42 protein-coding genes and 1 tRNA gene are annotated in these 52,545 nt (G+C 61.7%); 26 read left to right on the top strand and 17 right to left on the bottom strand.

Annotation, left to right across the window (positions count from 1 at the left end; translation table 11 throughout):
* The first annotated feature begins 202 nt into the window (after positions 1 to 202).
* From chrA to AACZ65_RS16760, 5 genes are all read left to right on the top strand, one after another.
* Positions 203 to 1,453, top strand: coding sequence for a chromate efflux transporter (chrA, locus tag AACZ65_RS16780; RefSeq protein ID WP_339672785.1), 1,251 nt, complete (start codon positions 203 to 205; stop codon positions 1,451 to 1,453).
* Between the two features lie 74 nt (positions 1,454 to 1,527).
* The gene (locus AACZ65_RS16775; protein WP_339672783.1) at positions 1,528 to 1,983 is read left to right on the top strand and encodes a ClpXP protease specificity-enhancing factor SspB; all 456 of its coding nucleotides are present in this window, start codon (positions 1,528 to 1,530) and stop codon (positions 1,981 to 1,983) included.
* 107 nt (positions 1,984 to 2,090) lie between these two features.
* Complete coding sequence (fumC, locus tag AACZ65_RS16770; protein WP_339672781.1) at positions 2,091 to 3,482, top strand: class II fumarate hydratase; 1,392 nt, start codon at positions 2,091 to 2,093, stop codon at positions 3,480 to 3,482.
* The gene (locus AACZ65_RS16765) at positions 3,479 to 3,661 is read left to right on the top strand and encodes a DUF4169 family protein (protein WP_339672779.1); all 183 of its coding nucleotides are present in this window, start codon (positions 3,479 to 3,481) and stop codon (positions 3,659 to 3,661) included. The genes fumC and AACZ65_RS16765 overlap by 4 nt, the downstream gene beginning before the upstream one ends.
* An 82-nt stretch (positions 3,662 to 3,743) precedes the next feature.
* Entirely contained in the window at positions 3,744 to 3,980 is a 237-nt protein-coding gene (locus tag AACZ65_RS16760; RefSeq protein ID WP_037274941.1) for a ribbon-helix-helix domain-containing protein, read from the top strand.
* Positions 3,981 to 4,024: 44 nt separating this feature from the next.
* Here AACZ65_RS16760 and AACZ65_RS16755 read toward each other — a convergent pair whose 3' ends face one another.
* Positions 4,025 to 5,860 carry a BCCT family transporter gene (locus AACZ65_RS16755; RefSeq protein ID WP_339672776.1) on the bottom strand — a complete coding sequence of 612 codons (1,836 nt, stop codon included), beginning with the start codon at positions 5,858 to 5,860 and terminating at the stop codon, positions 4,025 to 4,027.
* Positions 5,861 to 6,365: 505 nt separating this feature from the next.
* Here AACZ65_RS16755 and AACZ65_RS16750 point away from each other — a divergent pair.
* The 9 genes from AACZ65_RS16750 (at position 6,366) to AACZ65_RS16710 (ending at position 17,920) form a co-directional block, all read left to right on the top strand.
* The gene (locus AACZ65_RS16750; RefSeq protein ID WP_339672774.1) at positions 6,366 to 8,075 is read left to right on the top strand and encodes a BCCT family transporter; all 1,710 of its coding nucleotides are present in this window, start codon (positions 6,366 to 6,368) and stop codon (positions 8,073 to 8,075) included.
* Positions 8,076 to 8,169: 94 nt separating this feature from the next.
* Entirely contained in the window at positions 8,170 to 9,390 is a 1,221-nt protein-coding gene (locus AACZ65_RS16745; RefSeq protein WP_339672772.1) for an aminotransferase class V-fold PLP-dependent enzyme, read from the top strand.
* Positions 9,391 to 9,438: 48 nt separating this feature from the next.
* Positions 9,439 to 10,860, top strand: coding sequence for a deoxyribodipyrimidine photo-lyase (locus AACZ65_RS16740; protein ID WP_339672770.1), 1,422 nt, complete (start codon positions 9,439 to 9,441; stop codon positions 10,858 to 10,860).
* A gap of 66 nt (positions 10,861 to 10,926) precedes the next feature.
* Positions 10,927 to 12,135, top strand: a complete 1,209-nt coding sequence (locus AACZ65_RS16735; protein ID WP_339672787.1) for a cyclopropane-fatty-acyl-phospholipid synthase family protein — start codon at positions 10,927 to 10,929, stop codon at positions 12,133 to 12,135.
* Positions 12,136 to 12,594, top strand: a complete 459-nt coding sequence (locus tag AACZ65_RS16730; protein ID WP_052115403.1) for a TrgA family protein — start codon at positions 12,136 to 12,138, stop codon at positions 12,592 to 12,594. It abuts the gene before it with no gap.
* Complete coding sequence (locus AACZ65_RS16725) at positions 12,570 to 13,691, top strand: NUDIX domain-containing protein (protein WP_339672765.1); 1,122 nt, start codon at positions 12,570 to 12,572, stop codon at positions 13,689 to 13,691. Before AACZ65_RS16730 ends, AACZ65_RS16725 begins: the two co-directional genes overlap by 25 nt.
* A gap of 58 nt (positions 13,692 to 13,749) precedes the next feature.
* Positions 13,750 to 14,781: a cysteine synthase A gene (locus tag AACZ65_RS16720; protein ID WP_339672763.1), complete on the top strand. Its 1,032-nt coding sequence runs from the start codon at positions 13,750 to 13,752 to the stop codon at positions 14,779 to 14,781.
* 5 nt (positions 14,782 to 14,786) lie between these two features.
* Entirely contained in the window at positions 14,787 to 17,204 is a 2,418-nt protein-coding gene (locus AACZ65_RS16715; RefSeq protein ID WP_339672761.1) for a DUF3772 domain-containing protein, read from the top strand.
* Positions 17,201 to 17,920 (top strand): alanyl-tRNA editing protein, encoded by a 720-nt coding sequence (locus tag AACZ65_RS16710; protein ID WP_339672759.1) that lies wholly within the window; start codon positions 17,201 to 17,203, stop codon positions 17,918 to 17,920. The genes AACZ65_RS16715 and AACZ65_RS16710 overlap by 4 nt, the downstream gene beginning before the upstream one ends.
* A 6-nt stretch (positions 17,921 to 17,926) precedes the next feature.
* On the opposite strand, the gene AACZ65_RS16705 is transcribed toward AACZ65_RS16710, so the two are convergent.
* The 4 genes from AACZ65_RS16705 to AACZ65_RS16690 form a co-directional block, all read right to left on the bottom strand.
* Positions 17,927 to 18,607: an amino acid racemase gene (locus tag AACZ65_RS16705; RefSeq protein ID WP_339672757.1), complete on the bottom strand. Its 681-nt coding sequence runs from the start codon at positions 18,605 to 18,607 to the stop codon at positions 17,927 to 17,929.
* Between the two features lie 9 nt (positions 18,608 to 18,616).
* Positions 18,617 to 19,912, bottom strand: a complete 1,296-nt coding sequence (hisD, locus tag AACZ65_RS16700) for a histidinol dehydrogenase (protein ID WP_339672755.1) — start codon at positions 19,910 to 19,912, stop codon at positions 18,617 to 18,619.
* 126 nt (positions 19,913 to 20,038) lie between these two features.
* Positions 20,039 to 21,163 (bottom strand): AI-2E family transporter, encoded by a 1,125-nt coding sequence (locus AACZ65_RS16695; protein WP_339672753.1) that lies wholly within the window; start codon positions 21,161 to 21,163, stop codon positions 20,039 to 20,041.
* Between the two features lie 129 nt (positions 21,164 to 21,292).
* Positions 21,293 to 22,903 carry a GMC family oxidoreductase N-terminal domain-containing protein gene (locus AACZ65_RS16690; protein WP_339672751.1) on the bottom strand — a complete coding sequence of 537 codons (1,611 nt, stop codon included), beginning with the start codon at positions 22,901 to 22,903 and terminating at the stop codon, positions 21,293 to 21,295.
* A 201-nt stretch (positions 22,904 to 23,104) separates the two neighbouring features.
* Here AACZ65_RS16690 and AACZ65_RS16685 point away from each other — a divergent pair.
* The 7 genes from AACZ65_RS16685 (at position 23,105) to AACZ65_RS16655 (ending at position 31,060) form a co-directional block, all read left to right on the top strand.
* Positions 23,105 to 23,194 (top strand) — tRNA-Ser (locus AACZ65_RS16685).
* A gap of 831 nt (positions 23,195 to 24,025) precedes the next feature.
* Positions 24,026 to 25,831: a fatty acyl-AMP ligase gene (locus AACZ65_RS16680; protein ID WP_339672749.1), complete on the top strand. Its 1,806-nt coding sequence runs from the start codon at positions 24,026 to 24,028 to the stop codon at positions 25,829 to 25,831.
* The gene (locus tag AACZ65_RS16675; RefSeq protein ID WP_339672747.1) at positions 25,828 to 26,787 is read left to right on the top strand and encodes an NAD(P)-dependent oxidoreductase; all 960 of its coding nucleotides are present in this window, start codon (positions 25,828 to 25,830) and stop codon (positions 26,785 to 26,787) included. The genes AACZ65_RS16680 and AACZ65_RS16675 overlap by 4 nt, the downstream gene beginning before the upstream one ends.
* On the top strand, positions 26,777 to 27,043 hold the full coding sequence (locus tag AACZ65_RS16670; RefSeq protein WP_339672744.1) for an acyl carrier protein: 267 nt from the start codon (positions 26,777 to 26,779) through the stop codon (positions 27,041 to 27,043). The genes AACZ65_RS16675 and AACZ65_RS16670 overlap by 11 nt, the downstream gene beginning before the upstream one ends.
* Complete coding sequence (locus AACZ65_RS16665) at positions 27,040 to 28,254, top strand: aminotransferase class I/II-fold pyridoxal phosphate-dependent enzyme (RefSeq protein ID WP_339672741.1); 1,215 nt, start codon at positions 27,040 to 27,042, stop codon at positions 28,252 to 28,254. The genes AACZ65_RS16670 and AACZ65_RS16665 overlap by 4 nt, the downstream gene beginning before the upstream one ends.
* Before the next feature lie 54 nt (positions 28,255 to 28,308).
* Positions 28,309 to 29,271, top strand: a complete 963-nt coding sequence (locus tag AACZ65_RS16660; RefSeq protein ID WP_339672739.1) for a metallophosphoesterase — start codon at positions 28,309 to 28,311, stop codon at positions 29,269 to 29,271.
* A gap of 73 nt (positions 29,272 to 29,344) precedes the next feature.
* Positions 29,345 to 31,060 (top strand): ABC transporter ATP-binding protein, encoded by a 1,716-nt coding sequence (locus tag AACZ65_RS16655; RefSeq protein ID WP_339672737.1) that lies wholly within the window; start codon positions 29,345 to 29,347, stop codon positions 31,058 to 31,060.
* Positions 31,061 to 31,179: 119 nt separating this feature from the next.
* On the opposite strand, the gene AACZ65_RS16650 is transcribed toward AACZ65_RS16655, so the two are convergent.
* Genes AACZ65_RS16650 through AACZ65_RS16635 form a run of 4 tightly spaced genes read right to left on the bottom strand, consistent with a single transcriptional unit; the run spans position 31,180 to position 34,939 of the window.
* Entirely contained in the window at positions 31,180 to 32,307 is a 1,128-nt protein-coding gene (locus AACZ65_RS16650; protein WP_339672735.1) for a mitochondrial fission ELM1 family protein, read from the bottom strand.
* On the bottom strand, positions 32,300 to 33,253 hold the full coding sequence (locus AACZ65_RS16645; protein WP_339672733.1) for a lysophospholipid acyltransferase family protein: 954 nt from the start codon (positions 33,251 to 33,253) through the stop codon (positions 32,300 to 32,302). The genes AACZ65_RS16650 and AACZ65_RS16645 overlap by 8 nt, the downstream gene beginning before the upstream one ends.
* Before the next feature lie 43 nt (positions 33,254 to 33,296).
* The gene (locus AACZ65_RS16640; protein WP_037271898.1) at positions 33,297 to 33,944 is read right to left on the bottom strand and encodes a sterol desaturase family protein; all 648 of its coding nucleotides are present in this window, start codon (positions 33,942 to 33,944) and stop codon (positions 33,297 to 33,299) included.
* Positions 33,945 to 33,970: 26 nt separating this feature from the next.
* Positions 33,971 to 34,939 carry a lauroyl acyltransferase gene (locus AACZ65_RS16635; protein WP_339672731.1) on the bottom strand — a complete coding sequence of 323 codons (969 nt, stop codon included), beginning with the start codon at positions 34,937 to 34,939 and terminating at the stop codon, positions 33,971 to 33,973.
* A gap of 163 nt (positions 34,940 to 35,102) precedes the next feature.
* Between AACZ65_RS16635 and AACZ65_RS16630 the strand changes: the two genes are divergently transcribed.
* Together AACZ65_RS16630 and AACZ65_RS16625 are read left to right on the top strand one after the other, a co-directional pair.
* The gene (locus tag AACZ65_RS16630; protein WP_339672730.1) at positions 35,103 to 36,254 is read left to right on the top strand and encodes a GNAT family N-acetyltransferase; all 1,152 of its coding nucleotides are present in this window, start codon (positions 35,103 to 35,105) and stop codon (positions 36,252 to 36,254) included.
* A 41-nt stretch (positions 36,255 to 36,295) separates the two neighbouring features.
* Positions 36,296 to 37,093 carry a nucleotidyltransferase family protein gene (locus AACZ65_RS16625; protein ID WP_339672728.1) on the top strand — a complete coding sequence of 266 codons (798 nt, stop codon included), beginning with the start codon at positions 36,296 to 36,298 and terminating at the stop codon, positions 37,091 to 37,093.
* Positions 37,094 to 37,319: 226 nt separating this feature from the next.
* Here AACZ65_RS16625 and AACZ65_RS16620 read toward each other — a convergent pair whose 3' ends face one another.
* A complete protein-coding gene (locus AACZ65_RS16620; protein ID WP_339672725.1) occupies positions 37,320 to 38,249 on the bottom strand; it encodes a sulfotransferase domain-containing protein in 930 nt (309 codons plus the stop codon).
* A gap of 137 nt (positions 38,250 to 38,386) precedes the next feature.
* Here AACZ65_RS16620 and AACZ65_RS16615 point away from each other — a divergent pair, with 137 nt between their 5' ends.
* Positions 38,387 to 39,484, top strand: a complete 1,098-nt coding sequence (locus AACZ65_RS16615) for an ELM1/GtrOC1 family putative glycosyltransferase (RefSeq protein WP_339672723.1) — start codon at positions 38,387 to 38,389, stop codon at positions 39,482 to 39,484.
* 12 nt (positions 39,485 to 39,496) lie between these two features.
* Here the strand turns inward: AACZ65_RS16615 and AACZ65_RS16610 are convergent, their stop codons facing one another.
* The 7 genes from AACZ65_RS16610 to AACZ65_RS16580 all read right to left on the bottom strand — a co-directional run bounded on the left by AACZ65_RS16610 (position 39,497) and on the right by AACZ65_RS16580 (position 47,564).
* Positions 39,497 to 40,447, bottom strand: a complete 951-nt coding sequence (locus AACZ65_RS16610) for a hypothetical protein (protein ID WP_339672721.1) — start codon at positions 40,445 to 40,447, stop codon at positions 39,497 to 39,499.
* Positions 40,448 to 40,636: 189 nt separating this feature from the next.
* Positions 40,637 to 41,584 (bottom strand): hypothetical protein, encoded by a 948-nt coding sequence (locus tag AACZ65_RS16605; protein ID WP_339672718.1) that lies wholly within the window; start codon positions 41,582 to 41,584, stop codon positions 40,637 to 40,639.
* A 71-nt stretch (positions 41,585 to 41,655) separates the two neighbouring features.
* Positions 41,656 to 42,654 carry a diacylglycerol kinase family protein gene (locus AACZ65_RS16600; protein WP_339672717.1) on the bottom strand — a complete coding sequence of 333 codons (999 nt, stop codon included), beginning with the start codon at positions 42,652 to 42,654 and terminating at the stop codon, positions 41,656 to 41,658.
* 1 nt (position 42,655) lies between these two features.
* A complete protein-coding gene (locus AACZ65_RS16595; RefSeq protein ID WP_339672715.1) occupies positions 42,656 to 43,789 on the bottom strand; it encodes an ELM1/GtrOC1 family putative glycosyltransferase in 1,134 nt (377 codons plus the stop codon).
* A gap of 14 nt (positions 43,790 to 43,803) precedes the next feature.
* On the bottom strand, positions 43,804 to 44,787 hold the full coding sequence (locus AACZ65_RS16590; protein ID WP_339672713.1) for a sulfotransferase domain-containing protein: 984 nt from the start codon (positions 44,785 to 44,787) through the stop codon (positions 43,804 to 43,806).
* 102 nt (positions 44,788 to 44,889) lie between these two features.
* On the bottom strand, positions 44,890 to 46,839 hold the full coding sequence (locus AACZ65_RS16585; protein ID WP_339672711.1) for an acyltransferase family protein: 1,950 nt from the start codon (positions 46,837 to 46,839) through the stop codon (positions 44,890 to 44,892).
* A 47-nt stretch (positions 46,840 to 46,886) separates the two neighbouring features.
* Positions 46,887 to 47,564: a class I SAM-dependent methyltransferase gene (locus tag AACZ65_RS16580; RefSeq protein ID WP_037271867.1), complete on the bottom strand. Its 678-nt coding sequence runs from the start codon at positions 47,562 to 47,564 to the stop codon at positions 46,887 to 46,889.
* Between the two features lie 567 nt (positions 47,565 to 48,131).
* Between AACZ65_RS16580 and AACZ65_RS16575 the strand changes: the two genes are divergently transcribed.
* Together AACZ65_RS16575 and AACZ65_RS16570 are read left to right on the top strand one after the other, a co-directional pair.
* Positions 48,132 to 51,044, top strand: coding sequence for a calcium-binding protein (locus AACZ65_RS16575; protein ID WP_339672707.1), 2,913 nt, complete (start codon positions 48,132 to 48,134; stop codon positions 51,042 to 51,044).
* Between the two features lie 152 nt (positions 51,045 to 51,196).
* On the top strand, positions 51,197 to 52,545 hold a 1,349-nt coding region (locus AACZ65_RS16570; protein WP_339672704.1), incomplete at its 3' end, for a calcium-binding protein.

Genomic DNA, 52,545 nt, shown 5'->3' with positions numbered 1-52,545 from the left:
CAACCGTGCTCCGGTGGCCGTTGCTGCGTAAGCAGTAACCAAACCGAAACTTAAGTCCTTGCGCTTAGCCGCGTAAGGCGGGGTTCGCAGGCACCTGGCAACAGAAGCCTGCACTTTCACCTTAGCTTTGATCTGTAATGCATTGAATAGACGTTATAAAACTATGCCTTGCGCGCATCGTGGCGGCGGGCGACAAAGAGGCATGAGCGCGCCACCCCTTGCCCTGATCTTTCGCAGCTTTGCCCGTATCGGTCTCCTCAGCTTTGGTGGACCTGCGGCGCAAATTTCGATGATGCATGAGGAACTGGTCGAACGGCGCGGCTGGCTGAGCGAGCAGCAATTCCTGGGTGCGCTGTCGTTTTGCATGCTCTTGCCGGGGCCAGAGGCGATGCAGCTTTGCACCTATGCCGGTTGGCGGCTGCGCGGGGTGCTGGGCGGGCTGATCGCGGGGCTGCTTTTCGTGCTGCCGGGCGCGGCGGTGATCCTGGCACTTGGCCTTGGCTACGCGACCTACGGCGATTTGCCCATGGTTCAGGCGGTCTTTCTGGGCGTCAAGGCGGCGGTGGTGGTGATCGTGTTGCAGGCGCTTTTGAAACTTGCGCAGCGCGCGCTCAAGGGGCGGGCATCCTGGGTCTTGGCGGGCTTGGGTTTTGTCGCGATGTTCTTTCTCTCGGTGCCCTTTCCGCTCATCATCGCGGCGGCGGGAGTTTGGGGAGCGTGGAGCACACGGGGGGCGATTGCGGTGCCCGAGACTGCCGATGATGTGGTGTCATTCCGCCAGGCGGCCAGAACGGCGCTGATATGGGGCGCGCTCTGGGCGGCTCCGGTGCTGTTGGCCTGGGGCATGGGGGCCGAGTTCCTGACGGATCTGGCGCTTTTCTTCAGCAAGCTGGCGGTCGTGACCTTTGGCGGCGCCTATGCCGTGCTGGCCTATATGACCGAAACGGTGGTGGCGACAAAGGGGTGGCTGACCACGGCGGAGATGATCGACGCGCTCGGGCTGGCCGAGACCACACCGGGGCCGCTGATCCTTGTGACCAAGTTTGTGGGCCTCCTGGCGGGGTATGCGCAGGGCGGGGTAGGGACCGCTGTGCTGGCGGCTTGCCTCACGCTCTGGGTCACGTTCATTCCTTGCTTTTTGTGGATTTTCACTGGCGCGCCGTATATCGAGCATATCCTTGCGCGGCCCCGTCTTAAAGGCGCTTTGGCGGGGATTTCGGCGGCGGTGGTGGGGGTGATCCTCAACCTCTCGGTGTGGTTCGCGCTGCATGTCCTGTTCGGACAGGTGACGATGAGCGCGCTTGGACCCCGCCCCGAGATCAGCAGCTTTTCGCCGCGCGATGCGATCTATGTCGCGGTCGCAGGCGTGCTGCTGCTGGGGCTTCGCCTGCCGATGGTGCCAGTTCTGGCGCTCATGGCGGTGCTGGCGGGTCTGGTTCATGTTTTGATTTGAGCGGCGCATTGCAGGTCTTTTGTTTTGCTTCGAATCCCCTATGCTGGCGTGCAGCAATTCCCCAAGGGTCAATCATGTCTCGTTCAATCGACTACGGCAATCTCATGCATCGTGCCATGCGCGGCCTCATCCAGGAGGTGCTGAGCAAGGTGCAGGCCGAGGGTTTGCCGGGGGCGCATCACTTCTTCATCACTTTCGACACCAAACATCCCGAGGCCAAGCTCGCCGATTGGTTGAAACAGCGCTATCCGTCGGAAATGACGGTGGTGATGCAGCACTGGTATGATGACCTCAAGGTCACGAATGACGGTTTTGCCGTGACGCTGAATTTCGGCGATGCGCCAGAGCGGCTTTATGTGCCCTATGATGCGATCCAGACTTTTGTCGATCCGTCGGTGGAATTCGGCCTGCGGTTCGAGACGCAGGAAGTGGATGAAGATATCGACGAGCTGGACGACACCGATCCGCCCGACGATGATCCCAGCCCCGGCAAGGCCGAGGTGGTGCGGCTCGACAGTTTCCGCAAGTAACACGCGCTTTGTCGCAGTCTGCGGGCTTTGTATTCCGTCGTATACAGCATTGATCTTTTGGCAAACTGCGGTATGAACGGGGCAAACCCGTCACGAAAGGCTTTGCCATGACCGCCACCCGCACCGAAACCGATAGTTTTGGCCCCCTTGAGGTGCCCAACGACAAATACTGGGGCGCGCAAACGCAGCGCTCGATCATGAATTTCCCGATCGGCTGGGAGAAACAGCCGGTGGCCATCGTTCGCGCGCTTGGGGTCATCAAGCAAGCCTGCGCGCAGGCCAACAAGGCCAGTGGCAAACTCGAGGCGCGTCTGGCCGATGCTGTCATTCAGGCCGCACAAGAGGTGGTCGCGGGCAAGTTCGACGACAATTTCCCGCTGGTCGTCTGGCAGACAGGGTCGGGCACGCAATCCAACATGAACGCCAATGAGGTCATCGCCAACCGGGCGATTGAAATCCTGGGCGGCGTTATCGGCTCCAAGGACCCGGTGCATCCCAATGACCATGTGAACATGGGGCAATCCTCGAACGACACCTTCCCCACGGCCATGCATATCGCGGCTGCCATGACGGCGCGCGACGTGCTTTTGCCGGGGTTGGAGAAGCTCTTGGCGGGGCTCGAGGCCAAGTCGGAAGAGTTCAAGGACATCATCAAGATCGGCCGCACCCATACGCAGGATGCGACGCCGCTGACCTTGGGGCAGGAATTTTCGGGCTATGCGCATCAGATCCGGCAGGGGATCGCGCGGATCAATCTGTGTCTGCCCGGCATTTACGAGCTGGCGCAGGGCGGCACCGCCGTGGGCACCGGTCTGAATACTGCGAAGGGCTGGGATACAACCGTTGCCGCGCAGATGGCCGAGATCACCGGCCTGCCGTTCGTCACCGCACCAAACAAGTTCGAGGCGCTGGCCGCCCATGATGCCATGGTGTTCATGTCCGGTGCGCTCGCAACCGTGGCGGGCTCTTGCTACAAGATCGCCAATGACATCCGCTTTCTTGGCTCTGGTCCGCGTTCGGGCCTGGGTGAATTGATCCTGCCCGAGAACGAGCCGGGATCGTCGATCATGCCCGGTAAGGTCAACCCGACGCAGGCGGAGGCCCTGACGCAGGTGGCGGCGCATGTCATGGGCAATGATGCCGCGATCAAGTTTGCAGGCAGCCAAGGGCATTTCGAATTGAATGTCTATAATCCTATGATGGCCTATAACCTCTTGCAATCCATGCAGCTTTTGGGTGACGCCGCTGATAGCTTCACCGAGCGCATGCTGAATGGCATCGAGGCCAACGGGCCGCGCATCGACAAGCTGATGAAAGAAAGCCTGATGCTGGTCACGGCGCTTGCCCCCACCATCGGCTATGACAATGCCACCAAGGTTGCCAAGACCGCGCATAAGAATGGTACGACCCTGCGCGAAGAGGCGATTGCGCTTGGCTTTGTCGATGGCGAGACCTTTGATCGCGTGGTGCGCCCCGAAGACATGATCGGCCCGAAATGACCGAGGGCCCGGTCAACCTGAACCGGGTGCGCAAGCAAAAGGCGCGGGCCGAGGAGAAGGCCCGCGCAAACGAGAATGCCGCGCGCTTTGGCCGGACCAAGGCGCAAAAGGCACTGGAGCAGGCGCAGGCCGACAAGGCCCGCGCCGTGCTCGATCAGCATCGGCGGGATGAGGACTGAGCTTGGTTTCATCTGGCCCAAAATACCTCGGGGGAGTCCTGGATATCATCCAGGACGGGGGCAGCGCCCCCATGTCTGACCAATGACGGGCGCGCGCCCCGTCAAGCGCTCGCTCACTCTGCGCGGCCATCGCACCAGTGTATCTCTTGAGGATGCCTTTTGGCAGGCGTTTCGTGAGATTGCCGAGGAAAAATCCATGGCAATTAATGTCTTGGCGGCGGAAATTGATGCAGGGCGCGGGGTAGAGACGGGATTGGCCACGGCGATCCGGCTATATGTGCTCGCCCATTACCGCGACCGGATGCTGCAAAAGGAATGACGCCGCGCGAGGGCGCGGCGTCATTTGTTTTTCGTCCCTAGTGGTCACTCCGCCGGTTGTTCGGCGATGATCCCGTGCTTTTCGCGCAGATGGTCGCGGTAGAGCGCCTTGGTCAGCGAGATGACCATCAGCACCATCACCATGGCAAAGGGCAGAGCGCCGATGATCATGGCGTTTTTCAGCGCCTCGAACGGATCGGCCGCAGCGCCGGAGTTGCCTGCAATGATCAGGGCACCGATGACCAAAGTCAGGATAACACCCCAGATGATCCGGTGTTTGATCCCGGTTTCAGCCTGACCGCCCGACATGATCGTATTCATCACAAGGATACCCGAGTCTGCCGAGGTCACGAGGAAGGTGAGGATCAGCACCACGCACATGATGGTCACAGCGGTGAGCAGGCCGCCGTCGATCATGAAGCCCAACGTGACGAAGAGCTTGTTGGTGTTGGAGGCCCCGATGATAGCGCCCTGTGCCACGCCGCTGAGTTCAAGGTCAATCGCCGTGGCCCCAAGGATTGTCATCCAGGCAAAGCACACAAGCGCCGGGGCGATCACGCAGCCAAGGATGAATTCGCGCACTGTGCGCCCCTTCGAGATGCGCGCGAGGAACAGACCGACGAAAGGCGAAAACGCGATCCACCACGCCCAGTAGAAGGTGGTCCAGCCCGCTTGCCAGCCAAACAGGCGGCCTTGGGCACCCGCCTCGTATGCGGCGACTTTGGCCGCATCGGGCAAGTCTGCAGCGGCACCGCTCAGACCGCCGACAAAGCCGTCAAAGCTGCCCCATGCGTTCGTTGCGCCACCGTATAGGTCAGCGGCCAGCGGGGCTGCTTCGGCCGGCAGGGCCGCGGCAAAGGCCTCGGACGAGAGCGGCCCGTAGGCGTTGAACGACAGCGATGCGAAATGCAGGAGGTAATCCGCAAGGGCGGTTGCGTATTTGGTCATGGCAAAGGCGAAAGAGCCAAACACGATGAAGACCAGCAACAGGACCACCGACAGCACGAGGTTGAGGTTGGAAAGATACTTGATGCCGCGTCCCACGCCCGAGACTGCCGACAGGATCGACAGGCCCATGATCGCCAGCAGGGCCGCAATGAGACCTGTGGTGCTGGGCTTGGGCGCGTCGCCTGTGGTGTTCATCAACCACTCCATACCACTGACCGCATAGACGCCATCCACGAACTGCGACACGCCGAAACCGATGGTCACAGAAACACCCAGAATGGTGGCCACGACGCCCAGAACATCCACGACATCGCCCAAAATCCCATTGGCTGCGCGCCCCAGAAGCGGGGTCAGAGCCGACCGGATGGTGAGCGGCATGTCACGGGTATAGGCGTAATAGGCAAGGCTGAGCCCGGTCACGACATAGATCGCCCAGGCGTGAAAGCCATAATGCGCAAAGGTGTAGCGATAGGCAGGGGTGACGCCCTCGACGGTGTTGCCGATGACTGCCCCGGTCACGGTCTCGGGGTTCGAGCCCCAGAGGCCCAGCGGTTCCGCCGTTGCAAACACCATGAGACCAACGCCAAGGCCCGCGCCGAACATCATCGAGAACCAGGAGAAATTGGAAAACTCCGGCTGTTCGCCTGCGCGCCCCATGAGGCGTTTGCCCGTCGAGGGCAAGAGCGCCACGATAAAAAGGAAAAAGGCGAACATGCCGGTGGCGAGAATGTAGAAGGTGTTGAACCCCTCCAGCAGCGACCAATTGAGGCTCGAGAGGGTGGCATTGGCATTCAAAGGCCAGACCAGCGCCCAGATCACCAAAAGCGCCATCGAAGTTTTGGAGATCAGCGCTATGGGCAAACTATAGCCCTCATAGAACCCCTGTGGGGCGGTTTTGATCTCGAGATCGGTAAAGGGGGGTTTTATACTCATCTGTGACGTCCCTGATCCATTTCGATTGAACGGGGTGCTCTTGTGGCTCTGCAATCGGCCTTTTGCCCCATCGCGACAGTTTCCCATGATGGGGCCTGTGTATCGAGCGGGTATTCCGGCGCTCCGTGCGCAAATTGCGACCACTGACCGGTGGAAATGGGGCGGTTGGGGCGTTGGGTTCAACTGGATTGATCCGCTGCGCAACGAAACTGAAGTTGGGTTTGCTGGAAACGCGCGCCGGCGAATCTCTGGAGATTTGTATTTTTACGACATTTTAATCGTCGCAAACGTGACGTCTCTCCGTCATCAGGTTGCAGATTCGGGCGGTTTCTTGCTAAAAGGGTAAGGGCGGCCCGGGCCTTTGAGGTCCGGTGCGCCTTTCGATGCGTCGTCCGCCCCTGTTGGCGCAAGACCCTGGAACGCCGCGACATGCCGCAACAGAGCGGCAACGATGTCCTGTGATTGGGACGTGACGGGCGGCAGAAAAACAAGAAAAGGAGGCCAGATGGCCGACGAGACAACCAACCAAGGCATACCCGCGCCCGAAGGGCAATCTGACCTGATCGAGACCGGATACGAAATCGGGCAGGATAATGTGCAACCTCAGGTGGGGCCTTTTGGCCTGGACATTCATAACCCGGTGTTTTTCATCTCGGGTCTCAGCATTGTGATTTTCGTATTTTATGCATTGGCCCTGCCGGATCAGGCGGCGTCGGTGTTTGACTGGCTCTTTGCGGCGGTAACGAAAGGCTTTGATTGGTTTTTCCTGAGCGCCGCCAATGTCTTTGTGCTGTTCTGCCTCTTTCTGATTGTCAGTCCTTTTGGCCGGGTGCGCCTTGGTGGGGATGAGGCCACACCGGACTACAGCTATCTGGGCTGGTTTGCGATGCTGTTTGCGGCGGGCATGGGCATTGGTCTCATGTTCTTTGGCGTGTCCGAGCCGATGAGCCATTTCTCAAGCGCCTTGGGCGGCACGGCGATGGAGGGCGGCATACGCAGCGATTGGGCACCACTTGGGGCCGCTGGCGGTGATCCGGAGGCCGCCTCGCGTCTTGGGATGGCGGCGACGATCTTTCACTGGGGGCTGCATCCTTGGGCGATCTATGCGGTGGTGGCGCTGGCACTGGCGCTCTTCAGCTATAACAAGGGGCTGCCGCTCACGCTGCGGTCGGCCTTCTATCCGATCTTGGGCGAACGCGTGTGGGGCTGGTGGGGCCATGTGATCGACACGCTTGCGGTTTTTGCCACGCTCTTTGGTCTGGCCACCTCTCTTGGGTTTGGAGCGGAACAGGCGGCCTCGGGGCTGACGTTTCTCTATGGCTCTGGGGATGCCGCCGAGGGCACGCGCGCCTTTATGGGCATTGCCTACGGCAATAGCGAGGAAAGCGGCGTCGAGAACTCCAGCCTGCTCTTGGTGCTGCTGATTTCCGGCATCACGGCGATTGCGTTGGTGTCGGTGGTGCGCGGCCTTGATGGTGGGGTCAAGGTGCTGTCGGAGATCAACATGGGCTTGGCGGCACTGCTGCTGCTGTTCGTGTTCTTCGTAGGCGGGCCGATTTTCCTGCTGACATTCTTCTTTGACAGCCTCTGGGCCTATCTGCAAAATCTCGTGGCTCTGTCCAATCCCTTTGGACGCGAGGATACGAACTTCATGCAGGGCTGGACCGCGTTTTACTGGGCGTGGTGGATCAGTTGGTCGCCTTTTGTGGGTATGTTCATCGCCCGTGTCAGCCGGGGCCGCACGGTGCGGGAATTCGTGATCTGTGTGCTGCTCATTCCATCGCTGGTCTGTGTGTTGTGGATGAGCGTGTTTGGCGGCACCGCGCTTAATCAGGTGATTGCCGGTGGCTACGAGGCGGCCCAGAACGCGCCGCTTGAGCTGAAGCTGTTCCAGATGCTCGATCCGTTGCCCTTGGCGACGATAACCTCGACTATCGGGATTATCCTTGTGGTGGTGTTCTTTGTCACCTCGTCGGATTCAGGATCGCTGGTGATCGACACGATCACGGCGGGTGGCAAGGTGGATGCGCCGGTGCCCCAGCGGGTATTCTGGTGCATCTTTGAGGGGGCCGTCGCGATTGTTCTCTTGATCGGCGGGGGTTTGGCCGCGCTTCAGTCGGCGGTGATCTCCACCGGCTTGCCGTTTACGCTGGTGCTCTTGGTCATGTGTTGGGCGATCTTTCGCGGCTTGCAGAGCGAAATGAAAAGCCTCTGACCTTCCCGTGACTGTCATCTTGAGGCCCTCCGGCGCTTGCGCGTCGGGGGGCTTTGCTGTTTTGTGGCGACCAAAAGGGACAATGGGGACAAGTATGACACTCGACACTGATTTCGTGCGTGCGCAATTTCCGGCCTTTGCCGAACCAAGCCTTGCGGGGCAGGCCTTTTTCGAGAACGCGGGCGGCTCGTATACCTGCGCCACGGTGATCGCGCGGCTGGAGCGGTATTACCGCCAGCGCAAGGTACAGCCCTATGCGCCCTATGAGGCCAGCCAACTGGCCGGGGCCGAGATGGACGAGGCGCGGTCGCGGCTGGCGGCGATGATGGGGGTGGCCGCGGATGAACTGAGTTTCGGGCCGTCCACGACGCAGAACACCTATGTTCTGGCGCAAGCGTTCCGGCAGTGGATGGAGCCGGGTGATGCGATCATCGTCACCAATCAGGATCACGAGGCAAATTCCGGGCCGTGGCGGCGATTGGCCGATGCGGGATTCGAGGTGCGCGAGTGGAAGATCAATCCCGAGAGTGGCTTGCTCGATCCCGCGGATCTGGAAAACCTGCTCGATGACCGGGTGCGGCTGGTGTGTTTCCCGCATTGCTCCAATGTCGTCGGCGCGATCAACCCGGTGGTCGAGATCACAGCGCTGGCCCATGCCGCCGGTGCCTTTGTCTGTGTCGATGGGGTCAGTTATGCGCCACATGGCCTGCCGGATGTGGGGGGGATGGGGCCGGATATTTACCTCTTTTCCGCCTACAAGACCTATGGCCCGCATCAGGGCATCATGGTGATCCGGCGGGAATTGGGCAATCTCTTGCCCAATCAGGCGCATTATTTCAACGCGGGCACGCTCTATAAGCGGTTTACGCCCGCTGGTCCGGATCATGCGCAGGTGGCGGCGAGCGCGGGCATGGCTGACTACATCGACGATCTGGCGGCGCATCATGGGATCACGGGCGATGCCGTGACACGGGCCGCGGGGGTGCATGACCTCATGCGCGGACATGAAACGGCGCTTTTGCAGCCGCTTTTGGATTTTCTCAAGGATCGCAATTCCGCGCGGCTGATCGGTCCCGTTGAGGCCGAACAGAAAGCGCCTACGGTGGCGGTTTCGCTCAACCGGCCCGGTGCCGAGGCGGCGGCGCAACTGGCGCAGCATGGGATCATGGCGGGGGGCGGCGATTTCTACGCGGTGCGGCCTCTGACCGCGATGGGCGTGGATCCCGAGCGCGGGGTGTTGCGTCTGAGTTTCGTGCATTACACGTCCAGCGCCGAGGTGGACAAACTCTTGACCGCACTTGATGATATTCTTTGATCCGCCCGCGCCCCCGGCCCGTATTGCAGGGAAAGACTGGGGCAGGGGATGACGGATATAACACCATCAATCATATGGTTCAGGCGCGATTTGCGTCTGGCCGACAACCCGGCACTTTGTGCGGCGCTCGCGGGCGGCCGCCCTGTGATCCCTGTTTTCATCCATGATGAGAGCGTCGAGAGCCTAGGTGCCGCGCCAAAATGGCGCCTGGGTCTGTCGCTGGCCTCTCTGGCGCGAGACCTCGAGGCGGTGGGGAGCCGTCTCATCCTGCGGCGCGGCACGGCGCTGGAGGTTTTGCGCACGCTGGTGGCCGAGACCGGGGCAGGGGCGATGCATTGGTCGCGGCTCTATGATCCGCAGGCGATTACACGCGACAAGGCGGTTAAATCCGCGCTGCGCGAGGCAGGGGTGGACGCACAGAGCCATGCCGGCCATGTGATGTTTGAACCTTGGACGGTCGAGACCAAGACCGGTGGATTCTACCGCGTCTATTCTCCCATGTGGCGTGCGGTGAAGGATCGCGAGGTTGCATCGCCCCTTTCAGCACCGTCGCGTATTCCTGCCCCGGAAACATGGCCTGTCTCTGACGCTCTGGACGATTGGCGGATGGGTGCGGCCATGCGGCGCGGGGCCGAAGTATGTCTGCCCTATCAGCGTGTGGGCGAGGCGGCGGCCATGGATCGCCTTCACGCCTTTGCCGACGGGGCCATTGCGGACTATAAAGATGCGCGCAATTTTCCAGCGGTGGATGCTACTTCCAACCTCTCGGAAAACCTGACGTACGGGGAGGTTTCGCCCCGGCAATGTTGGCATGCCGGACAGAGGGCTTTGCATGCTGGGGCGCAAGGCGCGGAACATTGGCTCAAGGAGTTGGTCTGGCGCGAGTTTGCCTATCATCTCATGTATCATACCCCGCATATCCTGAGCGGCAATTGGCGGACCGATTGGGATGCGTTCCCTTGGTCCGAGGATGAAGAGCACCCGGAGGTGATTGCGTGGAAGCAGGGTCGCACCGGCGAGCCCTTTGTCGATGCCGCCATGCGCGAGATGTATGTGACCGGCAAGATGCACAACCGTGCGCGGATGATTGTGGCATCCTACCTGACCAAGCACCTCATGACCCACTGGAAAATCGGTCTTGCGTGGTTCGCCGACTGTCTCACCGATTGGGACCCGGCGTCGAACGCAATGGGCTGGCAATGGGCGGCAGGCAGTGGCCCGGATGCCGCGCCGTATTTCCGGGTGTTCAACCCAGAGACGCAGCTGGACAAGTTCGATCCCAAAGGCGCCTATACCCGCCGCTGGATCGCCGAGGGGCAACACACCCCGCCCGCCACCGCGCTCGACTATTTCGAGGCAATCCCACGGCACTGGGGGCTCGACCCTGCGATGACCTATCCGGGGCGGGTTGTTGATCTGGCAAGAGGGCGGCAGCGCGCGCTTGACGCCTATGAAGCGCGGGGCTTTTGACGCATGACCATAATGACCGCAAGAACGGCGCGGGGCGCGCCACAGAACGAAAGAGGGACCGAGCGGATGATCCTGACCGACACCACCGGCCAGACGGGCCTGCCGCGCTATTTCGCCCGCTGCTTTGGAGTGGCCCGCAATATCGACGCCGGACGGCTTGATATCCGCCTGCCCGATGGTCGCGTGTTTCGCGCAGAGGGACAGCGCCCCGGCCCGGTCGCCGTGCTGGACATCCACGATCCCGAGGTCTTTGCTCGGCTGGTGCGCGAGGGCTATCTTGGGTTTTGCGAGGCGTATCTCGATGGGGACTGGTCCACGCCCGATTTGCAGGCGTTCATGGACCTGCTCAACGATGACAATGACGGGATCTACAACGGCTATCCCGGTCAGCGCGTGGCGCAGGTCTACGAGCGCATCCGCTTTTGGTTCAAGCGCAATTCTAAAACACAGGCGCGGCGCAACATCAGCTATCATTATGACCTCGGGAATGAGTTCTACAGCCTCTGGCTGGATGAAACTATGACCTATTCAAGCGCCATCTTTCAGACCGGCCAGAACAGTCTCGAACAGGCGCAGATCGCCAAATACGCCAGCATGGTCGATCAGATGGGGGTGAAACCCGGCGATCATGTGCTGGAAATCGGCTGTGGCTGGGGGGGCTTTGCCGAGTATGCCGCCAAGGAACGCGGCCTGCGCGTGACCGGCCTGACGATCAGCGCGGAGCAGTTGAAATATGCGCAGGACCGGATGGCGCGGGCCGGGCTGTCGGACCGCGTCACGCTCAAATTGCAGGATTATCGCGACGAGCGCGGCACCTATGACGGCATTGCCAGCATCGAGATGTTCGAGGCGGTGGGCGAACGCTATTGGCCGGTGTTTTTCAACTCCCTGCGAGAGCGGCTCAATCCCGGCGCTCTGGCCACGCTCCAGATCATAACGGTCGAGGACAAGCGGTGGGAAAGCTATCGCACCGATGTGGATTTCATCCAGAAATACATTTTTCCGGGAGGTATGTTGCCCAGCCCGACCGCGCTGCGCGCCGAGATCGAGCGGGCGGGGCTGAGCGTTGCGCGGTCTATCGAGTTTGGCGAGAGCTATAGCCAGACCCTGCGCCGCTGGCATCAGGCTTTCAACGACAAATGGGATGAAATCGCCAAAATGGGCTTTGACGAGCGGTTTCGCCGGATGTGGAATTTCTACCTGACCTCTTGCGCGGGGGCCTTCAAAGGGGGTAGTTGCGATGTGACACAGATCACCATCGCAAGGCCCGGATAGATGCCCGTTACAGATCACATGCCCACCGCCGCGCGGCTGGTCGCGGCGATCGGACTTGGTGCCTTGGGGTGGTTCGGATCAGAGCTCTTTCGCCCTCTCATGCCCGAAGATACCAACTTTGGCTGGTTCAATCAGGTCAATGTGGCCTTGGGTGCTATCTGCGGTTGGCGGGTGACGGGCCGGAGGCTGGGCTATGGCTATGCCGAAGGGTTCAGTGCGGGATTGACCGGCGTTGGCGCTTTGGTGTTTTGGGCGATTTTTGTTCAGAGCCTTAACGAGATGCTCAAGCGCGCGCTCGATAACCGATATGACGGGGTGATCGAGGGGCTGACCTCGATGTTCGAGTTGATGGTCGACTATGGCATGACGATGCTCAACGGACCGTTGATCGGCGCGTTGGTGACAGGTGGGATCGTGGTGGGCGTCGTTTCGGAATGGGTGTCGCACCGGTGGTCGTGACACCGCTGTTTCTCTACGGTCCCTTGGCTGACATCCATGTCCTGCAAGGCATCTTTTCCAGCTTCGTTGCTGCAGAGGCGCGGGCAGAGGGAATGCAGATATCCTGTGAGGATGCGCCCTTGCCCTTGACGGGGTTGCGCCGCGGAACGGGGGCTATCGATGGGCTTTTGGTGGATCACCCTTCGGCTGTGGAGGATTTGACCTTTGTGCTCCGCGCCCTTGGTCTGGGTCCGGCGGAGCCCCTTGCGGTTCATTGCCAAGGCACCACTTATGCGGCGCAGGTGTTTCCCGGCCAGCCGGGACCCCTTGCATGGGATGCCACGGCGTTGCGCGGGCGTAATGCCTCGATCCTGAAGGGGGCTATCGCAGAAATCCTGAGCCTCAAGGGCCGCGTTGCGCCTGAAGATTTCACTCACCGTCTGCCGATGATCTTGTCACGCGCCGCGGCGCAGGTGGCCGCCGCACGGTCAGCCCCGATCACGTTGCGCAGCCCGACCCATGCCGATCAGGTGATACAAGAGGCGAATGAGATCACCCACGCGGGATTCTTTCTCAGCCGCAAGTACACGCTGCGGCATCCGCGCTTTGACGGTACACAGAGCGATAGCCTTGAGCGAGAGGTGTTTGTCGCCACCGACGCATCTCTCGTGCTGCCCTATGATCCGGTCCGCGACCGTGTGCTCTTGGTGGAACAGTTCCGCATGGGCCCGTTTGGGCGCGGCGATCCTTACCCTTGGATGCTGGAGCCGGTGGCAGGGCGGATCGATGGCGGCGAGAGCCCGGAAGCGACCGCGCACCGCGAATGTCTGGAAGAGGCGGGTTTAACGCTGCGCGGGTTGGAAAAGATTTCCCAGCATTATTGTACGCCCGGTTACTCGACTGAGGTCTTTCACCTCTTTCTGGGGATTTGTGACCTGCCCGATCTGGAACAGGGGCGCGGGGGATTGGCCGCAGAGCATGAGGATATTCGCACCCATGTGATTGATTTCCCGCAGGCAATGGCGCTGGTCCAGAGTGGCGAGGCCAATAATGGGCCGCTGATCCTCTGCCTTCTGTGGCTTGAGCGTGAACGCGCAAGGCTGCGCGCATCCGCTTGAGTTCCCGTCCTCAAGCGCCTAAACCGAAGAGAACACGCTGACCACAGGAGCATGAAAGATGCGCATCGCACAGGATCTGGCCGCCGCTGTCGGGAATACACCGCTCATTCGTTTGCGCCGCGCCAGTGAGGAAACGGGATGCGACATCCTTGGCAAATGCGAGTTTCTCAATCCCGGACAATCGGTCAAGGACCGCGCCGCACTCTTTATCATCCGTGACGCGATTGCGCGCAGTGATCTGAAACCCGGCGGCACGATTGTCGAGGGCACGGCAGGCAATACCGGGATTGGTCTGGCGCTGGTCGGCGCCTCGCTTGGCTTCAAGACGGTGATCGTGATCCCCGAGACGCAGAGTCAGGAAAAGAAGGATATGCTGCGTCTGGCCGGTGCCGACCTGGTGCAGGTGCCTGCTGCGCCTTATTCAAATCCGAACAATTTTGTGCGCTATTCCGAGAGATTGGCAGCAGAACTTGCCAAAACAGAACCTAATGGTGTGATCTGGGCCAATCAGTTCGACAATGTGGCAAACCGTCAGGCGCATATCGAGACGACCGGCCCCGAGATCTGGGAGCAGACCGGCGGCAAGGTGGACGGCTTTATTTGCGCGGTGGGCTCTGGTGGCACGCTGGCCGGGGTCGGCATGGCGCTGCAACCCAAGGGCGTCAAGGTGGGTCTTGCCGATCCGATGGGCGCCAAGCTTTATTCCTGGTACACCAAGGGCGAGCTGGAGAGCGAAGGCTCGTCCATTGCCGAGGGGATCGGGCAGGTGCGCATCACCGCCAATCTTGACGGTTTCACGCCAGATTTCGCCTGTCAGGTGCCCGATGCCGAGGCGCTGCCGATCGTTTTCGACCTCTTGCAGCACGAGGGTCTGTGCATGGGGGCCTCGACCGGCGTCAATGTCGCCGGGGCCATTCGGATGGCGCGCGAGTTGGGGCCGGGTCATACCATCGTGACGATCCTGTGCGATTATGGAACGCGCTATCAATCCAAGCTCTTTAATCCCGAGTTCCTACGCGCCAACAACTTGCCGACACCGGATTGGCTGGATCAGGCCCCGCGCTCAATCCCCGGAGTTTTCGCAGGGTGACAAGGATGCTGCGGCAACTTTGCCTGATCCTTTGCCTGGCATTTGGCGCAGCGGTGGCGATACCCGCCATGGCCCCCGCGCAGGGGCAGCACACGCCGGACGCAGTGGATTACGTCACATGGGAAGAGCTTGCGGGTGAGGCGGATGATCTGATCGCCAATGGCGATGCGACGACTGCGGACTTGGAAAACATGCGTGCCCAAATCAATGGGTGGCGGCAACAGTTTGTCGAGATGCAGACGCTCAATTCCGCGGCAATCCGAACTGTGCGTGATCAGATTGCGGCCTTGGGGCCCGTCCCCGAGACCGGCGAAGAGGCCGAAGACATTGCGGCACAGAGGGCGGAACTGAACCGACGTCTTGCCCGATTGGAGGCGCCGGTCAAGTTGGCCGAACTGGCGCGCAGCCGCGCCGAGGGGCTGGTCACAAGCATTGACGGAGCCATTCGAGACCGCCAGACTCAGGCGTTGTTGCGGCTTGGACCCTCGCCGGTCAACCCGCTGCATTGGCCCGAGGCGGTCAAGGCGCTCTACCGTGCAGTGGATACGGTGCGGGCAGAGACAGCGACCAACTGGCAGAGCAGTTTTCGCCGTACTCGTTTTCAGAGCAACCTGCCGGGGGTGATCGTTCTTGGCCTTCTCGGCATTTTGCTGATTGCGCGGGGGCGGGTCTGGACCACGCGCTTGGCGGCGCGGGTCTTGGGGGAAACCCCGACGGCTGGCCGCCGTTTGGCCGCCTTCGCCCTATCACTGGGGGAATGGCTGCTGCCTTATTTGGGGGTCCTCGCCATCGTGGTCGGGGCGGTGCTTGCCGGGCTTTTGGGGGCCAAGGGCACGCTTGTGGTCAACGCGCTGCCCGCTGCGGCCTTTATCCTGCTGTTGGCGCGGTGGCTGACCTTGCGGGTCTTTCCACGCGACGAGCGGCAGTTGCCCTTGCTCACGCTCAGCGCGTCAGAGCGCGCGACCGGGCGGTTCTGCGGGGGCTCTCTGGGCCTTGTGGTGGCGGGTTTTGCCTATGTGCAGGATCTGGCCGATGGCTTTGACTGGTCCGAAGAAGCTCGCAACGTCCTGATCTTTCCGCTCATGGTGCTGGCCTCGCTGCTCCTGCTGCGTCTGGCACGGCTCTTGATGCGCCACAGCAAGGCGGCCGAGAACGAGCCGGAAACCGAACAGACCTTCCGCAGCAAGCTGGTGCGTATCCTTGCGCGCGCGCTGTGGGCCTTGGCGATCCTTGCGCCGCTCTTGTCTGCCGTCGGCTATATGTCCGCCGCCGAGGCCATGATGCTGCCGGCGCTTCTGTCGCTGATGATGATCGCGGCGCTCTTGTTGATCCAGCGGGTGCTGTCCGAGGTCTATATCATGCTGCGGGGCAACGCGCAGAGCATCGACGACTCGCTCTTTCCGGTGCTTTTGGGTTTTTTCCTCGTTCTGGCCTCTATCCCGATTTTCGCGCTCATCTGGGGCGCACGGCCTGCGCAACTGCAAGAGGCTTGGCTGAGCTTCACCCAAGGGATCAGTCTTGGCGGCATCACGCTGTCACCGACCGGGTTCTTGATCCTTGCGGGGGTTTTCACCCTTGGCTACCTGCTGACCCGGCTCATTCAGGGCGCGCTCAAGAATTCGATCCTGCCCAAGACCAAGCTCGATATGGGCGGGCGCAATGCCATCGTGTCAGGCGTGGGCTATGTGGGGATATTCCTCGCGGCGCTGGTGTCTATCACGGCGGCGGGGATTGACCTCAGTTCGCTGGCCATTGTTGCTGGTGCCCTGTCCGTTGGCATCGGTTTTGGTCTGCAAAACATCGTGTCCAACTTTGTCTCGGGTATCATCCTCTTGATCGAGCGGCCCATTTCCGAAGGCGACTGGATCGAGGTGGGCGGGCAGCACGGCTATGTGCGCTCGATCTCTGTCCGCTCGACCCGGATCGAGACCTTTGACCGCACCGATGTGATCGTGCCCAATGCCGATTTCGTCAGTGGCACGGTGACGAATTACACCCGCGGCAATACTGTGGGTCGGGTGATCGTGCCGGTGGGCGTGGCCTATGGCACCGATACGCGCCGGGTCGAGAAAATCCTGCGCGAGGTGGCCGAGGCACATCCGATGGTGTTGATGCAGCCGCCGCCGAACATCCTGTTTCAGAACTTCGGGGCCAGTTCGCTGGATTTCGAAATCCGTGCGATCCTGCGCGACGTCAACTGGGTGGCCAGCGTGAAATCCGACATGAACCACGAGATTGCCCGCCGCTTTGCCGAAGAGGGAATCGAGATTCCCTTCCCGCAACAGGATGTATGGTTTCGCAATGCGCCCTCTGGCGCACCTGAGCAGAAAGAGCCTGCCGCGCAGATCACAAGTCAACGCCCCGCCGCCCTGACCGAGGGCGATGTCGACGGCGACGGTGGCGGCGAGGGTGACGGACGATGACCCCCCCGCTTTTTCGGCAGGACGCCTATCGGACCGAGGCGTCCGGTATTGTCGTGGCGCATACGCCCGAGGGTGGGATCGTTCTGGACCAGACGCTCTTTTATCCCACGGGCGGTGGTCAACCGGGCGATAGCGGGCGGCTCATCTGGCAAGGGCGCAGCCTGAGCATTGCCACGGCGGTCAAGGCTGAGGGGGATCAAATCGCGCTTGTCGTGGCCGAACCGGTGCCATTGCCGCCCATCGGCGCGGCCCTGCGGCAGGCGATCGACTGGCCAAGGCGGCACCGTCTGATGCGGATGCACACGGCGCTCCATCTCTTGTCGGTCGTGATCCCGCTGCCGGTTTCAGGCGGCGCGATTGCCGAGACACGCAGCCGGCTCGATTTCGACATGCCAGAAGCGCCCGCGGATCGCGACACGCTGGAGGAGTATCTCAATCAACTGGTGGACCGGGATTTGCCCGTGACCGAGGATTGGATCACCGACGATGAATTGCGCGCCAATCCGGGGCTGGTCAAGACCATGTCGGTGGCCCCGCCCATGGGCTCTGGCCGGGTGCGTCTGGTGCGCATCGGGCAGGGGGCGGATCAGGTCGATCTGCAACCCTGCGGCGGCACCCATGTGGCGCGCACAGGAGAAATTGGGCGATTGCGGCTTGGCAAGGTCGAAAAGAAAGGCCGCCAGAACCGCCGGGTTTATCTTCACTTGGAAGATTGAGCGCGCTTAGCTCGTGGCAAAATCCGCAATGGCCTGTGTAAGGCAATCGAGGCTGTCGGTATGCGGGGCCGTTGTAGGCAGGGCATCCGTCATCAAGGACAGTTCCGTGCAGGCCACCAGCAAATGATCTGCGCCATGGGCCAAGAGCGCCTCTGCCTCTTGGGCAAGCTGCGGCTTGAGGTTTACCAGAGCCTCGCCCGCCTTGACCGCGCGGATGACGGCGAGAATTCCGCTGTCATCGGGCAAGAACACAGGCGTCAGCCCATGGGCGGCAAAGGGCGTGGCAAAGACATTGGCAAGCCGCGTGGCAGGCGAGGCCAGCATCCCGATCCGCTGAGCGCCTTGGGCGGCAAGCGCCTCTGCTGTGAGGTCCAGCATGTTGAGAAAGGGCAGGGGCGTGGCATTGGCCACGGCAGGGGCGTAGTGATGCGCGGTGTTGCAGGGCATGGCCAGCGCCTCTGCCCCCGCCGCCTGCAGGGCACGCGCCATTCGGGCCAGAACCGGACCGGGGTCCTCGCCCGTACCCTCGATCAGCGCCTTGATCCGGCTGGGCACCTGCGGGTTCTGATGCACGATCAGCGGGATGTGGTCGCTGTCATCGCGCGCGGGCACGGTGGCCAGCACCTTTTGCATCAAGAGCACGGTCGCTTCGGGGCCCATGCCCCCCAGAATGCCCACGGTTTTCATCTGGCGGTGTTATCCTGTCGAAATGGCCGCCTGAGCGATAGGCCCAAGGCGAATGTCTGCACTGCGGGCATGCCCTTCCATCCGTTCGGCCCGGCTGAGGCTGGCAGTGACGCGCGCGAGATCGGGCAGCGCGCAGGCGTCCACCTCTTGCCAGGTGACGGTTTTCAGGAACTTGTGCACCGATAGACCCCCGGTATAGCGCGCGGCGCCAGAGGTGGGCAAGACGTGGTTGGGGCCTGCCGCCTTGTCGCCAAAGGCCACAGTGGTGTTCTCGCCCAGGAAAAGCGAACCGTAGGCGCGCAGGCGTGTGCGCCACCACGGCAGATCGCGCGCCTGCACATGCAGATGCTCTGGCGCCTTGGTATCGGCATACTGCGCCATCTCTTCCGCGCTGTCGCAGAGCACCACCTCGGCCAGATCGCGCCACGCGGCCGTGGCAGCAGAGCGGTTCGGCTCTGGCAGGCTGGCGATGAGGGCAGGGACACGGGCCATCACGGCCTCGGCCAGCGGGCGATGGGTGGTGGCGAGCCATACCGGGGAATTCGCGCCATGCTCCGCCTGTCCAACCAGATCGGCGGCGACGGTTTCGGCATCCGCCGTGTCATCGGCGAGAATGAGGCTGTCGGTGGGACCTGCGAACATATCAATGCCGATAGGGCCAAAAAGCTGGCGCTTGGCTTCGGCGACATAGGCATTGCCGGGACCGACCAGAATGTCTGCGGGCGGCGCGCCAAAGAAACCAAAGGCCATGGCCGCAACCCCCTGCACCCCGCCGATGGTCAGAATGCGAGTAGCCCCGGCCAGATCCATCGCATAGAGCATGGCATCGGGAATACCCTGATCGCCGCAGGGGGGCGAAACGGCCGTGATGTCCGCGACGCCCGCCTCGCGCGCGGTGGCGATGGTCATCAGCGCCGACGCGATATGGCTATAGCGCCCACCGGGCACGTAACAGCCCGCAGCCCCCAGCGGAATCTGGCGTTGGCCTGCCCGCAGGCCGGGGCGCAATTCGATCTCCATATCCTGCGCTGTCGCGCGCTGTGCGGCGGCAAAGCGCGAGATATTGTCATGCGCCCATTGGATATCCGCCTTGAGCGTTTGCGGCACGCGGGACACGGCGGCGTCAATCTCGGCGCGGGTCACGGTGATGCCGCCCTGCCAGCCATCGAGTTGCCGCGCATATTCCAGCGCCACCTGTGCGCCCCCCGTGCGCAGCCGCGCGAGCATGATTTGAACTGTATCGGCCACGTCATGCGCGGTCTGAGGTGGCTCTCCGGGGGCGGTCTTGAGCGGGATGATGGGCATGGCGCGAACTCCTTTGCCCAAGGAATGGGGGGCGTTGCGGTCAACGGCAAGAGATTTGCCGGGGCAAGGCCCCGGTTTTTCCAGCGGCTGAAACCCGGTTTCGGAATTTCCGAAAAGGGCCGTGTGCTAGCCTCGTCTGCGCTTGGGCGCGTCGAGATCCTGATCGGTCTCGGGCAGCCCCTCGCGCGACAAGAGGACAGCGATGGCGCGAAACCCCGGCACATGGCTACAGACGATCATCAGCGCCACCATGATCGGCACCGCCAGAAACATCCCCGGGATTCCCCAGACCGCCGCCCAGAACGCGAGGCTGATAATGATGCCAAAGGAGGACACGCGCAGCGCGCGGCCCATCAGCATCGGGTCAATGATATTGCCGTTGATGAACTGAATGATCCCCACGATCAGAAAAATCACCAGTGCCGTGGTGCCATCCGCCAGCTGCACATAGGCCACCAGCGCCACCAGCACCGTCGCCACGATCGAGCCGATCGACGGGATGTAATTGAGCACGAAGGTCAGGATCCCCAGGGCACCGGCCAAATCGAGGGCAAAGAACCGCGCCACGCCATAGACCATGAGGCCGGTCACGACGCTGACCAGCGTCTTGACCAGCAGATAGTAGTTCACCCGGTGGATGATCGAACTGACGATCCGGCCCACCCGCTCGGCCTGCTTCACATCGCCAAACAGGCTTTCGAGTTTGGTTGTGAACCAGATCCGCTCGGCAAAGAGAAAACCCACGAAGAGAATGACCAGCACCGTGCCCTGCATGATGCCCCCTGCCTGACCCGCGAGGGTCCGCAGATAGCCCGCGACATCAAGGGTCGATACCGCGTTGAACACCGCCTTTTCCGCATCCGGGCCGAGCCAGGCCACCATCGCAGAGATCGCCTGCGGGGCGCGGTCGGTATAGGCGAGGGTGGTCGAGAGCACCGTGTTGATCTGCGACAGGATCACCGCCGAGAGGCTGAGCAACGCCGCCGAAATGAGCAAGAGCGCCACGATGCTGGCCAGCCAGTTGGGCACGCGCACCGGCCCGAGGTGAACCCGCGCGATGGATGTGATCGCATCCGAGGTAAGGCTGAACAGAATGATCGCCGTGGCCAGCGAGATCAGCAGGAACCGCGCCTGCACCAGCAAAAAGAGCACCACCGCAAAGGCGATGATGATTTGCGCCACGGTGCGGATGCGCTGCAGTTCCGGCGTGCTCTGGCTGGTGGGGCGCGTTTCTTGGTCTGCTGGTGTCACCGTCTGGCCTGTCTCTGATTTGGCTGGAACGCAGTATCGGGAAAATCGCGGCGGGTGACAATCGCAGAACGCTGCCTTTCGGCTATAAAATCAGGCGTTTCCAGCACCTGCCCGGATTTGCGGCGGCCCTCAGACATCCCCCAGGATCAGATCGGCGGCGCGCCAGGCCAGCATCATCGTGGGCGCGTTGGTATTGCCCGAGGTGACATTGGGAAAGACCGAGGCATCGACCACCCGCAAGCCCGTGATCCCATGCACCCGAAGGTTTGGATCGACGACGGAGCGCGCCGGATCGCTGCCCATCCGGCAGGTTCCCACCGGATGAAACACCGTGCCGCAGCGTTTGCGGAAATCGTCGAGAATGGCGTCATCGTCCATCTCGCGCAGGTCCTGATACATGGCGCTCTCGACAAGGGCGGTCAGCGCCGCCGTTGACATGATCCGCTGACAAAGCCGCCCCCCGGCGACCACCTGCGCGCGGTCCTCTGCGGTGGCCAGCGAATTGGGCTGAATAAGGGGGGGCGCCTCGGGGTTTGAGCTGCTTATGTCGATGCGTCCGCGGCTGGTGGGGCGTGAGGGCTGGAACGAGATGATAAAGCCCGGAAATGGATCGGGCCGCACCACCGAGCGTGTGCCCGCGGGCGTGGTCGTATAGGTGACGGGATTGAAATAGAGCTGTTGGTCGGGATGGTTCTGGCCGGGCTTTGAGCGGAAGTAGCCGCCGCATTGGTTGACCGAGAGCGACAGCGGGCCGCGCCGGGTGAGGGCAAAGCGCAAGGCGGCCCGCACCTTGCCCAGGAAGGGGGCGAGGTCGTTGTTCAGCGTGGGTTCGGTGGCGCGAAAGTAATAGTTGATCCCCAGATGATCCTGAAGATTGCCGCCCACATGCACGCAATCGCGCAGCGGCATGATGCCATGCTGGCGCAAGAGATCTGCCGGACCGATGCCCGAGAGCTGCAACAGGCGCGGCGAGGTGACGGCCCCGGCGCTCAGGATGATCTCGCGCCCCGCTCGCGCCACTTGCCCCTTCCCGCCCCGGCGGTAGTGCACGGCCACCGCGCGCGTGCCGTCAAATTCGATGCGGTCGACATGTGCCCCCGTCACCAGCGTCACATTGCTGCGTTTCAGCGCGGGTTTGAGACAGGCGCGCGCCGAAGAATTGCGCAATCCGCCCGCAGTGTTGATCCGGTAGATGGTTCCGCCTTCGCCGTTGGGGTCGTTGAGATCCTCGGTGCGCGGCAGGCCCAGTTCATCGAGCGCGGCAAAGTAATGCCGGTTGACCGGGTGGATCTGGTCCGAGACATCCTGCACCGTGATCGGGCCTGTCCCGCGCCGCGTGCCATCGGGGGCCACCTGTGTTTCGAGCGCATCATACGTGGCACGCACGGTTTCCCAGCCCCAGCCGGTTGCACCTGCCGCCTCCCAATCGTCGAAATCATGGGGCAGGCCGCGCGCATAGACCATGGCGTTGATCGCCCCTGACCCGCCCACCGTCTTGCCGCGTGGCCAGTAGCCGCGGCGCCCGTCGAGCGCGTCTTCGGGCTGGGCTTCGTATTTCCAGTTCAGCCGCTCATTAAAAAAGGTTTTGCCATAACCCAAGGGTAGCGCAATCCACGGGCTGCGCCCACGCCCCCCAGCCTCGAGAATCAAGACCCGGTGCCGCCCATTCGCGCTCAGCCGTTCGGCCAGAACCGAGCCCGCAGAGCCTGCGCCGACGATGATATAGTCGTGATCTGTCACGGTCTGCCTGCCTCTGCTCTTTGCTCGCGTGCCAGCGTTACAAATCCGGTTTCGTGCCGGATTGCCGGAAAACGGCAGGGCTGACAGTTTTCCGACAGAACCTTGCGGCGCGCGCGCGTCAAGCGCTTTGTTCTTTTCACCTGCTAATCTGCATTCTTCCCCTTGCAAAGCCCGGCCCCCTGCGGCTAGAACCCGCCCGATGGAGCGGTGGCCGAGTGGTCGAAGGCGCACGCCTGGAAAGTGTGTAGGCGGGGAACCGTCTCGAGGGTTCGAATCCCTCCCGCTCCGCCACAGATCAGCCCTGAGGTCATACCACGGAACCCGCAAGGGTATTTCGGGTCAGTCTAAGGTCAGAATGCTTTCTTCCGGGGGGCAGGGCCGGTACCGTGGGATTGATCGCGTTCGGCGTGCTAAGTCTGACCCGAATGCTGCATCTTGTGAAGATGTTACGACTTGGAAACCAAATGTGACATCAGGGGCAAGTTGTTGCCGATCCTGTTTTCGCGCCGCCCGGGGTGAATTCAAGCGGTTCCGCCGCACCGGCCCAAGGGCAGAAATCCTCGGGCTGCCTTGTCTCGGAGCAGGGGCGCGCGATAGGGCAGGTGGAAGAGGATTGAGGATCAAATCGCATGGGCGCCCGCCGATCGTGCAAGGGTGTCCGTGTGTGGCGCGCGCGCGTGGCTTCGGCGCGATGAGAGGCGTGCAGGCCTTGTCAGCAATGCGCTGTAATCTATTATTATTAATGAATTAATTGTGAAATCTCGCAAAGCATGCGGCGCCGGGTCACGCCCGCATCGCGCACTGAATACGATCGCAGGCAGCAGCAGGGGCACATTGGCGGGGCGTGCAACACGCGCCGCATATTGCTGCCGCATCTCGATGCTTAACCTGCACTCGAACAAAGGCGAGACTATGGCCCTGATCCCGGCCATCACGAGGGCGCAATTGGCACTGGTTGAGGCTCTCGGAGCCAAGCCAGAGCGCCTTTGCGAGGCACGGCGGCGGCTGGCCAAGTCCTTGACCTGAAACGCCAGCTTGTGCCATCAGACCGCCAAATGCCATATACTTGGTATGACAGAGGGCAAACCGACAACAGTCGGAAGCGAAACAAGGAAAAATGGGATGCAGGCGACAGGCAGTTCGCACAGTCTCGCGCTGCGGCGCGGAGAGTTCACGACGTTGATCGAGGCGCTCGACTATGCCGCCGAGGGCGACACAGGCGTCAACTTTTACAATGCGCGTGGCGAGCTTTATGCAACCTCCACCTATGCCGATTTGCAGACCGATGTGATCGCACTCGCGCAGCGGTTGCTGGGGCTTGGGCTTGAGCCGGGCGCGCGGGTTGGTCTTGTGGCCGAAACCTCGCCGCATTTCGTGCGGTTCTTCTGGGCTTGCCAATATGCCGGGCTGGTGCCGGTGCCGCTGCCGGCCACAATGCATATCGGTGGCCACGCGGGTTATGTCGCGCAGCTGCGCGGCCTGATCGAGAATTGCGGCGCGGCGGTGGCGATGGCCCCCGTGGAATGGATGAGCTTTCTGGAAGAGGCGACCACTGGCCTCACGCTGAGCTTTGTCGGCGCGCCCGAGGATTTCGACCATCTGTCGCCTTCGACCGCGACCTTGCCGACGGTAACACCGGACAGCATTGCCTATATTCAGTACACTTCCGGCAGCACCCGCTTTCCGCGCGGTGTGGTAATTGATCACAAGACCGTGCTGGCCAACATCAACGACATGGCGACCAACGGTCTCAAGATGACCGATCTGGACCGTTTCGGATCTTGGCTGCCGTTCTATCATGACATGGGTCTTGTGGCCTTTATCATGATGCCGATGGCAACACAGCGCTCTGTCGATTTCCTCGGCACGCAGGACTTTGCTATGCGTCCGCGCAAGTGGCTGGAAATGATGTCGGCCAATCGTACCACAATCACCTCCGGCCCGCCCTTCGGCTATGACCTCGCCGCGATGCGCGTGCGCCCGAGCGACGCCGCGCAATGGGACCTCAGCGCGCTGCGCGTGGCCTGTGTGGGCGCCGAAATGATCAACCCCGAGCCGCTCAAGCGTTTTGCCGAGGCGTTGGCGCCCTCGGGTTTCAAATCCACCGCATTCCTGCCTTGCTATGGCATGGCCGAATGTTCGCTGGGCATCAGCTTTGCCGGGCTCGATGAAGAGTTGCAGATTGACTATGTCGATGCCGAACAGATGCAGGAAGATAGCGTCGCCGCGCCGCTCGACCCGGAAGAGGCCCTCAAATCCAAACGCCGTGTGGCGCGTTACGTCGATTGCGGCGCGCTGCTGCCGACGTTCGAGATTTCGATCCGCGATGAGCATGGCAAGGATCTGCCCGAGCGTCAGGCCGGTGTGATCCACCTGCGCGGACCCAGTGTGATGAGCCACTACTTTCAGGAAGAGGCGATTACCCGCGAATGTCTGAGCGCGGATGGCTGGCTGGATACCGGCGATATCGGCTATCTCGCCAACGGGCGGCTCTTTGTCACTGGACGGCGCAAGGACATGATCATCATCCATGGGCGCAACATCTGGCCCGAGGATCTGGAATATCTGGCCAAGACGCAGCCGGGTGTGAACTATACCGACGCTGCTGCCTTCTCGGTGCCCTCTGAGGTGGATCAACAGGAAACCGCCGTGCTGGTGGTGCAATGCCGCGAGCGTGACGAGATCAAGCGCGCGCGTCTGGTCAAGACCATCGCGGGCCTTGTCCGATCGGAATTCGGGATCGACGTCATTGTCGAACTGGTGCCGACCCGCACGTTGCCGCGCACCTCGTCGGGTAAACTGGCGCGCGCACGGGCGCGGCTCGATTACCTTGGGCGGCGTCAGGCGGCCAAGATGCAGCATAAGGCAGAACCGGCCAATAGCCTGCCCGTGGACGAGGCGATGCCGCAGGTCCGTTACATCGCATGACCGACCCGGTGGCGGTCACGGGCGCCTCCGGCTTTGTCGGGCGCGCCCTGATCGGACAAATGCTGGAGGCGGGCCGCCCGGTGCGGGCACTGGTGCATCGTCAGGGGCTGGGAATCTCGCATCCTCTGCTGGAAACAGTGACGGGGGGGCTGTCGGATAAGGCGGCGTTGACCAAGCTTATGGCAGGCGCACAGGCGGTCGTTCATGTGGCGGGGCAGGTGCGGGGGCGCGATCTGGCGGATTTTCTGGGGGTCAATGCCGATGGCGTGACCAATGTTGCAAAGTCCGCGCAGGCGGCTGGCGTGCGCCGCGTGATCCTCATTTCCTCGCTTGCGGCACGGGAGCCGCATCTGTCGCCCTATGCTGCCAGCAAACGCGCGGGCGAGGATCGGCTGGCTGAGGTGTCTCTGAACGCAGATTTCACCTCTGCCATACTGCGCCCGCCTGCGATCTACGGCCCCGAGGACCGCGAACTTGTGCCGCTCTTTCAGACCATGGCGCGGGGCATCGTGCCATTGCCGGGTGTGGCCGGTGCACGGGCGTCACTCTTGCATGTCGATGACCTTGCGCGCGCCATCGTCAAACTTCTGGACAGCGCGGCAGAGGCTACCTATGAACTCGACGACGGGCATGAGGCAGGTTACAGCTGGGACGAGATCGCGACCATTGTCGAACGGGTTGCGGGGCGCGGGCGCGGCTGGCGCGTCAAACTGCCGGGCGGCATTTTGCGGGCGGTGGCCACAGGCAATCTGATGGCCTCAAAGATCTTGGGTTACAGCCCGATGCTCACGCCCGGCAAAGTCAATGAACTGCGCCACCCCGACTGGGTGTGCGACAACACCGAAATCAGCCGCGATACCGGATGGCAGCCGCTGGTTTCTCTGGAAAATGGGCTATCCTCGATCCTGCGCGGGACGCCGTTGAAAATTGATAGGGGCATCACCAATGTCACATGACACCCAAGACCTTGAACAGGAAATCCTCGACGTGCTGTTCGAGCGTCTGTCGAAGTTTCCGGTGAAATCCGGCGCTTTGACCGCTGAAACCAGTCTTGTCGCCGATATGAGCCTCGATTCCGTCAACATGATGGAACTGCTGATGGAGGTGGAGGACACGTTCGACGTGAGCTTTCCGCTCAACATGATGGCCAATGTCGACACGGTCCAGAACTTAGCAGATCAGATCAAACTGCTTGTGGAGAAAAAAGCATGAGCATTTCAGACCGTTTTGCCGAACTGGCGCATCTGCGCGATGCCTTGGGCGCGGAAGAGGCCGACCCCACCCGGATCGTGATGGACCGCATCCTGTCGCCGACAGAGGCGATGATCGGCAACCGCCCGACCATCCTTGTGGGCACCAACAACTATCTCGGCCTGACCTTTGATCCGGCCGTGTTGGAGGCTGCAAGCGCCGCGCTGCACGAGCAGGGCAGCGGCACGACGGGATCTCGCATGGCCAATGGCAGCTTTGCCTGCCACGCGGCGCTAGAGCGATCCTTTGCCGAGTTCTACGGCGTGCCGTCGGCCATGGTGTTTTCCACCGGCTATCAGACCAATCTGGGCCTCTTGATGGGAATCCTGCGACCGGGTGACAAGGTCGTGCTGGATAGCCATAGCCATGCCTGCATCTACGATGGATGCCGCATCAGCGGGGCCGATTTCCTTGCCTTCCGCCACAATGACCCCGAGGACCTGCGCAAGCGGTTGCGGCGCCTGGGCGAAGAGGCCAAGGGCGCGCTTGTCATTGCCGAAGGACTCTACAGCATGTTGGGCGATACCGCCCCTCTGGCCGAGCTTTGCGCCATCGCCAAGGAATACGGCGCGTGGTTCATGGTGGATGAGGCCCATTCCTTTGGCGTCTACGGCGAGCGCGGTTTGGGTCTCTGCGAAGAGGCGGGCATTCTCGATCAGGTGGATTTCATCACCGGCACCTTCTCCAAGAGCCTCGCCTCGCTGGGCGGCTTCTGCGTGAGCCGCCATCCCGAACTGCAATTGCTGCGCTACGGCAGCCGTCCCTATATCTTTACCGCCTCGCCCAGCCCTGCCAGCATCGGGGCTGCGGCTGCGGCGCTGGAGGCGATCCGCACGCGGCCCGAACTCAAGGCAAGCCTCTGGGCCAATGCCACCCGTCTGCATGATGGGCTGAGTGCGGCGGGCTATGAGTTGGCCGCACCGGTGAGCCCGGTCATCGCGGTGCGCGTGCCTTCGCGCGAAGAGGGCGCGCGGATCTGGAACGCACTGATGGAGCATGGCGTTTACGTCAACCTCGTGCTGCCGCCTGCGGCACCCGAAGGGGCCGCGCTCTTGCGGTGCAGCCTGAGCGCGGCGCATAGCTTTGACCAGATTGACGCCATCATCACGGCCTTCAAGACGGTCGCGCCCGAAGCGGCCACAGGCGGCGCTCAGAGTACGGCGGCGCAGTAAATCGGCAGGCCGGGTCCTGCCCGGCGCGCCCAACCCAAGACGGACATCAGATACATGACAGGGCAGGGGCGATCCGACCCAGAGACATGTGGCGCCCTCACGCTGGCACATCTGTCCGACCCGCATCTGCCGCTACCTGCGCCGGTGCCGTGGCAAACTGTGCTGAACAAGCGGGCGCTCAGCCTCTTGTCTTGGCACCGCAAGCGCCGACATCACCACCGGCCTGAAATCCTGGCATCGCTCATTGCCGATCTAAAGACGCATCATCCTGATATGATCGCTGTGACGGGGGATTTGACCAACCTTGGACTGGCGCAGGAATATCGCGCGGCGCGGCTCTGGCTGGAAAGCTTGGGCGAACCGGGGCGGGTGATGGTCATTCCCGGCAATCATGAGGCATTGATTGCGGGCGCGTGGGAGGCGGGTGCGCCCGAGTGGCGCCCCTATTGGCAGGGGGATGGCGCGCCTTATAGAGCGTGCGTGTCCAATGCCTTTCCAGCGCTGCGACAACGGGGGCCTTTGGCGCTCATCAGCGTCTCGAGTGCCATCGCGACTGCCCCGGCCTTGGCCAGTGGGGCGGTGGGTGCAGCGCAATTGGCACGGTTGGCCCCCATGCTGCGCGCGGCGCGCGATGCGGGCCTGTGCCGGGTGCTGATGATCCATCACCCGCCGCTTGATGGCACGGTCTCGGCGCGCAAAGCCTTGCGGGACGGGGCCGCCCTGCGCGCGGTGTTGCAGGCGGAAGGCGTTGAACTGGTGCTGCACGGTCATAGCCACCGCAGTCACCATCAAACGCTTGAAACCCGCGATGGACCTGTGCCGATCATCGGCGTACCCTCTGCCTCGTCGCGGCATCCCGAGGCGGCGGCCTATCATCTTTATCACATCCATCCCATCGCAGGGGGTTGGGAAATTGACGTTGCGGCACGAAGGCTGGGACCGGCAGGCGAGATGGAGCCGGGGCTTCGGACCCGGTTGACACTGCCACGTGCGCATGCAGATTGCGCGCCGCTATGATAGACAACACCCAAGACCTCGGCCCGGCGTATCCATCGCGCATACCGTCCTGCAAGACTATGAAAGACTGCCCATGCGTTTGATGCTGAACCTCTTTCGCGCCTATCCGATGGCCAGTTTCCTCATGGTGCTGGCGCTGTTCTTTTCGGGTCTGGCCGAAGGGTTGGGCCTGTCGGCGATGTTGCCCATGCTCAAGATCGTGCTCAATGCCGATCCCAATGCCGCCTCGACAGAGCCGCCGGGGCAAATGGAACAGATGGTGCTCGACGTGCTCAACTGGGCCGGGATTCCCGTGACCTTGGGCGCGCTGCTGATCCTGATCGTGATTGCGGCCACGTTCAAGGCGGTGCTTCTCCTGATTGCGCAGCGGCAGGTGGGCTATACAGCGGCCCGTGTCGCCACCGATCTGCGTCTACAGATCCTGCGCAACATGATGCGTAGCCGCTGGCATTTCTTTCTGCATCAACCGGCGGGCAAGCTGGCCAACACGCTGGCCACCGAGGCGCAGCGCGCGGCGGATGCCTATATGAATGGCGCAACCGCGCTCACCTTTTTCATTCAGGCGCTGGTCTATACCTCGGTTGCGTTGGTGATCTCGTGGCAAGCGACTCTGCTCAGCGTGATTGGCGGCATCGTGATCATTGGTCTGTCGCATTTTCTGGTGCGCATGACCCGCAAGGCGGGCAAGAAACAGACCGAGCTTATGGTTTCGCTCATGTCGCATCTGACCGACACGCTGCAATCGGTGAAACCGCTCAAGGCGATGGCGCGCGAACACCTGGCGGACGAACTGCTCAAGCACGAAACCAACCGCCTCAACAAGGCGCTGCGCCGTCAGGTTCTGGCCAGCGCCGCGCTCAACTCTGGTCAGGACCTGATGTTCATCATGGTCATTGCCTTTGGCGTCTATCTGGCGCTTGGCGTGCTGTCGATGGATTTCGCCATCGTGCTGATGCTGGCGGTGACGCTGGGGCGCGGATATAATTTCCTCGGCAAGGTGCAAAAGCAGTATCAAAAGATGGTGCAGAGCGAGAGCGCCTATTGGTCGCTCATCGAAACCAACCGACGTGCCGAGGCGGAGCAAGAGCATCTGGGCGGCCATGTCACGCCCGCGCTGACCCGTGGCATCACCTTGCGCGACATCGGGTTTTCCTATGATGGCAACACGGTGCTCTCTGGTCTTGACCTTGAAATCCCGGCGCATCAGATGACCACGCTTGTCGGCCCTTCCGGCTCGGGCAAGACCACGATCATCGATCTGGTGATCGGTCTCTTGCGGCCCGACGCAGGTCAAATCACCATTGACGAGCGCCCGTTCGAAGAAATCGACCTCAAGGCGTGGCGGCGGATGGTGGGCTATGTGCCGCAGGAAACCGTGCTGCTGCATGACAGCATCCTGCACAACGTCGGGCTGGGGGATCCACAGATTTCCGAGGAGCGCGTGGTGGCGGCGCTGAAACAGGCCGGGGCGTGGGATTTCGTGCAGGATCTGCCCGAGGGCATTCATACCCTCGTGGGCGAGCGTGGCGGGCGCCTGTCGGGCGGCCAACGGCAACGGGTTGCGATCGCGCGGGCATTGATCAACGGGCCGCAACTCTTGATCCTCGACGAGGCGACCAGCGCGCTTGACCCCGAGAGCGAAGCCGCGATCATCGAAACGCTGCGCGGCTTGCGGGAACAGCTAACAATCCTTGCCATCACCCACAACAGCAGCCTCTCGGATGCCGCTGATCTGGTTCACCGGCTGGAACCCGTGGCAACGGTCAGGACTGAGGCCGCTGAGATCTAGAGCGTTTTGCGCCCCACCGAAACCGCAACCGTCCCGGACTTGATCCGGGATCTCGCCAAGGCAGGGCATAGGCCCCGGCTCGGGGACCAGGGCGGTGGGACCTTGATCGGGCGCGGTGGTTAATCCCGTCCCAAAAGCGCTTTGATCCGCGCCACGGCGCGGGTCATGTCGCTGGGCGGGGGCGTGTCGGACGCGGGGCGCGCGGCCTCTCCCAGCCAAGTCATACGGCCCGAGCGCGCCAGCCGCAGATGCATCTGGCTTATGTCGCGCGACAAATGCTTCCATCCCCAACGCATCAACGCGCGATAGGCCAAAGAAGCTAGGCTCAAGTCAGAGCGATCAGTGTCCTTCCGCGCCAAGGTGCGCGCCTGTGCGCTTTCTCCGACGGCCACCAAGGCATCGTGCCGCATACTCAGCGATCCGGCACCCAGATCGAACATATGCACCGGCTTGCCGGTCGCATAGGCCTCGGACAACATGGAGATACTGTCGGCGGTCACGATGATCTCATCCGCGACCGCCAGAAACCCCAGATAGGGGTTGTCGGGATCGTTGGTTCGAAAGCGATAGAACTGCATCGGCACGTCCGTCTGCGCGGCAAAGGCGGCGATGGCCTCGGGCGGGGTGCGCGCGCTGGAACTGACAAGCAGCGACCCACCCCGCGCCCGCGCCAGAGCCAGCGTATCGCGCAAGAGCCGCGCCGAGGCCCGTGCGCCAAAGGCATAGGGCCCGCTTGGCCCCCCGATATTCAGCGTGAGATACGGGCGGGGCAGGTGGGCCAGCTTCGGCTCCCAATGCGCCCGCGCCACCTCCAGCCGCTCGGGGGTCAGGGGATGCAAGGGCAGGGCGTTGCGCAGCACGTTGGGTCGGTCGGGAACCCGGTATTGCGGTGTCGTGATGACCAGATCAAAATACTCAGGGTCAGCCCAGAGCCGCCCCAAAAACACCAGCTTGGTGCGCCCGCCGGACTGATCCCGGACCCAGCGCGCCACAGGTTCGTTGCGCATCCCCATGGAAATCACCAAATCGGGCCAAGGGGGCGTCAGTGGGTCAGAGACGAGCAGGTCCACGCCCCGCAGATTGCACCCGCGAAAGAGCGTCGTGCGTATTTCGGTCTTGCGATAGGTCAGGCTCTTGATCTCATAGGGCCAGCCCAGCCCCTGCGCCAGCGCGCGCACCTGCGTTTTCTCGCCAGAGCGGTAGGCATCCAGCACCCAGACACGCGGGCTTTGATCCGGTTCAGGCATCGGGCGACTGCGGATCGGTGGCGCGGACCTTGGCCCAGCGGCGTTTCATGCAGATCCATTCGCCGGGATATTCGCGTATCCAGTCTTCGAAAACCAGGTTCAGGCGATGCGTCATGTCGATGATGCGATCCTTGCGCGGCAAGTCAGGATCGGGGGGCGCGAGAGGGGCCAGAACCTCGATCCGAAAACGCGCATCGGACAGGCGCACCGTGCGAATGGGCAAGAGCGGATAGCCGCGCAGGGCCAGCATCGCGGGTAGGGTGCTTGTGGGTGTGGGCGTGCCGAAAAAAGGCACCATCTCGCCCTGGTCGATGCGGGTGTCGAAAGCTGCGCCAACCGAGTGGCCCTTGCCCAATTCGTGCAACAGCTCGCGCGCGCCACCCGCGCTTGGAACCAGTGGCCCGCCAAAGGCGTGACGCAGCGAGAGAAAGAACCCATGCAGCCAGGGGTTCGGCTCGGGCGTGTAGATCACGGAAATCGGGAGGTCCCGTTCGCGTCCGATGAAATTGCAAAGTTGCCATGCGCTGACATGCGCGGTGGCAAAGACGATCGCCTCCTTGCGCGCGATCAACTGTTCGGCCTCGGGATGCACGGAAAATTCCAGATGGCGTGCGCGGTGCCGCCAGAGGCGTTCAAGCAGGAACAATTCCGCCGCGGCAAGCCCTGTCGAGCGAAAGATACCGCGCATGACCGCGTCGCGCTCTTCTTCGGTCGCCTCGGGCAGCACGTGCAACAGGTTGCGCCCGACCGTGCGGCGCTTTTGTGCCTTGCGATAGCCCAGCCATCCCAGTCCGCGCGCAAAAGTTGCGGCCACGACCGAAAAGGGCAAAAGCCGCGCAAACCCGAGCAAGAGATAGAAAACGCCCGCCTCAATCATCCAAGCCGGGGTCTGAACCCACGGAAACCGTGCGATCAGCCCTTTGGGCGTGAGGAAAAACTTGGCCATGCGCTATTCGGTCCGGGACTGAGGGCGGGGAGAGACCCCACGCTCAGGACCGTTCGGACCGCTCCGGCTTGGTCGGGTAGGTGCGAAAGATCATGTCCCAGAGCGGCGAGCTGACCCCATAGCGTCCGGCGTCATCCGAGAAATGGTGCCGCATGTGGTAATGCTTGAGGAATTTCAGCGCCGGATGCCGCATCGGGAAATGATGCGTGGCATAGTGGATGTAGTCGTAGATCAGATAACCCACGATGAAAAAGCCGGTGAACGGCTCGGCCCAGGGGTAGGGCAACACCAGGTAGAACATGAGATAAAGCACGGCGATGATCGGCAACGCCCCCGCCGGCGGCATCAAAAGGCGCGTCTTGTCCTGCGGCGTGTCATGGTGCACGCCGTGAAAGAGATAGATGAACCGGCGGCCCATGTCGGTCTTGGGCTCAAAATGAAACAGGTAGCGATGCAGCAGGTATTCGGCCAGCGTCCAGGTAAAGAGACCGGCCACACCGATCACCGCCATCCCGCCCCAGCCGATGCCATGCACCGTTGCAGCGCGCGCGATCAACCAGATCGCAACCGGCCCCCAGACCAGCAAGGGAACGATGGGGTGCACATGGCTCAGCTTCTCAAGAAGCGGGTTCTCGAACAGCCGAACCGACTCGTCGACGCGATGCGTGCGACTGGGTTGATGACTTGTCATTTTAGGCACTCCTGATCTGCGCCGATTTATACGTCTTCATATATGTCGGTTCTTGCCCGAAGAATAGAAGACGGCCAGATTTTGCTCGTGCAAAGCCAATCACCGGGCTTTGCCGTTATCCATTGCTCGAACTTTTCGTTGATCTGGCGTGCAAGGTCAACTGTCTGATTGTCGCGGTCCATCGTCGGATCACTGGGCACAAGCGGCGGATGAAAGCGGATACGAAATCGCGCGCCGGGCAGTCGTTCGGCCTGAACGGGCACCAGCGGCACGCCAAACCGGAGCGCCAGTCGTGCGGGCAGCAGCGAGGAATCCTTCTCCTCGTCAAAGAACGGGATCGGCTTGCCGCCGTCTACACGCCGGTCGGTCAGCATGATCGGCGAGCGGCCCGATTTCAGCGCATCGACAAAGGCGCGCAGCCCTTCGGTGCGCGACACCAACTCGGCCCCCAACATGCCCCGGTAATGCAGCATCGTGCGATCAAGCCACGGGTTTGTCAGCGGCGCATACATGGCGCAGGGGCGAACGCCCAAGCGTGCAATGGCACAGGCCATCATCTCCCAGTTTGCCAGGTGCGCAGACACGAACACCGCCGGCTGATTGGGGTCGGAATAGGCGGGAATGTGTTCAAGAACCTCGATTTCCAGCGTGTCCCGCCCGGGATTGCAAAGCTTGGCAAGATTTGGATACTCGCCCAGCACTGCCCCGGCATTGGCCCAGACCTCACCCGCCAGCGCGTCAATCTCGGCGGGGGATTTCTCGGGCAGCGAAACCGTGAGATTGGCGCGTACGTGCTGGTTGCGCCGGGTAAAGATGCGGCCGAACACCCGCCCCAGACGCGCCCCAAACGCAGAGGCCCATGTCACCGGCAACAAACGGAAAAATCCCATGACCGAGGCTACGACGACATAATCGACGAACCACAGGACGTTGCGTGCAACGCGGTTGTTGAACAGCCTGTCACGATGGGCATTGGCGAGAATGAATTTGGCCAAGGGGGACTCGACTTCTTCTGATGCAGTGTGGATACTTACGACGTTAATTGAGGCAAGGTGCCGGAATTGCAAGCAGTTTCCATGGTTGGTTCCGCCACTCTGGCATGCGTGCCACGCAAGGCCGCGTGCCGCGCAGCCCCTATCATCGCAAGAAAGGCCCAAGATGTCGCCAACACAGCCTGAGGGCACCGGGATTAGGCTGGTCGAGGCCAAGGATGGACCAACGATCCGGGATTTCCTGCTCCTGCCCGAGCGGATCTATGCCGATGATCCGGCTTGGGTGGCGCCGCTTGTCTTTGAACAAAAACAGCGCGTGTTCGAGAATGCCCCGCTCTTTGCCCATTGCGCGGTTGCCCGTTGGGTCGCCTATCGTGGTACCGAGCCGGTGGGACGGATCACGGCGCAGCTCGACACGCTTCAGCCCGAGGCCGAGGAGGGCGGCAAGATCGGCTATTTCGGAATGCTCGAGGCGATTGAGGACGTGGCCGTGTTCGATGCGCTGTTTGGTGCGGCAGAGGATTGGTTGCGCGATCACGGTGCCGCGCATATCCGCGGGCCGTACAATCTCTCGATCAACGAAGACCTTGGCCTCTTGGTCGAGAATTTCGACGATCCGCCCTTTGTGATGATGGGCCATGCGCGGCCCTATTATCAGGCGCAGATCGAAGCGCGTGGTTTTGGCACGATCAAGGATCTGCTGACCTACAAGGTGCGCCCCGATTTCGTGGCCCCCGAGGTGATGACAAAACTGGCCCAGCGTGCCAGCCGCACCGTGACCATCCGCCCCCTTAACAGCAAGGGCAAGGCGGCGGATTACGAGGCGATGCGCGACATCTTCAACGATGCGTGGTCGGACAATTGGGGATTTGTGCCCTTCACGCGCGAAGAATTCGCCGAGACCGCCAAGGTTCTGTCGTTTCTGCTCTCGGACGATTACATCCAGTTCGCTGAGATCGACGGGCGCCCGGTGGCCTTCATCACGGCCTTTCCCAACCTCAACGAATTGATCGGCGATCTGCGCGGGCGGCTCTTGCCCTTTGGCTGGGCCAAACTGCTGTGGCGGCTCAAGGTGCGGGGCCCCAAGAGCGCGCGGGTAGCGCTGATGGGGGTGCGCAAGGAACACCAGAATTCCCGTCTCGGGCCGACGCTGGCCTTTTTGGTGATCGATGCGGTACGCAAGGCCATGCAACAACGAGGCGTCACTTCGGTCGAGATGGGCTGGATACTCGAGGATAATCATGGCATGCGGCATATCATCGAGGCCATCGGCAGCACGATCTACAAGCGTTATCGCGTCTATCAGAAACCCCTGTAGCGCGACCGATGACCGGACCAAGGCACTGAGAAAGTGAGACCGTGACAGACTTTGCTTCCGTAATCCTTGCGGGCGAACGGGACAGCCGTGACGCCCTGCGTGATGAGACCGGCGTGGCCTGCAAGGCGTTGCTCGACATTGGTGGCACACCGATGATCCGCCGCGTGATCGACGCGCTGCGGTCTGCGAAGACCATCGGTTCAATCAATCTGAGCGGGCCGACCGAGGCTTGCGTGCAAAGCGATGCCGGTCTGGCCGGGATGGTCGTCCGTCAAGAGGTGACCTGGGCCCCCTCTGGCCCGTCCCCCAGCACCAGCGCCCATCAGATGCTCAGCCGCTTTCCCGCAACGCAGCCGGTGCTGATCACCACCGCAGACCATCCGCTTTTGACCGGCGAAATCGTCGATCATTTTTGCCAAGGCGCGGCGCAGAGTGGATGTGATGTGGTGATCGGTCTGGCCCCCTATGATCTGGTGCGCGCAACCTATCCTGAATTGAAGAAAACCGTCCTACGATTTCGCGATGGCGGCTATTGCGGCTGCAACCTCTTTGGCTTTCTGACCGAGGATGGGCGGCGCGTGGCGGATTTCTGGCGGCAGGTCGAAAAGGACCGCAAGAAGCCGCTGGTGGTGATCCGGCTCTTGGGGCTGTGGTCCCTGCTCAGCTATCGCATGGGTTGGCTCACGCTGGACCGGGCGTTGGCGCGCCTGTCTCGACGGGTGGGCGTGCGGATTGGCGTTGTGATCCTGCCCTATGCCCACGCCTCGGTCGATGTGGATTCCGTGTCCGACTATGTTCTGGTGCAGCAGTATAGCGCTGAGGGGCGCGGCGGGGCGTAGGGGGATTTCCTAGTTCAGGATGTTAGTCCCAACCGTCCCGCGCGGAACAAGGCGCGTAGCGCCGCCGCGCGGATCGCTGGGCCGTCCCGCGGCCTAGCGATTCTGAGAGGGATCAACTTACTGAAAGGTCACACGTACTTGGCTGGCATAAAGTGACAGCCACGACTGTTGCTTCGCTAGTCCCCGGCCCAGCGACCGCGCAGCTCATCGCGAGGGGTCTACTCCCTCACGCCTGGTTATACCCGAACACCGGGTCAAGTTTGCCCTCAACCAGCCCATCGACCACCGCCACCTCTTTGGGTGTGAAATAGTCGCGATAGCCGCCCACCTTGCCGCGCCGCACCTTGAAGGAATCCGGGTTGCTCTCATCCCCCGGTTTGACCCGCTGGCCGCTGCCGCGCATACCCTCGCTCGTGGCTTCGCGTTTTTTCATGTTTTCATAGGCGGCGTAGTCCTTGGCCGCCTCGATATGCGCAGGGTCGGGATCGACGCCGGTAAAGCTTACGACCTGCCGCAGCACTTCGGCCGGGTCACGGCGCAAATCCTCATAGCGCACCACCAGCACATCCGCGCCCAATTCCGGCAGGGACCGCGCCCAAGCGTTGAAGGCGGCGACAATGCGCGGAATGCCGCAATCGGGATTACGGACGAAATCGTAAATCGCCACCTCGCTGCCATGGGCGGGATAGGCGTTCAGCGCCTTCTTGCGCGGCCGCATGCGATAGGACCATTGAAAATATTGCGACACCGCCACATCGCGCGGATCGCGCACCAAAAGCACCAGTTTCTTGCCGCGATACTGGGCCAGATCGTCACCATGGTTGTAATGGTCGCGGATGTAGTTGTTATGGCTGAAAAGCACCTTGGGTGCAGCCGGGTTCAGCGCGTGAAAGTTGTCGAATTCCAGCATATAGTCGGTCTCTAGCCCGTAATGCAGCTGATAGAACCGCGACAGCATGACCCGAAACCACGTGCGCCCGCTCTTGCCCCAGGACACCAGCGCCCAATCCGCCTCTTGCAGCTTGGCATTCTCCTGACGCCCGCGCAGGCGGCGCTCAAGGGCGATCTTCTTGCCCTTGGGCAGAAAGAACAGGGCAGAGAGGATGAGGTGACGCGAGGCCACGTCCCGGATCTCGCGGTAGGATAAATTGGTCATGGGCGTCATTCTGGTCAGGTATCGGGGTTTCGTGCGGTCCTCATAGAGGGTATCGCTCGGTCTTTGTATCGGTAATTTTGTCCCGGAACGCATCGGGCGTGATTCCGCGCCCGACCAGAGCAGCAGGAGAGAGACGTTTGCCGCGTCGCAACACAACGCAAGAGCCAAGGGTCTGGTGCCTCTTGGGCCGCAAGGCGGGGGACAACACGCAAGTGTTGGCCTTGGCCGACGCCCTTGGCTGGCCGATGGAGCGGAAAACCATTCTTGCACGCGGCTGGGAACTCTTGCCGCATCTGATGTTGCGGGTCACGCTCTTGGGCATTGACCGGCAGGCATCCAGCCCGCTCGGCCCGCCTTGGCCTGATCTGGTAATCAGTGCAGGACGACGCAACGAGCCTGTGGCGCGCTGGATCAAGCGGCAGTCGGGGGGGCACACAAGGCTGGTGCATTTGGGGCGCCCCTGGGCCCCTCTGGACAGCTACGATCTGATCGTCAGCACGCCGCAGTATTTTCTCACGCCCGGCCCAAATGTCCTGATCAATCCGCTGCCATTGCACCAATTCACCCGCGCAGGTGTGGATCAGGCGGCGCAAGAGGCGGCCCCTGCGCTGGCCCATCTGCCGCGCCCCTATACCAGCGTGCTCATTGGCGGTGACAGCGGCCCCTTCGTTTTTATCCCGGAAAAAGGGCGGCTTTTGGCACAAGGGATCAACAGCCTCGTGCAGCAGACCGGCGGCACCGCGCTCGTCAGCGGTAGCCCCCGCACTCCGCGCGTCGTGGCCGAAGCCGTCAGCGCCACGCTGGATGTACCGGCCCGGTGCTATTGGTGGCATGATCGCGACCCCGCCGCGCCCAATCCCTACGCCGCCTATCTGGGCCTTGCGGATCGTTTCATCGTCACCGGCGAGAGCATGTCGATGCTGGCCGAGGCCGCGAGCCTCGGGCGGCCGCTCTATGTCTTTGATCCGGGCGACGCACCGGGGTCTTGGTGGACACACTCACATAATTTCCGCCCCAAACCACTTAGCCACGCGCTTGCCATGCGCCTTGCCCCGCGGCGGATGCGGCGGGATGTATCGCGTATCCAGCAGGCGCTGGTGCAGGCGGGGCAGGCGCACTGGCTGGATGAAGCCCCCGCCTTGATCGGCGCAGGCGAGACTTGGGCAAAGAAAATGCGCCCCGACCCTTCGGTCGGAGCGCAGATTGCGGCGGAACGTATCCGCGCGTTGTTTTGAACGTCTAGGCGCTTAGGCGGCCTTGGCCAGATTGCCGGTGCTCAGCGGATGCGCCGGTGCAGGCGGCAGGCTCGGCACGCGCGCGATCACCTCGAGCGCATCGTGGCGTACGTGATTCTCTTCCATTTCCTTGCGCAGGAACTCTTCGGTCAGCTTGCCTTGCTCAACGCATTCCTTGACCAGACCCCAGAAGAAGTTTTCCTGGTTCTTGTCCGGATGCTCTTTGTAATTGCCCATGAGGCCGTATTCGCCGAAAATCTTGCGGCGCAGGCGCAGCACCCATGCGGCTGGCGGGAACAGGCGGAAACGCTCTGCGGGGCGCCAATCCACCGGCAGGCCGGTTTTCCACGGCTGGGTCTTGCGGCGGGTCGTGTGCAGCATCTTGGTCTCAGTGGTAAACTTGTCAAAGTCGTTCCACTCGTTCTCGATGAATTCGATCTTGTTCGGGTCCTCGTTGCGCAGACCGATCCAGCGGGAATAGTCGTGGTCGCCGTCGAACATCGCGTTGAACTGCTCTTCGACCTTCCAATGCTTGAGCTGCGCACAGTCGAGCAGCATCACCGAGCTGGCATAGGCTTTGTCGATCAGACCTTTGGTGCCAGAGCGCATGCGCGCCATGATCGCCTTGCCCTTCATGTCGCGGTTCAGCAATTCCCAGATGTCAGAGCAGGCAAACACATCGGGGTCGATAACCACGGCGCGGCCCTCATAGCCCATGAGCTCCGGGGGCATGAAGCGGGTGGGGGTAAAGGATTGCAAATCCTCGTTCAGCCAGACCCGCTTGACGCCGTCGCGCATGTATTCCTGACCTTCACGGGCAAGGAAGAAGGGGTAATCGCGGCTGTTGACGATATGCACCTCGAACTTGTCATTGTTGGTGGAGTAGCGACGCAGCGCGTGTTCAGCGACGATGGCGCCGACAATCTGCTTGTGGTTCGTCTGGATGAATACAGCGTGTTTCATGATGAGTGATCCGCAACCTCGGTTTTTTGTTCTGAGCGGCTCTATACAGCAGAATTTGCAGAGACGCCATGTCCAGAAACACAATAAAAACTGTCGTGTATTGATCTGGATCAGAGAATAGCCCCAATCTTTCACGTTTGTAACGCAAGATGATCGCAATACGCGGGTTCTCGCCCAAGGTGGGCGGTCCTAGCGGAACACACCCCTGCGGTAGAGATGGCGCATGAAGCCCCAGATGTGGATCAACGGGCGGCGGCGCACCTTGTCCGGGATATCCACCACCTGACCCGAATGGCGCGAGAGCTTCCACGCAAGATAATCCAATCCGCCCTCGAAGGTGAACAAGCCCTTGATGAGCCGTGCCACCGACAACGCCTTGCCTTGCAGCCGCCGCAGCGCCCAGAGCGCAGGGGCCAAACGACGTGCGCGGGCTGTAACCGTGCCGCGATAGGTCAGGCTGCCATCGGCGTGTATTTCAAGGCGCAGAACATCGCCCATGCGCGGCAAGAGCGCCTGCGTCATCGCCGCATAGAACCCCCGCCCATGGCCTGCCAGTTCCGCCGCGCGGCCCTGCTTTTCCGCGCGCAGTTCCGTGGCATAGCTCAGCGCCAGCGCCCCTTGCCATACCGCATCCAGCGATCCCTCGGGCGGCAGGGCGGGCAGGGCGCGGCGCAAGAGCGTTTCGCCCGACCGGAAAAAAGCGGCGTGCAAACGATGCTCCACGTCCGTTGACTGGCACCAGACGGGTTTGACCGGCTGCGCAAAGCGCCCCCAGAGATAGGATTGAAACCAGCCGGGTCCGGTCCCGCGTTCGAACTGCCGCAGACTGAGGACGGCATATTTGCAGCGCACGGTTTCTGCGCCCAACGGGGTCTCAAGATAATAGACATTGGGCGGCAAGATGCGCCCGGCCAGACGCAACCACAGCCGCGGTTCGGCCTTGGGCGTGCTCTCGACCAAAACGTAGAAATCGACCAGCCCGTCAAGCAGATCGGTGCTCCGCAGGCACGATCCATAGAGGATCACCGCCTGTAACCCATCGCCGAACCGGGCGCTCAGCGCGTCCATCAACGCCCGGAGCGGCGCAGAGCTTTCCAGCGTGGGGCCGTCCGGGGTGGGATACTGCGCGGCGGTCATGGAGTTATTGCCTCATGTCGGGTCTTGGCCGTGGTTTTATACGCGCGAGATGCCCGCGCCAACAGCCCGCGCTATTTCGCGCGCAGAAAGCGGATCGGCCCTTCCGTCTCGATCACCAGCGGCACATCGCCCCCGGCGGTGGCGAACAACTCGCCATCCAGGTTCAATTCGCCGTCAAAGCGCAGTTCGATCCTCGCTCCGCCAAAGCTCTCATAGCCATTCTCGACCGTGACATGCCGATTTGGATGCCCGCGCAGCACCGAAGGAAAGGCGCGGGCAAAGCGCCGCGCACCGCCTTGGATTGCTGTCAGGCCAATGGGGGCCTCGTCCTTGGCCCAAAAGGGCCGGATGCCGAGGAAAAGCCGCCCCAGCGTGCTGGCCACAAGGATCAGCATCGGGGCGGTGTCGCGCGTAACCTCCGCCCCCGATCCGTTCTGCACCGCTATCGCAACATGGGTCGGTTGATAAAACTTCGGGTCTTGCCGGATCAACCCCCAGACGGACCGGACCAACACCATGCCAAGGCTCAACTCTCCGCCCAGCCCGCGCGAATGCACGGTCTTGTGGGCAAAGCGCGTGGCCTGCATGATTGCGCCCGTGCCCAGAAACATCCCGTGGCGGACATGGCCATCGGCCGCCCCGGTGACCCGCATGATGTGGCGCGTGCGAATATCCCCGGTCAGCGGCGCGCCGCGATCCAGCCAGCGGAAAAAGCGCTTGAGCGCCTGTTTGTGCGACGACGCAACCCCGATATCCCCCGCCGTCATATTGGCGGTGCCACCGGGCAAGAGCACGATGAGCGGTAGCTGGTCCTGCGCCCAGTGGCGCAGGATCATGCCCAAAGCCGCGGCAATCGTGCCATCGCCGCCATTGATCACCACCACATCCGGGCAGGACGCGGCCAGTTGCGGAACCAGCGCTTCGGCCTCATGCGGCGAGCGGGTGACGTGATGCGCAACCTGCGGATAAGCGGCCAGCCGCGCAACGATGCGTGCCTGCCACTTGCGGTTGTTGCCGCTGGTTGGATTGCTGATCATGCAGATGCGGGTCGCGCCGCCGGTGGTGCCCATGTCAGCGCCCCGACAAGAGCGGATCAATCCGCGCAAGGATACGCGCCACATCGGCATCCGTGGCCGACAGCGCCGGACGCTCGCCCCTGCCAGCAGTCTCGCTTTCGCCCATCCATGTCGCCAGACCGCGATCAATCAGGATCTGGTGAAATCGGGGGAAGTGCCGGGTCTGTTGAAGCATCCGCATGTGATAGAGCCCGCGCGCCAGGGCAAGGCGCAGACGCTCGGCCAGCCCCGCGTTGCGGCGGTTCTGAAACATCCACGCCGCCGCCCGCCGTCGTGCATCGTCGACCTTGCCCAAGGGACCATAGGGCAGGGTCACGATTTCCAGCGCCTTGCCCAGTCGCGCCACCTCGACCAGCATCGAAATGCTGTCGCCTGTCACGACGAAACGATCCGCCAGCGCCAGGAGGCCGGTATAGGGGTTTTCATCGTCGGACTGACCCCAGTCAAAGCGCTGCACCCCCTCGGGCAGACCGGCCGTCACGCGGTCGAGAAACCCCTTGGGCGTGCGGCGCGAGCCGACGATATAGGGCGTGCCGCCCGTCGCCAGCACCTGCGCCATACGGGCGCGCACCTGCGCCTCCATCTCGGCGTTATAGACAAAGGGGCTGGTTGGCCCACCGATCAGGAACACGACCAAGGGCCGGGGCAGGGCATCCAGCCGTGCCTCCCACGCCTTGCGCCCCGCCTCCAGCCGCTCGGGGCTGATTTTCATCAAGGGCAGGTCGATCTGCATCACATTGTCAAAAGGCGCAGGCAGGGTTTCCGCACTGGTCACGATCAGGTCGAACTGCGCCATCTGATGCGAGAACCAGCCCGCAGGCTTGCCCACCAGCACGATCCGCGTGCGCCCACCCGATTGCTTCTTGATCCAGAGCGCCACATTGGCCGGGCGACGCCCGCGCGTCAGGATCAGGTCCGGCCATGGCGGCTCGATCGGATCGCTCAGGCTCTGGTCGATGTGATAGAGCGTCGGGCCCACGCGCGGCTTGCCCACGACGAATTGCGGCAGCATTTCGATATGCCGCAGTTCCGACACCCAGCCACGTTCCTGCGCCAGCGCCTCGGCCACAATCTCGACCTGAGCATTGTCGCCGCGCTTGTCGCCCAGAACCCGCCAGATGCGAGGCATTGCGTCAGGCTGGCTCATTCCGCCGGTTTGTCCGCTTTGACGGCTGCACCGTAACGATAAATGGGATCAAGCCGCGCCTCGACCAGCGCGTCGATCACCGCCACTTGGTCGTCGTCGAAATAGTCGCGATACCCGCCCACCTTGGCACGCCGTGTCTTGTAGCTGTCGGGGTTGCTCTTGTCGCCGGGGGCAACGCGCGCGCCACTCAGACGGAAACCGCTGTCGGCCTCTTTCTTCTTCATATTCTCGAAATCTGCATATTCCACCGCCTCTTGGATCACGGCGGCATCGGCGGGAATCTCGAGAAACTGCGCCACTTCGCTCAGCACCGTCCGCGGATTGGCGCGCATGTCCTCATAGCGGATGAGGCAGAGCGCGCGCATCTTGTCGATTTCACGCGCCCAGAGGTTCATGAAGTCGATGATTTTGGGCAGGCCACCGCCCTCGTGCAACACAAAGTCGTAAATCGGCGTATCTTCGTCATGTGCCGGATATTCGTTGAGCAGCTTCTTTTCCGACGGCATCCGGTAGCGCCACTGAAAGAATTGCGAAACCGCCACATCGCGCGGGTCGCGCATCATCAAGAGCACCTTCTTGTCGTAGAAATCCGCCTTGTTGTCGGTGTTTCCGGTGAAATCGCCGATGTAATTGTCATGGGTAAAGAACAGACGCGGCGCGCGGCGATCCATGTTGTGGAAATTGTCAAAGCCGATGAGAATATCCTCGGGCAGATCATAGACCTGTTGATAGAGCCGCGAGATCATGACCCTCAGCCATGTGCGCCCGCTCTTGCCAAAGGACACGACCACCGCATCGGCGCGTTGCAGGCTGGCGAATTGCTCGCGCCCGCGCATCTGGCGTTCGGCGCGGATGCGCGTCTGCTGATCCGCGCCTGTCACGTCCATCTTGAGCTTGAGCAGGCGTCGGCTGGCCTTGCGCCAGACGACCTTGCTGGCCTCGGGAAAGGAGGCACGAAGAAGACGGAGGGTGTCACGCATGGTTTTGGGCCTTTTCTGCCGGTGTCACGACTGACCTGTGCGCCGTGACCGGTTTTGGGGGTCGCATACCCATTCTACGTCCAATTTGCCATATCAAAAGCGTCACTGCGTCAGCGGAGCCTTGCCCAACACCAGATCCGCGATGGTCGGGCCAAAGATATGCTCGCCGCAGGGGCTGAAATGATCCACGTCCCAGAAGGTCAGGCAGTCGCCCTGCAAAAGCGCGTCCTGATCGAAATCGAGCGCGTCGATCAGCGAAACATAACGATAAGCATTCTGTGCTTTGGCTTCGGCTTCGATCCGTGCTTCCAACACGTCAAAATGCGCCAATGACACAGGGTTGAAGCGAAGCCGCTCGGGGCTGTAATTGCCGGGATTGCTCAGATCCACCCGCGCCTCGGCAAAGGGGCCAAGCCAGAGCACATCAAGCTCTTCTGGCAGCCGTGCCAGATAGGCAGAGGTGAGGGTGATATTCTCTTGCGCAATGCGCGCCTCGGTGCCCGGTTCAAAGGCTGCGTCACTGTCGCCCTCGTTGCGATGATCGAGGATGTAATGCGAGCCGGAGACATGAAAAACCACCTGCGCCACCGCGTCGCGATGCGCCTCTAGAAACGCAATCGCCGCCTCATAGGAACATTTGGCCTTGTATTGATAGGGCCGGCATCCTCCGCGCGTCAGGCCCACGAGGAACGGAAAACGCTCGGTGCTGCGCAGGGCGTTATAGACATTCTCGGCGTGCGAGTCGCCCAGGACGAAAATCCCCGGCCCATGCTGTGCTGCGCACGCCTGCAACCGCGCACCGAAATCCTCTTTCAGTTCTTCGTCTCGAAAGCGGCAGCCGTCATCGGCCACGCGCGAGCGGGTGGCGGTCGGGCTGAACCGCTCATAATTGGCGCGTGTCTCGGGGTCGAGCCTATTGGCGAGGTAATGCGCGCGAAACCCGTCGGTTTCCTGCCCCAATAGACCAAGTCCGCCCAGCACGGCCATGCACACCGCCGCCGTTCCGAAAAGACGCAGGGGTGGCAGCGCATGCATGCGCCGGAATGGCCGCTCTACATAGCGCCAGCTGATCACGGCGAGGGCAAAAGCCACGGCACAGGCGGCAAGCATGAGCCAGAGATCATCGCGCCCCGTGCCGATGCGGGTGAAAACCAGCGCAGGCACATGCCAGAGATAGAGCGAATAGCTGACCAGCCCCACAAAGACCACCGGACGCCAACCCAGCAGTCGGCCCGTCATGCTCTGCCCCGTGGCACAGGCGATGACCAGCGCCGCGCCCACACAGGGCAAAAGCGCGGCCACACCCGGAAACGGCGTTTCGGTGTCATAGGCAAACACCGCCCCGAGGATCAGCGCCAGCCCGAGGAGCGCGCCGTGCCGCCAGCGACCGCTCTCGCGCAGGGCGGCCCCCTGAGGTGTTGTCAGCCAGTAGGCCACGAGAACGCCCACCATCAATTCCCACAACCGCGCATAAAGCAGAAAGAACGCGCGCGCCTCATTGCCCCGCGCGATCTGCCACTGCGCGAGGCCAAGGCTGATGAGCGCCACCGCCAGGAAAATGCGACCCTGCCATTTTGCCCCGGCTCGCCATGTCAGCAAAACGGCCATTGGGAATAGCAGGTAGAACTGTTCTTCGACCGAGAGGCTCCAGTTGTGCAAGAGCGGCTTGAACTCTGCGGCCGTCGCGAAATAGCCGCTCACCTCCAGAAAGTAGACATTGGCGAAGAATACGGTCGAGGCGGCGATACTGCCGGAAAACTCGGCCATCGCCGAAGGGTCCAGCAGCGCCCAGGCGACGGGGTAACTGATCCCCATCATCACGAACAGCGCCGGAAAGATACGCCGGATGCGTCGGCCGTAAAAGCCAGCCAGCGTAAAGGTGCCCGCCGCGCGCTCGCCCAGAATGATCGAGGTGATCAGATAGCCCGAGATGACAAAGAATACATCGACGCCGACGAACCCGCCGGGGAACCATGACACCCCCGCGTGATAGAGCACCACAGGCAGGATTGCCACGGCACGCAGACCGTCAATTTCGGGGCGATATTTCATAAGATCACTACTCGGGACACGTCAGGCTCTGACAGCGCAGGCGCGGATCAGGCCATCCGCTCGACAGTTTGGTATTCTTTCTTGCGGTTCTTGGCGAAGCCGAACTTTTTCTTGCGACCCGTCGCGGTCGAGGTGATCAGCCGGTATGAAACATCCGTATGCCGCATGGCGATGGCATGAAAGAGACCGGCCCACCATTCCGGCGATTTCACCGTGCAATGCACGTTCTGCCCATTGGGCAAAACCTTGACCGCCGGATAGCAGGCGACATTGGCGTAGAGAAACTTGCGCGCATAGCCAAACATCTCGTCCACGATCCAGGGCACATCGGGCGTGGTGATATGTTCCAGCACATCGGTGCAGATCACCCCGTCATATTGCCGGTCTGGTAATTCCTTGAACGGCTCGTGACCGGGATCATAGCAGCGGATATCGGCAACGCCCCAATAGTCCTGAATGCTGGGCACCACCTTGTCCTTGCTCAGCGCCACATCGCGCAGGTCATAGGCCACAGCCTTGCCCGCGCCATAATCCAGAATATCGGCAGCACCCGTCCGGTCGATCATCTCCTTGATGCCCGGCGCATGACGGATCAGCATCTTGCCCGGAAAGGTCTGCGTGCCGGATTTGCCCGCCGCCGCTTCGCCCTCTTCGTGCAACCGCTCATACATGGCCACCATGTCGAGATATTCGGGGCTGGGATTGCCGCGTCCATAAGAGGTCATGCTGTCTGTCCGTTCTTGCAAAGAGATGTGCCATCGAGATTTTGACGCCCTCTTAATCCCAAAGGCGCGGCGTTTCGACATGAAAATTGTCGCGGCCGCGTCAAATATGGCGAGGGACCGCGCATTCTTTCAGGAAAATTCGAGGGTTACTCTTGTCACACCGAAGGATGACCTAGGTCATTTTAAAGAGGAACAGGATAACCGCAATGATCCCGAGGGGAATAGGCCATGCAGAAAATTCCCTTAAAACAAAGGCATGTGTTTGATCGAAGGCTCTCGAGACCTGTTTGAACGCGCCACGCGACTTGTTTTTCGCAATCACTTTGGTGCTGCGCCTGAACAGCACCGGTTTGTTTGATGCCCCCGAAGCTTTAAGGGATAAGTAAAATACTCCTAAATAGGTGTTTCGCCGTATAGTTGGCACGTATTTTGCAAGATTTCCTCTGAGCCTACCCCATTAGGATAGGTATCCATAAGCACAGAAATAAACTACTGGTTGTTTCCCCGGTTGTGTCCTTGGCCGTGTGTCGTTTTGTACCCTGACTCTCATTTTCTGAGGATTGCTGAATGATACGCGTTGTTGATCAGACGGATGAAAACACGGGCACTGTCGTTACCCCCGAGATGTTTGGCGCCAATCTGACGATCACGACCGATATCTCCTTGCGCGATCAGGTGATCGACCGGTTCACAGAGGCGAATATCACAACCTTGCGGTTTCCCGGCGGCTCGATCACAGAGAGCCATTTCGACATTTCCGACATCGCGGGCGGTAGCCACGAGCGCACGGTAGGCACGTTCCAGAATGGCGGCGAGCTTGATCTGATCCCCTTTTCCGACTTTCTCGATTTTGCGGCGGATCTTGGCACCAGCACGACTCTCGTCATTCCCACGGCTGTAGGTTTTACGCAAACCGCTGGACAAGCCTTGCTGACAGGCAGCTATGGTGGTCGGCTGGTGTCGGCCAGCTATCTTCAGGATGTGGCCGATTTTGTCACCATGGCGGCGCAGGATGCTGCGGCGGCCGGCGTGCAGATTGATGCCTTCGAGATCGGCAATGAATTCTGGGGCTCTGGCCGGATGACCGCGCGAGAATACGGCAGGGTGGCCGCAGCCGTGGCCCAAACGGTCGAGGCCACGCTGTTGGATTTGGGTATTGCCCGCGCCGATCAACCCGATATCGTGGTACAGACTCTCAGCGCGGCCGGCGTTTACTCCCCGAATGGCGATGGTCTGCTCTACGTCGATCCGGTCACGCAGTTTGTTTATCAACCAACCGAGATCGGCGACGAAGGTGTGCCCCCGCTCTCGCAACTTACTCAGGTAGTCGTTCCCTCACAGGGGAACGCCCGATCTCAGAACACCGGAATCATTTCCGCCTTTGCCCAGCAATCGATGCTGGTGCAAACGGCCAATGGCGACATTTTCTCGATTGACGTGTCAGATGCGGCCAGTGCGGTCGACGCGGTGAGCGAGCACTATTACCTTGAAGGTGGTCTGGGTGCTGTCGACACACAGGAACAATTCGGTTTCAGTCAACTCGAATTCTGGAGGACGAACCTCGGCAACCGCAGTGCGTCCTTGCCAGAACTGGACTATTACATCACCGAATGGAACGTCAGCCGCACCGGGGACGTGAATGAGGCCAACAACCGCGGGCTTCAGCACGCCATTCTTGATGTGGCGATGTTCTACGAGATGGTGACGCATGACGTGACCACGGCGCATTTCTGGCCTTCACTCTTCAACAATAGCCGGTCTGTCACCTTGGTCTGCACCTGTCGCGGACATCTGACCATTGCGGGCGAATCCTATGCTTTGCTGAGCCAAGCCATCGGCATGACGCCCACGGTAGATTTTCTCGAAGCGGGCAATGTAACGATCCACGGGTTCGAAAACGGCCCGAAGTCGTTTTTCGTCGTTGCAGAGTTGAGCGGTGCGGAAAATGAGATGACGCTCGATTTCAGTGCCGTGCGCGATCCCTCCGCAACACTCTATCGCGTGACCTACAGCGAGCTTTGGGATGGCGGGGCAGGCGGACAAGACGAGAAAGCGGCGCAGGTCGTGATCGAAACCGAGTTTCTCGATCTCATTTCCGCGGATGAGCTGGATGCCTTCCTCATCACGATGCAGGCGTGGTCGCTGGTCTACATGAACCTCGAGGCCGTGACCGAAGGCACCGCCGCCGCGCCGGAACAGGCGCGCCGCGTCGTGACCGTGACCGTCGGCGATGACCCGCTCAGCTTGGGCGATGTTCCCGGCGAAGAGGATCACCATACGCGGGTGGATGGTCCGCGCTTTATCTTGAACGGTGGAGCGGGCGATGACACATTGATCGGCGGCGCGGGCGATGACCGTCTGATTGCTGGCTTGGGCGATGATCTGATCCTTGGCGGCATTGGTGAGGATGTCGCTGTTTTCGACACGATTACAAGGGCATCCGTCACGTTCAGCGTTATCCCGAATGGTCTAAGGGTGACCTCTGCGCTTGGCATCGACGATCTGATTGGCGTGGAATGGATCGAATTTGCGCATCAGACCGTTTCCGTGGCCTCGGCGCTCACCGAATTGCCCGATTTCGGCGGGGATTTCCTGGTCGCTGAAGACTCGGGCCAGTCCGTGATCGGCACAGATGAGAACGACACGTTGATCGGTGGCACCGGCGCTGACACGATTTCTGGCGGTCTGGGGAATGACAGCCTCGACGGGGCCGCAGGCAATGACCGGATTTCCGCCTCGGACGGCAATGATTTCGTGCTGGGCGGCCCCGGCAACGACAACATCGGCGGCGGCCTGGGGAATGACGCCATCGACGGCGGCGATGGGGATGATACCATCGGCGGTGGCTTTGGCCAGGATAGCATCTCGGGCGGCAACGGCAATGACGTGGTCGCGGGCGGGGCGGACGATGACACGCTCTCGGGTGGTGCTGGCAATGACAGCATGTCCGGCAGCTTCGGCAATGACCTCATTTTCGGCAACGATGGCGCGGACGACATCGGCGGCGGGGCAGGTCAGGACTTCGTTAACGCAGGCGCGGGCGATGACAGGGTTGGCGGCGGCGAAGGAAATGACAACATCCTTGGCGGCGACGGCAACGATTTCCTCGCCGGGGGGGGCCGCGACGATGTCATCAGTGGCGGCGAGGGCAATGACACGATCAATGGTGGTGCGGGCAATGACCGCATGAATGGCGGTGCCGACGCGGACCAATTCGTGTTCTCGTCCTTCTTCGAGGGCGAGGTGGATGTGATCACCGATTTCGAGGATGGCATCGACAGCTTTTTCATCCGCCGGTTTGATCCGGATACCGGATTTGAGAACATCAACAACGGCGGCAATGGTCTGGCGGGCTTTGTTGCGGCGATGAATATCATCGACACCACAGAAGGCGTAGAGATGCGCGTCAACGGCAACATCATCCTTGTCGAAGGCATCACAGCGGCGCAACTGACGCTCGAGGATTTTCAGTTCCTCTGACAATTTCGCGCAGAGACACCCTGCCACGCTCAGGGTGCCTTTGACCCCTGTCGATCTGATTGGCGCAGAACCGCTCGGCGGCCGAAAATTCTTCGCTTGAAACTGACGGTGTTCGGTACTACCGAACGGATGAATCTTCGGTAGGTGAGTTTATGAATCTTTTTACAGTCAACGGTTTCGCCGCGCGCATTGATGACTTTTTCTTGTTACCGAATGGCACGATCTCGGTTGTCGCGGGCAACTTCAGGACAGTGTCGCTGGAGCTGTCGGTTCCGACCGATCAATTCTCTTATCGGTTCGCGGAACCCGCCACCGCCGGAGACGTGCCAGACGTCATCATCAACAACCTCGGCGACTTTGAGATCGCGCGTCTTGAGGGCATCGACCTGACACAGGTAGATAACCCGATTGATCAGCCGTCTCTGGGTCAGCTTACGACCACATCCGGCTCCGCTGTCATGCTATCGTTCTTTAATTTCGAGACCAATGACAATTACTTCTTCCAGCTTGGCAGCTCTACCCTGACGCAGCCCACTGATCTTACGTCTTTCCGGCAGTTCGTGTCTTCGATCGTCGCGGGCAACCCTGTGACCCAAGGGCCTTTTGGCGCAAACCAGCCCATCTCTCTGGCTGCGTTCGCGAACACGACGGTGTCGGAACTCTCTGTCGACGACCTCGTGATCGGCACCATCGGTCCGGACCTTCTCACAGGCGGAGAGGGGCAGGATACCTTGCAGGGGCTTGACGGCGATGACGTGCTGAACGGCGGCGAGGGTGATGACCTGCTGGACGGCGGCGAAGGTTTCGATACGGCCACATATCACACTGGTTCGCGGAGCGAGTTTCAGATCACTCTGACCGACACCGGCTTGCGTCTCGCCTCGCCCTTTGATGGCGTGGATGATCTGATCAACATCGAACAAATCGAATTTCCGGATCAAACCGTTCTGGCGAGCGATCTGATCGAGGAAATCGTCGGGCGCCCGGGCGTGTTTCTTGTGGCCGCAGAGGGGGGCGATACCCTGATTGGCACCGATGACAACGATACGTTGATCGGGGAACAAGGAAATGACGGGCTCGCGGGCGGGCCCGGCAACGACATGCTCGAGGGCAACGGCGGCAACGACTCCATTTCCGGCTCGGATGGCAATGACCTGATCTCCGGCGGCCCCGGCAACGACAACATCGGCGGCGGCCTGGGCAATGACACCATCGACGGTGGCGACGGTGACGACATCATCGGCGGTGGCTTTGGCGCGGATAGCATCACGGGCGGAGCAGGCAATGACGTGGTCGCGGGTGGGGCGGACAATGACACGCTGTCGGGCGGTGACGGCAACGACAGCATGTCGGGCAGTTTCGGCAATGACCTGATCGACGCGGGCGATGGCAATGACGACATCGGCGGCGGCACCGGGCGCGACACGATTGATGCAGGGGCCGGGAATGACCGCGTGGGCGGCGGCGAAGGCGATGACAGCATCCTTGGCGGCGACGGCAA

The organism is uncultured Roseovarius sp. (genome assembly GCF_963972555.1).
In the GTDB taxonomy this organism is placed as follows: Bacteria; Pseudomonadota; Alphaproteobacteria; order Rhodobacterales; family Rhodobacteraceae; genus Roseovarius; species Roseovarius mucosus.
The sequence above is the reverse complement of the archived record's forward strand: the minus strand, read 5'-3'. Positions and strand labels throughout refer to the sequence as shown.

Coding starts and splice junctions, on each gene's coding strand:
- chrA (WP_339672785.1), top strand. CDS start 203: ATGAGCGCGCCACCCCTTGCCCTGATCTTTCGCAGCTTTGCCCGTATC.
- AACZ65_RS16775 (WP_339672783.1), top strand. CDS start 1,528: ATGTCTCGTTCAATCGACTACGGCAATCTCATGCATCGTGCCATGCGC.
- fumC (WP_339672781.1), top strand. CDS start 2,091: ATGACCGCCACCCGCACCGAAACCGATAGTTTTGGCCCCCTTGAGGTG.
- AACZ65_RS16765 (WP_339672779.1), top strand. CDS start 3,479: ATGACCGAGGGCCCGGTCAACCTGAACCGGGTGCGCAAGCAAAAGGCG.
- AACZ65_RS16760 (WP_037274941.1), top strand. CDS start 3,744: ATGACGGGCGCGCGCCCCGTCAAGCGCTCGCTCACTCTGCGCGGCCAT.
- AACZ65_RS16755 (WP_339672776.1), bottom strand. CDS start 5,860: ATGAGTATAAAACCCCCCTTTACCGATCTCGAGATCAAAACCGCCCCA.
- AACZ65_RS16750 (WP_339672774.1), top strand. CDS start 6,366: ATGGCCGACGAGACAACCAACCAAGGCATACCCGCGCCCGAAGGGCAA.
- AACZ65_RS16745 (WP_339672772.1), top strand. CDS start 8,170: ATGACACTCGACACTGATTTCGTGCGTGCGCAATTTCCGGCCTTTGCC.
- AACZ65_RS16740 (WP_339672770.1), top strand. CDS start 9,439: ATGACGGATATAACACCATCAATCATATGGTTCAGGCGCGATTTGCGT.
- AACZ65_RS16735 (WP_339672787.1), top strand. CDS start 10,927: ATGATCCTGACCGACACCACCGGCCAGACGGGCCTGCCGCGCTATTTC.
- AACZ65_RS16730 (WP_052115403.1), top strand. CDS start 12,136: ATGCCCGTTACAGATCACATGCCCACCGCCGCGCGGCTGGTCGCGGCG.
- AACZ65_RS16725 (WP_339672765.1), top strand. CDS start 12,570: ATGGGTGTCGCACCGGTGGTCGTGACACCGCTGTTTCTCTACGGTCCC.
- AACZ65_RS16720 (WP_339672763.1), top strand. CDS start 13,750: ATGCGCATCGCACAGGATCTGGCCGCCGCTGTCGGGAATACACCGCTC.
- AACZ65_RS16715 (WP_339672761.1), top strand. CDS start 14,787: ATGCTGCGGCAACTTTGCCTGATCCTTTGCCTGGCATTTGGCGCAGCG.
- AACZ65_RS16710 (WP_339672759.1), top strand. CDS start 17,201: ATGACCCCCCCGCTTTTTCGGCAGGACGCCTATCGGACCGAGGCGTCC.
- AACZ65_RS16705 (WP_339672757.1), bottom strand. CDS start 18,607: ATGAAAACCGTGGGCATTCTGGGGGGCATGGGCCCCGAAGCGACCGTG.
- hisD (WP_339672755.1), bottom strand. CDS start 19,912: ATGCCCATCATCCCGCTCAAGACCGCCCCCGGAGAGCCACCTCAGACC.
- AACZ65_RS16680 (WP_339672749.1), top strand. CDS start 24,026: ATGCAGGCGACAGGCAGTTCGCACAGTCTCGCGCTGCGGCGCGGAGAG.
- AACZ65_RS16675 (WP_339672747.1), top strand. CDS start 25,828: ATGACCGACCCGGTGGCGGTCACGGGCGCCTCCGGCTTTGTCGGGCGC.
- AACZ65_RS16670 (WP_339672744.1), top strand. CDS start 26,777: ATGTCACATGACACCCAAGACCTTGAACAGGAAATCCTCGACGTGCTG.
- AACZ65_RS16665 (WP_339672741.1), top strand. CDS start 27,040: ATGAGCATTTCAGACCGTTTTGCCGAACTGGCGCATCTGCGCGATGCC.
- AACZ65_RS16660 (WP_339672739.1), top strand. CDS start 28,309: ATGACAGGGCAGGGGCGATCCGACCCAGAGACATGTGGCGCCCTCACG.
- AACZ65_RS16655 (WP_339672737.1), top strand. CDS start 29,345: ATGCGTTTGATGCTGAACCTCTTTCGCGCCTATCCGATGGCCAGTTTC.
- AACZ65_RS16650 (WP_339672735.1), bottom strand. CDS start 32,307: ATGCCTGAACCGGATCAAAGCCCGCGTGTCTGGGTGCTGGATGCCTAC.
- AACZ65_RS16645 (WP_339672733.1), bottom strand. CDS start 33,253: ATGGCCAAGTTTTTCCTCACGCCCAAAGGGCTGATCGCACGGTTTCCG.
- AACZ65_RS16640 (WP_037271898.1), bottom strand. CDS start 33,944: ATGACAAGTCATCAACCCAGTCGCACGCATCGCGTCGACGAGTCGGTT.
- AACZ65_RS16630 (WP_339672730.1), top strand. CDS start 35,103: ATGTCGCCAACACAGCCTGAGGGCACCGGGATTAGGCTGGTCGAGGCC.
- AACZ65_RS16620 (WP_339672725.1), bottom strand. CDS start 38,249: ATGACCAATTTATCCTACCGCGAGATCCGGGACGTGGCCTCGCGTCAC.
- AACZ65_RS16610 (WP_339672721.1), bottom strand. CDS start 40,447: ATGAAACACGCTGTATTCATCCAGACGAACCACAAGCAGATTGTCGGC.
- AACZ65_RS16605 (WP_339672718.1), bottom strand. CDS start 41,584: ATGACCGCCGCGCAGTATCCCACCCCGGACGGCCCCACGCTGGAAAGC.
- AACZ65_RS16600 (WP_339672717.1), bottom strand. CDS start 42,654: ATGGGCACCACCGGCGGCGCGACCCGCATCTGCATGATCAGCAATCCA.
- AACZ65_RS16595 (WP_339672715.1), bottom strand. CDS start 43,789: ATGCCTCGCATCTGGCGGGTTCTGGGCGACAAGCGCGGCGACAATGCT.
- AACZ65_RS16590 (WP_339672713.1), bottom strand. CDS start 44,787: ATGCGTGACACCCTCCGTCTTCTTCGTGCCTCCTTTCCCGAGGCCAGC.
- AACZ65_RS16585 (WP_339672711.1), bottom strand. CDS start 46,839: ATGAAATATCGCCCCGAAATTGACGGTCTGCGTGCCGTGGCAATCCTG.
- AACZ65_RS16580 (WP_037271867.1), bottom strand. CDS start 47,564: ATGACCTCTTATGGACGCGGCAATCCCAGCCCCGAATATCTCGACATG.
- AACZ65_RS16575 (WP_339672707.1), top strand. CDS start 48,132: ATGATACGCGTTGTTGATCAGACGGATGAAAACACGGGCACTGTCGTT.